A 57,255-nucleotide genomic window follows, 5' to 3' on the forward strand; every position below is an offset into this window, starting at 1 on the left:
CCGGGCCCACGCCCATCATGGGGACCTCGACGGTGGACCCCTCCAGGCACGCCCCCGCGGGCGTGGCCGGGGCCGTGGGCGGGTTCATGCTCGCCGCCGCCCTGGTGTGCGCGGTGGTCGCCCTGGTCCTGGGGCCCGCCTGGCTCCTGGCGACGGCGGCCCTGGCCGTCGGGGGGATCACCGCCACACGCCTGGCCGCTGACTGGCTGGGGGTGTACTGACTCACGCGGTTCGTTGTGAGAGTCACGTCACCTCTGGCGGTCAGCGGGCCTGTCCCTGCCTTCGGGGACGATAGAATCATGCTGCGTCGTGGCCTGTCCCACGCCACGTCCCTGGTCCTAGATCCCATATCCACCTGGAGGAACCAATGCGTCTCGGACGTACCGCCGCCATCCTGAGCGTTGGCGCGGCCCTGGCCGCCACCAGCGGCCCGCTAGCCTCCCCGGCCCTCGCCTACGACAACAGCACGGACGGGTTCACCGTCCACATCGGCAGCCAGGCGCTTGACCCCGCAAGCACCTCCGTGGTCCTCAACGGCTCCGGCTGCTCCAACGAGTTCTCCAAGACGACGGACCCGGACAAGCAGGAGTACGCCCCGCAGGTCCGCGTCTCCCTGCTCCACAACGGTCAGAGCGGCCTCCAGGACGTCTCCGCGTCCACGCGCCCTGACCCGGACGGCAACTGGTCCACGGAGCTCAATATCGCCGAGATGGTGACGGCCCACGGCGGCGACGTGAACGAGGACGGCTGGACCCTGTCCGTGGGCTGCTACGGCTACAACGACGCCACCCGGGCCGTGAGCGTGCCCATCTACTTCGACAACACCCACGTCACTGGTACCTACACCATTGAGGGGGCCTCCGTGGGCGCCCAGTCCTTTAACGTCGGGGGCAACGGCTTCACCCCTGGTGAGACCGTGTCCGTCAGCCTGGTGGACACCACTGACGAGTCCGTCACCTACCAGGTCGGCACCCTCACCGTGGACGCTGAGGGCAAGGTCCTCGGCTCCCTGGCCGCACCGGGAGGCGTCCCGGACGGCCGTTACAAGCTGGTGCTGACGGGGAGCCGCTACGGCGAGTCCGCCGCGAGCCTGACCCTCATTAAGGTCTCTGGCGGCCTGTTCAGCTTCGCCAACGGCGCCAGCGACGGCAATATGGCCGCGAGCAAGGACGACGACCCCGGAGTGCCCTCCGCCCAGCCCGCCAGCGGGACCAAGAAGCCCGGCGGCAGCGACCTGGCCAGGACCGGTGTCGACGCCACCCTGGCCCTGGGCGCCGCGGTCCTCGTCGGCGTGGGGGCAGTGACCGTCGCACGTCGGCGTCGGGCCTGACCCCTGGCTGCCCTCTCACCTGACTCCTCCGCCGGGGCCAGGACCTGTCCGCAGGCCCCGGCCCCGGCGGAGGGGCGTCCCCGGTCCGGCGGCGCCGCGGGCCCGACGCGCCGTCCACGGCTCCTCTCACGATGCGGCCTGCACCTGCGGGGCGGCCTGCGACGCTGGCGCCCGTCCCTGCGCTCGTGGCGGGGGCTCACCTCCCTCGTGGCGGTGGTCCTGGTCGTCCTCCTGGTGGCGCTGGGGGCGGATCTGGCTGTCCTGGCCTACCGGCCCGACTACGTGGATCTGGCCCTCCCCGCCGCTACCGGCTCAGGCGGGCCCCCGGAGACCTGGCTCCTCGTGGGCACCGACTCCCGCCAGGACCTGCCCGACGGCCCCGCACGCTACGGCACCTCCGAGGACGTGAGCGGCCAGAGGGCCGACGTCGTCCTGCTGCTCCAGCCCGGCAGCCAGGGGACCCGGATCCTGGGCCTGCCCCGTGACCTCATGCTGGTCGGGGCGGACGGGACCGTGGACCGCCTGGCCGCCAGCTACCTTCGCGGGCCCCAGGCCACCGTGGACCTGCTGTGCACCGGCCTGGGGGTCAGGGCCACCCACCTGGTGGTGGTGGACATGGCCCAGTTCGCGCGCCTCGTGGACGCCCTGGGAGGGGTGGACGTGGAGGTGGCCGAGCCGGTGCGTGACGCCCGCGCCGGGCTGGACCTGCCCGGCGGCACCCAGCACCTGAGCGGCGTGGACGCGCTGGCCCTGGTGCGCTCACGCCACCCGGAGGTGCTCCGGGACGGGGTGTGGACCGCCCTGCCCGCCCCGGAGGGGGCCCGACGTCGCAGCGAGTTCAGCGCGTCGGTCATGCGCTCCCTCCTGGCGGCCCTGGCCCGGCAGGTGCGCGACCCGCTGCGTGCCCACGCCCTGGCCCACGACATCGCCGGGGACCTCACCCTGGACACAGGCACCAGTGTGTGGGACCTGGTCTCCCTGGCCCGCTCGACCGCCACGGCCGGGCGCGAGGGGGCCCTGAGCAGCGTCACCGTGCCCGCACCGGACCTGGAGGGCACCTTCGTCGCCCCGCCGACCCCTCAGACCTTTGAGGCCCTGGCCGCCTACGGATACACCCGGGGCACCTGCACCCCGACGTCCTGAGGCGGGCCGAGGCCTGCTGGTGCAGGTCGGGGCGGCCCGGGGCGGGCTTCCTGAGCCCGGTCGGACCTGGTCGGGGACGGTTGGGCCCGGTGGTCGCCTGGACGGGCGGCGCCCCCGCGGAGCAGGTAGGCTGAATCGCGCAGACACCTACCTTCCCCCGAGGAGAGCCGATGGGACGCATTGTCGTCGAGGTCATGCCCAAACCCGAGATCCTGGACCCTCAGGGCAAGGCCGTCGTGGGCAGCCTGCCCCGCCTCGGGTTCGACCAGTTCACCGCCGTACGCCAGGGCCGCCGCTTTGAGCTGAGCGTGGACGGCCCGGTCACCCCGGCGCACCTGGAGGCCGCCCGCCAGGCCGCCGACAAGCTCCTGTCCAACCCGATCATTGAGGACGTCGTCTCCGTGCACGCCGAGGAGGCCTGAGCCATGAGCACCCCAGCGCCGACCGGCGCCCGCATTGGCGTGGTCACCTTCCCCGGCACCCTGGACGACGTCGACGCCCTGCGCGCGGTGCGCCTGGCCGGGGCCGAGCCGGTGACCCTGTGGCACAAGGACGCTGACCTCCACGGCGTGGACGCCGTCGTCGTCCCCGGGGGCTTCTCCTACGGCGACTACCTGCGCTGCGGGGCGATCGCCCGCTTCGCCCCCGTCATGGACGAGGTGGTGGCCGCCGCCAGGGCGGGTATGCCGGTGCTGGGCATCTGCAACGGCTTCCAGGTCCTCACCGAGGCCCACCTGCTGCCCGGGGCCCTCATCCGCAACGACCACCAGCGCTTTGTCTGTACCGAGCAGCGTCTGCGCGTGGAGTCCGTCACCACCGCCTGGACGGGGTCCTTTGACCAGGGTGAGGAGGTCGTCGTGCCCATGAAGAACGGCGAGGGGAACTTCATCGCCTCACCGGCCGAGCTCGACCGCCTCGAGGGCGAGGGCCTGGTGGTCTTCCGCTACCTGGGCTCCAACCCCAACGGCTCCGCCCGTGACATCGCCGGTGTGCGCAACCGGCGCGGCAACGTGGTGGGCCTCATGCCCCATCCCGAGCACGCTGTCGAGCCCGGGTTCGGCCCGGACAGCCCGGCGGGCATGCGCCGGGGCGTGGACGGCCTGCGCCTCTTCCAGTCCGTGATCAGCTGCCTCGTGGGCGCCTGACGCCCCACGTACCGGTGGGGGGCCAGGCCCGTGCCGGGCCCGCCGTACGCCGTGCCCGGCTCGCACCGTGCCCGGCCCTGGTGGGGGCCTGGCGGGGGCCAGGGGGCGGCCCTGCTGCCCTGCCTGCTCCTAGAACGGCAGGGGGCCGATGACGAGGTGCCAGTCCACCACCGCCACGGTGACGAGCAGGACGCAGGTCACCGTCCCCAGGGCGAAGGCGACCAGGTAGGAGAAGGTGAGGATCCCCTCCGACTGGGCGGCGGCGTTGCCCTTTATGAGCGGGACCAGGCCACCCGGACCCGTGAGGCAGGACACCCAGAAGGTGACCGACGGCGAGGGGAGCCGGTAGCGCGGGTCCTGGTCAGTGCCGGGGGATCCTTGCCGGAGGGGACCTCCGCCCAGGGTCCTCCAGACCGCGAGCGTGTCAGCCGTGGCGTGATAGGTCCTTGGTACCACCACCAGGCACCTGCCGGTGCGCGGGTCGCGCGGCCCGCCCGGCACCCCCCACAGCCCGCACAAGGCAGCGAGCATGAGGAAGACCGACAGGACGTGGGTGAGCCAGGTCCACTGGTTGTTGAACACGGACCCGTGTGCCAGCCAGTCACCCCACAGGACCTGGGCGGTGAGCAGCACGACGGCGACTGACAGCAGGGTCCGGATCCTGCGGATCCGGGCCCGGGACGGGTCCGCCTCGGGCAGGTCCCGGAACGCCCGGTGCAGGTCCAGGAGGGGCACCACCGCCAGGACGCCGAGGACGACCAGGATTGTGACGGAGGCTGGCAGGAGGGGGACGGGCCTGGCTGTCCCCAGAGGCGGGCCGAGGACGGTGCTCCACGTCATGCCGGTGGTCAGGGTGAGGATGGCGTCAGGGGACAGGCGGCCGTAGCGGGAGTAGTCCTCCCAGAGGGTGAGCGGACAGGCCAGGACCGTCCTGATGACGAGAAGACCGAGGGCCGTGGCCCCCGCCCGCAGGACCAGGATGTGGCGGGCAGGCGCGGGCGCGGTCCTCGTGGCCGGCAGCGCGACGAGGACCAGCAGGGCGTGGAGCACCAGGACCGCCTGGTGGCAGAGGGCGGTCAGGCCCAGACTGAGTACGTAGTACGGGGGGAGGAGGACGGTGAGCTCGTAGTAGAGGAAGAGGCATGTTGTCACGGCGTCGTACGTCCCCAGGATGCCGACGGCCAGGGCCAGTCACGGTGCCCGGCCCTGTCGTGCCTGGTAGAGCGAGACGGCGAGCGTCACCGCGGAGTACAGGGGCATGAGCCTGAGGTGCAACGAGTACTCGGTGAAGGCCGATGCGAGGACCAGCCACGTGCAGGTGGTCGCCAGGCAGGCGAGCACGAGGACCCTGGTGGCGGCCAGGGGGCGGAGTCGTCCTGGTACGGTAACCGGGTTCATGGGGCTAGGCCGCCTGGGGCCTGCCCACCGGCCGGCCCGCGGGCCCCTCAGGCGATGTCGATGGCCTGGGCCAGGACGTCAATGAGCTGGAGCATGTGGCGGTCAGGCAGGAAGGAGCGGCGCACCGACTCGTGGGCCGCCTGCCCCATCTCGCCAGCCCGCTCCGGGAACAGCAGGAGGCTGGAGACCGCGGACGCCCAGGCGGCGCCGTCGCCGGGATCCACGAGGCACCCGGTGAGGCCGTCCTCCACCTGGTCCCTGATACCGCCCACGGCCGAGGCCACCACGGGCGCCTTCTTCCACATGGCCTCGGCCACCGTCAGGCCGAAGGCCTCCACCAGGGAGCGCTGGGTGACCACCGTGCTCACCCGCTGGAGGGCGTTGACCGTCACGGCGTTGACCTCCCGGTCCCGCGCGGGGATGGCCGCCACGTGGACGCGACGGGCCGCCGAGCGGGGCAGGAGATCCACCGCCTCCAGCACCTCCTCCAGGACCCGCTGCGCCTGCGCCTCCCGGTCCGGGTCGGGCTGCGGGCCCACCAGGAGCAGGTGGGTGTCCTCGGGCAGGTCGGCCAGGTGGGCGGCGAAGACCTCCACGAGCTCCTCCATGCCCTTGAGCGGGTCCCAGCGGGAGACCTGAGTGACCACGCGCGAGCCCAGCGGGACCGGCAGGTTGACGCCGGTGACCTGACCGGCGGCGTCGGCGGTGGCCCGGATGGCGTCCGGACGGCCGTCCTCGCGCACGAAGGGCACCGCCTCGAAGGGCGGCTCACCGGCGAACACCCCCGAGAGGCGGGCCACCGACCAGGCCTCGTCCAGGCCCAGGACCTGGTTCTTGGGGCTGTCGGGGTTGATCGACGGCGGGATGACGGCGCAGCGCTCGACCTCGGTGAAGGGCGGGCGGTACTCCTCGCAGGAGACGACCGTGAGGTCGGTGTCCTCCAGGTAGCGGTCCAGGAAGGCCCAGGCGTGCTGGCCGGCCTCGCCGGCGTCCTGCGTGCCCAGGTGGCAGCGCCACACGACGGTGGCGCCGGCCGCCTTGAAGAACCGCGCCAGGCCCGCTGTGGGCGGGTCGTGGAGGATGACGACGTCGCCGTCGCGCACCCCCTCGACGTTCTCGGCGTTGGAGCTCAGGACGTGCTCGTAGATGTCGCGCTGCTTCTCCCCCAGCCGGCCGCCGTCGCCGCGGTCGCCGTGGATGCCGGCGTGGAGCCGGGCCGAGATGGTGAGGAACTCGGCGGGGGCGTCCAGGATGAGCCAGCGGGCGTCAATGCCCTGCTCAATGGCGTATCCCACAATGGGGGCGACGATCTCCGCCGGGCCGCTGCCCGCGGAGGCGTTGGGGGTGACGGTCCACACGGTACGGCCGTCAAGGAGGCCGTGGGCGGCCTCGACCCCGTCACGCAGGCGGCGGGTGGCGACCTCGTCCAGGTGCGAGGCGAGGTCGGCCAGGTGCAGGGGGGCGACGTCAATGGTTCTCATAGTCCAAATCCTGCCTCTTTTTCTTGTGATGCGCAGCACTGCGGGGGTCGTGTCTCGTTTTGTGCCAGGATAGCGGGTGCCGGGGGCTGCCAGAATGGTGCCCTGAACCGTGCGTCCGTCCCTATCTCCCCCAGGAGGAACCGTGGGCCAGAACCCCTACGCTCCCCAGCCCTACGACCCCTCGGGCGCCTCGCCCTACGCGCCCTCCGCACCGCAGGCGGGCGCCCCCTACGCGCCCTCGGCGCAGGATCCCTACGCGGGCCAGGCCTACGCGGGCCAGGCCTATGCCGGTCAGGCATACGCCGCCCAGCCCTACGCGGGCCAGGCCGTCATGTACGCCGACCCCCAGTACGCCGTGCCCAAGTCCAAGGCGGCCGCGGCCGTCCTGGCCTTCTTCCTGGGCTGGGCCGGGGCCCACAACTTCTACCAGAGGCAGACCGGCCGGGCGATCGGCCACCTCGTCATGGCGGTGCTGGCCATTGCCCTGTTCGTGACCGCCCTTGTCATGGTGGCGAATGACCCCTACATCCCGAATGGGAGTGACAAGGAGTTTACCGTCGGGCTCCTGACGCTCGGCTCCCTGTTTGTCTTGGGGGTCAACGCCCTGTGGGCTTTTATCGAGTTCATTATTGTCCTGGTGTCCGACGACGGCAGGCTCACCTGAACCCGCCCTGACCGGGCGCGTCCCCGTGCCGACGGCCGGGTCCTAAAGGCGCCGTCCTCCGGGGCGCCGGGCCTGCGCCGCCGCCCTTGCACCAACCGTCTTTCACCGTCCACGACCCTGAGGAGAGGCTATGAGCCAGGATCCCTTCTACCAGCCCAACTATCCCGCCCAGCCGGGCTACGCGCCCCAGGGCTACGTCCCCCAGCCCGGGTACGCTCCTCAGCCCGGCTATCCCGCCCAGCCGGGCTACGCGCCCCAGGGCTACGTCCCCCAGCCCGGGTACGCGCAGCCCTACCTGTACCCGCAGAACCCGAACGCCAGGGCCAAGTCGACCGCGGCCCTCCTGGCCTTCTTCCTGGGCTGGTTCGGGGCCCACAACTTCTACCGGAAGCAGACCGCCCAGGCGATCGGGCACATTGTCCTCTTCGCCATCGGGCTCATCCTCCTTATTATCAGCATTGCCACCTACGAGCCCTCGTACGTCGTCAGCCCCTACTCGTACCCGTACTCGTACTCGTATGTTGAGGACAGCATCACGACGACCGTCCCCTTCATCATCGCCTGGATCGTCTACTCGGTCAACGGCCTCTGGACCTTTGTCGAGTTCATTATGATCCTCGCCTCCAAGGACGGCAGCCTCGTCTGAGAGGGCGCCCGGGGCCGTGCGTCTCGCGCCGCGGGTGCGCCCTGCGCCACGCCGTCGGCCCTGACCTGGTGCTGCCGGGGCCGACGGTATCCTCAGGGCCTGGCTCTACCCTCCACGTTCAGGAGCACCTATGGCGCCCACCACCCAGACCACTGCCGTCGTCCCCCCGGACACCGTCCAGGACGCCGCGGCCACCCCCGAGCGGGAGATGCCGTGGAAGGACCTGGGGCTCAAGCAGCAGGAGTACGAGGACATCAGGAGGCTCCTGGGGCGTCGTCCCACGGCCGCCGAGCTGGCCATGTACTCGGTCATGTGGTCTGAGCACTGCTCCTACAAGTCCTCCAAGATCCACCTGCGCCAGTTCGCGGACAAGACCACCCCCCAGATGCGCGCCCACCTGCTGGTGGGCATGGGGCAGAACGCCGGGGTGGTCGACATTGGCGACGGCTGGGCGGTGACCTACAAGGTCGAGTCCCACAACCACCCCAGCTACGTGGAGCCCTACCAGGGGGCCGCCACCGGCGTGGGCGGGATCGTGCGCGACATTATCTCCATGGGCGCCCGGCCCGTGGCCGTCATGGACCAGCTGCGCTTCGGCGCCCCCGACCACCCCGACACCGCCCGCGTGGTCCACGGCGTGGTGGCCGGGGTGGGCGGCTACGGCAACTGCCTGGGCCTGCCCAATATCGGCGGTGAGACCGAGTTCGACCCCTCCTACCAGGGCAACCCGCTGGTCAACGCCCTGTGCGTGGGCGTGCTGCGCCACGAGGACATCCACCTGGCCAACGCCAGCGGGGCGGGCAACAAGGTGGTGCTCTTCGGGGCGCGCACCGGCGGGGACGGCATCGGCGGGGCCTCCGTCCTGGCCTCGGAGTCCTTCGAGGACGGCGTGCCCGCCAAGCGGCCATCCGTCCAGGTGGGCGACCCCTTTATGGAGAAGGTCCTCATTGAGTGCTGCCTGGAGCTCTTCGCCGCCGGGCTCGTCCTGGGCATCCAGGACCTGGGGGCCGCCGGCATCTCCTGCGCCACGTCCGAGCTGGCCTCCAACGGCGACGGCGGCATGCACGTGGACCTGGAGAAGGTCCTCCTGCGCGACCCCAGCCTGAGTGCCGGGGAGATCCTCATGAGCGAGTCCCAGGAGCGCATGATGGCCGTCGTCGCCCCCGAGAGGCTGGGGGAGTTCATGGCGGTGATCGACAAGTGGGACGTCGAGGCGAGCGTCATCGGGGAGGTCAACGCCTCAGGGCGGCTGACCATCGACCACTTCGGGGAGCGGATCGTGGACGTGGACCCGCGCACCGTGGCCCACGAGGGGCCCACCTACGAGCGCCCTTACGCCCGCCCCTCCTGGCAGGACGCCCTCAACGCCGACACCACCGACCGCCTGGAGCGTCCCGCCACCGCCGCGGCGCTCGGTGAGCAGGTGCGCGCCGTGGTCACCAGCCCCAACCAGGCCTCCACCACCTGGGTCACCAGCCAGTACGACCGGTTCGTGCGGGGCAACACCGCCCTGTCCCAGCCCGATGACGCCGGCGTGGTCCGCGTGGACGAGGCCACCTGCCGCGGGGTGGCCATCTCCACCGACGCCAACGGGCGCTTCACCAAGCTCGACCCCGCCGCCGGGGCGGCCCAGGCCCTGGCCGAGTCCTACCGCAACGTGTGCACCGTGGGCGCCCGCCCCCTGGCGGTCTCCGACTGCCTCAACTTCGGCTCCCCGGAGGACCCCGACGCCATGTGGCAGCTGGTGGAGGCCGTCACCGGCCTGGCCGACGCCTGCCGGGCCATGGGCGTGCCCGTCACCGGCGGCAACGTCTCCCTGTACAACTCCCACGGGGTGGTCAAGGGCCTGCCCGACTCCTCCATCAACCCCACCCCGGTGGTGTGCGTCCTGGGGGTCATGGACGACGTGCGCCGCGCCAACCCCTCGGGCTGGCGCCAGGAGGGCCTGGCCGTCGTGGCGCTGGGGACCACGCGCGCGGAGCTGGACGGCTCGGCCTGGGCCCGCGTGGTCCACGACCACCTCGGCGGCCTGCCCCCGCAGGTGGACCTGGATGCCGAGGCGGCCCTGGGGCGGGTGCTCACGGCCCTGTCCGGGGCCAGCGCCCCGGACGGCTCCCCGCTCCTGCGCGCCGCCCACGACTGCTCCGACGGCGGGCTCATCCAGACCCTCGTGGACGCCTGCCTGCGCTTCGGGGTGGGGGCCAGCGTGGACCTCACCGGCGTGGAGTCCGAGGAGGTGGACGACTTCACCGCCCTGTTCTCCGAGTCCGGGGCGCGGGCGGTCGTGGCCGTCCCCGAGGCCCTGCTGCCCGCCGTCCAGGCGGCCGCCGACGCCGAGGACGTGGCCTGGGCCCGCCTGGGCACCACCGGGGGGGACCTGCTCGTGGTCACCGGCACCGACCTGCTGGCCGACGGAGGGGCCGGGCGCCCGCTGGTACTGGACCTGGCCGAGCTGCGCGAGAGCGTGGAGGCCACCCTGCCCGCGCTGTTCGGGTGAGCGGTGCCGGGGGCGGCCAGGGCGGGCCCGATGCCGTCGCGCCTGCTGGGCCCGACGCCGGGGCCAGCCAGCGTAATGGCGCCGGGCCCAGCCGGGAGAGCCGCGCCCCTGCGCGGCCGCGCGAGACCCTGGAGGCGTTCTTCGAGGCCGAGAACGGCAGGGACTGGGAGGTCTACGCGGGCTTCCTCCACCCGGACGTGGAGTGGACGGTCGGCGGGCGCACGATCACCGGGCGCGAGGACTACGTGCGCGCCATGAGAGCGGCCTACGCCGGGTCCGACGTGCGCTTCCGCGTGCACCAGTCCATTGAGTCCGCGGACGGCCGGGTGGTCGCCACCCTGCTCGTCGACTCCGAGGGGCGCCGCTCCCTGGACGTCTTCGAGCTCTCCGGGGGAGTGGTCGTGCGCGAGTGGGAGTTCCTGCTCGGAGCCGGGCCGGACTGGGACGGCGAGGCCGTTCCGGCGGCGTGAGGCGCGGCGCCTAAGGCGCGACCCGGTGAGCGCGGACGTATCGGGCCGCCACGCCGAGGACCCAGCTCGGTTGCCGTCACGGGCGCGACCGCGCGCACGGCAGATGGCCCGGCCTCAGCTCTGCCGTATCAGTCCCCGTCACGGGCGCGACCGCGCGGGCGCGTCGAGCCGCTCACGCAGGAGGCGGCGGGCGGCCTCCAGGTGCTCGATCCGCTCCTCGACGGCGGCGAGCTGGGCGGCCAGGGCGGCCCTGGTGGCCGGGCAGGCGGCGGCCTCGTCGCTGCCCAGGCAGCCGACCAGCGGCAGCACCTGCTCACAGCTCAGCCCCACCGCGATGAGGGCGTGCACGCGGCGGGCCCGCCCCACGTCGGCCGGGTCGTAGTCGCGGTAGCCGTTGCCCAGCCGTGCCGCCGGCAGCAGGCCGACGTCGCTGTAGTGGCGGACCTGGCGCGCCGTCAGGCTGGCGTGGGCCGCGAAGTCCCCGATCCTCATGCGCCCTCCCTCGTCACCTTGTCCTCTCGTCCCCTTGTCCCCGCCGCGGCTTGTCGCCGCGGTCTTGACCTTGACACTAGTGTCAGAGTTTAACGTCCTTCCGCACGGGCCGCCCGATCCGTGCGGAAAGGCTCCCATGAGACGTGTTCCCGCACTGTCCTTCGCCGTAATGCTCCTGGTGGGGACGGACACCTTCCTGGTCGCCCCGCTGCTGCCCGCCCTGTCCGCGCGCTTCGCCGTCCCGCCCGCGCGCGCCGGCTGGATGGTCTCGGCCTACGCGGTCGGCTACTGCCTGACGGCCCTGGTGGCCGGGCCGGTGTCGGACCGGCTCGACCGCCGCCGCGTCCTGGTGGCCGGGATGGCGGCGTTCTCGGTGTCCACCGCCGCGACCGGGCTGGCCTGGTCCTTCACCTCCATGCTGGGGCTGCGCCTGGCGGCCAGCGTCGCCGCCGCGGTCGCCTCCCCGCAGATCTGGGCCACGATCGCCCAGGTCATGCCCAGGGAGCGGGTCGTCCCGGCCATGGCGACGGCGACGGCGGGCCTGACCATCGCCCAGCTCCTGGGCGTACCGGCCGGGAGCCTGCTGGCGGTGCGCTCGACCTCCGACCCGTTCGTCGTCGTCGGGGCCGGCGGCGCCCTGGTCACCGCGGCGCTGTGGCGGTGGTTCCCGGCTGTGCCCCCGCACGGCGGCACGGTGCGCGTAGGGCTCCTAGCCCAGTACGCGGCCCTGGCCCGCACGCCGCGCGCCCTGGGGCGCTTCGGGGCCTACCTCGTGTTCCAGGTGGGCAACTTCGCCGTCCTGTCCTTTGCCGCCACCTGGTTCGCCCGCGACTTCCACCTGGACCAGGCCGGTATCGCCAGGGCCATGATCGTGCTCGGGGCCGGCAACACCGTCGGCGCCCTGATCGGGCCGCGGGTCGTGCGGCGAGCGGGCCAGGGGCGCGCCCTGCTGGGCGGCTCGGTCTGCTACCTCCTCATCTACGCGGTGGTCGCGGCCAGCCCGACCCGCTGGGTGGGCGTCGCCCTGCTCGCCGGGGCCTTCACCGTGGGCGGCGTGCTCTTCCCCGTCATGATGAACCTGCTCCAGGCCCTGACCACCTCGGCGCGTGGGACGGTCTCGGCGCTGGCCAGCGTGCTCATGTACGCTGGCTCGACCCTCGCGGGCATTGTCGGCGGCCCGCTGCTGGCGGCTCTGCCCTCCTTCTGGGGGGTGAGCCTGCTGGCGCTGGCGACCACCAGCGGCGCGCTCGGGCTGTGGGCGACCTCGGGCTGCCTGCGGGCCGAGCCGGGTGCGGGCGGGAGAGGCTGAGCTGCCTTGAGGCGGTGAGACGGTCTTGGCAAGGGTGAGGCCGAGCCGGGCGCGGGCGGGGGTACCGAGCCCCCGCGTCGTGGTCAGAGCCCCAGGACCAGCCACAGCCCGTCATCGACCTGTACCAGGAGGTGGGCGGGCAGGGTGCCAATGGGGTCGACCAGCCTGGAACGGTCCACGACGAGCGTCTGCGACACGTTCACGACGCAGTCCTTCGGCACACCTCCTTCTCCCCGCTCGAGTTCGATATTGCCCGGTGCTGCGGCCAGGCGCATGTTGCTGGTGATCGCAGACACAATAACCGTGGAAATGTGTGACTGGTTAAAGCGGTCGGAGGAGATAATGAGGGCTGGACGTAGGTATTCGGGTTCTGAGCCCACCGGCTCGCTGAAGTCGGCCCACCAGATCTCGCCCCGGGCTACCACTCCCACGCTCCTGCCTGGATGAGCGCGCGCCCGGTCGAGGGCGGTGTCTCGGCGCCCATCTCGTCTGCCAGGTCATTGAGCGCCGCGGTCACCGGGTCGTCACCCTGACGGGCAATGAGCTCACGGACCGCTTGAGCGTAGAGCTGCGACCTGCTCCACCCCAGGCGGCGTGCGAGCTGTTCAGCCTTGTGGAAAAGCGGGTCGGGAACGGAGATCGCGGTCTTCACGCTGGGAGTATAACCGGTATTACCGTTTCTAGGGCGGGTTGTGCCAAGCTGCTGGCGGCCCTGCCCTCCTTGTCGGTGGTGAGCCTGCCTCCTGGTCCAGCCCCCGCGACCGGCTGGCGTCCTGCCTTCCTTGTCGGTGGTGAGCCTGCTGGGTGGCCCCGGCCCGACGTCGCGCCCCTCCTCTCGGGTGAACGCGCTGTCCCGCGGGTGAACGCGCTTAAAGCTATATGAGCGCCACCCTAAGTGGCGTTCATATAACCGAAAGCGCGTTCACCTACTGAAGAGAGCGTTCACCTACTGAGTAAGGCGTTCACCTACGGATGGAGGAGTCGTGGTACTGGCGAGCCCAGGTCAGGCGGAAGGAGGTGTCCAGGGATGCCTGCGGGTCGAGCCGGGCGCCGGCGGGAGAGGCTGAGCCGTCTTGAGACGGTGAGACGGTCTTGGCAGGGGTGAAGCTGAGCCGGGCCGACGCCGCCGGGCAGTCCACATCCTGTCCACCCTGGGCCAAGCCGGGTACGGGCGCGGGCGCCGGTCACGCCGCCCCAGGTGGAGGCGCAGCGGACGGCCGAGCCGGGTGCGGGCGGGGGCGCCCACTGAGGGACTCACTTCGTGCAATGAGGGCGCGGCCGAGCCGGGCGCCCCTTGCACCGCTGGGAAGCAATTAGTGCCTCGCGGGCCGAGCCGGGTAGCAAGGGGTCGCATTGGCGGGGTCCCGGGTCCGCGACCGTGTGCGAGCCGGGTGCCCGACAGCAGGGTGCCGCCCGTGGCGGCCTGGGCGGGGTGGCGGAGGGGGCAGCTCCGCCACGTAGGAGATGGTGCCGCCCGTGGCGTCCCGGGCGAGGTCAACTGCGTCCCAGAGCCGTGGTGAGCCGACGGGGTGAGGGGCCAGTGCGTCTTGTCCCGTACTGGCGGTATTCGCATGCTCGGCCGCGTGGAGAAGCTGGTCGATGCTCCGCGTGTGGTCGAGCTGTATTGACGCTATGGTGTCGCGCGCCTGGAGGTCTAATGCGCACGCTGAGGCCGGGGTGCGCTCTTAGCTGGGTGGTCGAGGATCTTGCCGACTGTCTGGGGGAGGTCTTCCACAGGCCAGTTGACCTGGTCTTGCGACACTCGCGAGAACGGTACTTATTCGTCGTGAGAACGGTACTTGTTTCTCGCGAGAACGGGCGTCTGTGGCTAGCTCCCGCAGGAGGGACGCGATCACGTACGGTGTGAACGGAACGCGATCTAGTTGTGGGGACCGGGGCGTCTCCTGGTTGCGCTGGTGTGGGTGGGGGTCGCGTGCTACTATTTTGTTCGTGGGGGCAGGGGCGGCACAGAGTGGTATAGGAGGTCGCCTTTGAGTCATATGCTGAGGGGTCTCTCCTGCTGTCTAATCTGCCCCGTATAAGTGGGTCCACGATGAGGGTTTGTTCTGGTCCTGTGCTGAGGATCCTAATGACGTGGTCCGTCTCTGTCTTGTGTCCTGTTCGGGAGGGAGTGGGGCTCCGTCCCCTGGCGGTCGGGTACGGGAAGGTGCGTGTCCTGTGCGGGATGGGTGGAGGTCTGCGGCGCGGTGCTCGCGCTCGACGACGGGGGTCTGCGCCGGGAGGATCTGGCGAGGGAAGGGGGTGCACGTGCGGGTGCTCGCGGGGTCGAGACCAGCCGGGCTTGTGGTATTGGTCACCACCGATGTGGTGCGGGACACCCCGCCCGACTGCCACTTTTCCGCATGGTCTCGTCCAAAGCCGGCGCCGGATCCGCTCCCGGGGCCGTCGGTGGCGAGTGGCGTCATACCAACGAAAGGTGGTAGAAATGGACCCGTTCCGGCCACCTCCGGAAGGGCCTCCACAGGCCGGTGGCGATCCAGCCCCTGGAAACGTTGCAACCACGCGCCTCCCAGGGGCAGGGGTCAGGGAGCACCCCGCACCGCTAGGTGCATTAAGACTTGGCTACTCTTTCTTCTCATCCTCCTCTGCCATGAGTCAGGGAGCACCCCGCACCGCTATGGCGTGAGTGGAGTGCGATTGGTTTGCGGGGGCGGGGGTCCCTGGTTGCTCGTGGCGTGGACTCGGATGGTTCTATGCACTCCTCTGGGTGGTCTGCCGCTTGTCTGCTGGCCCGGTTTCGTGCGCGTGTCGCAATCTGAGGATCAGAGCCGGCCCCACCTCGCCCAGCACTTTGTACACCCAATGTCCACGCAGGTCAGGGGCCTGGACCCTGACGCGGCCGAGGGTGGCCCTCGTTCTGATCCTCAGATTGCGACAGAACCGTCCGCCCGCCACCGCCGGGGCCGTGCATAACCCCCTGTCCTCACCCCAAGGCAGGTCCCGGACCAGGTGGCGAGGCAGCGCGGGGCGCAGAAGTCGTGGTGGTGGCCTTGCGCAGATCCCGGACCGGGCACAGGGACGTACGTACCGCAGCTGGCCTGCTCGAGGTGACCTCGCGCAGGTCCCGGACCGGGCGACAACGCGGCTCGCACCCGCCCCAGGGAGCATTCGGTCGCGCTAGTACGGGCCTGGGAGTATGGGCCCGGGCCAAGTGGCCCGAGGCTGGTAGGCCCGGGCCAGCTGCGCCCCTGTTCGCGCTATAAGCACCCGACCGGAACCTCGTAGAACACGTACGGGGACCGGGTCCAGCACCGGAGAGCCTCCTTCCGGCCCTGGACCGAGATCCGTAGGCCAGCTGGCGCCCCGGCAGAGTGCACCGACGTTGGGCGCCATCGGGTGCAGGCGCCTACGATGCGGCCATGCCCCCATCCTTCCCGCACCCCCCACGCCGACCCGTCCGCCCCATGACAGGCCGGGACAGGCGCCCGACCCAGGCGCGCACCGACCACACCCCGGAGCCGACCACCTCAGAGATGACCGCCCCGGAGCCGACCACCCCGGGCGACGACCGGCCGGCAGGGCAGACGGGCCGTCGCCCCTGGTCCTGGCCCCGGGCGCTCCTCGTCCTTACGGTGCTCCTGGCTGTCGTCGCGCTCGTCGGCCTCAGCGTGCACGCCTGGGGCGGAGACGACGGGGACACCCAGGCCACCGTCCCCGCCGACCCCGGCACCACGGCACAGGCCCAGGCGGACGCGGTCGGCACCCCGGCTCCCGCCACGGCCGACGTCGCGCCCTCCTCCGCACCCGACCCCGGGCCCACGCCGAGCCCCGGCCCCCGGACCGACGACAAGGGATTCGCCCACAGTGACGTCGTCGGGGACGGGACCTGGGCCCTCACCGACCCGGTACCCCCCTCCCAGCCGGGGGCCGCCACGGTCTACCGCTACGTGCTGCGGGTCGAGGGCGGCACCGGGGTGGACGGCGCGGCGGCGGCCGCCACCATCCAGGGCGTCCTCAACGACGACCGCGGCTGGCGCACTGTGGAGGGGGTCTCCTTCGAGCAGGTCAGTGACCCCGACGCGGCGGACTTCACCCTGTCCATCGCCTCCCCGCCGATGGTGGACACCTTGTGCGCTCCCCTGCAGACGATCAGCATGTGGAACTGCCGCAACGGCGACAACGTGGTCCTCAACTCCGACCGCTGGAGCTACGGGTCCCCCACCTTCCCGGACGTGGACTCCTACCGTATCTACGTCATTAACCACGAGGTCGGTCACTTCCTGGGCCACGAGCACGAGTTCTGTGCCGGGCCCGGCCTGAAGTCGCCCACCATGGCCCAGCAGAGCCGCACCCGTGAGGGAGGCTGCACGGCCAACGGCTGGCCCACCCAGGACAATCAGGCCTCCTGAGCGCGCCCTGGGGCGGCCGAGGCCCTCCTGGGGGTGGGGGTGCGGCACGCCCCCGGCGGCGATTCCGGCGTGCCCGCGCGAGGCCCTCCTGGGGGTGCGGCACGGACCGCCCACCCGGCACCGGCACCGGCACCGGCACCGGCACCGGAGGATGCCCTCCCGGGGTGAGGCTGTGGCCCGCCTGCCGCCCGGGAGACCGGACCGGCTGCTCCTGGCCGCCGCTGCGCCACGTAGACTGCCCGCCCTGCCTAGGCGGACCTGTGCTCCTTGCGCGGGGCGGTGGCTCGGGAGGAACCCGGGTACCCCAGGGGCCAGGCTGGCTCCCGGCCAGGGCGCGCCTCCCGGCCGGGGTGTGTCCTCGGGCGTGCCTCCGGGGTGGTGCGCTCCCAGGGCGTGCTTCTGGGGCACCGGTCCGGGAGGAACCCGGGTACCCCAGGGGCCAGGCTGGCTCCCGGCCAGGGCGCGCCTCCCGGCCGGGGCGAAGGCTCCCGGACTACGCCTTGCTGGCGCCTCGACCTTCGCGACGTGCTTTGGGGCGGTTGTCCCGGGCCCCGCCGACGGAGTCCTGGTCGGGCGGTGCGTCGCCCGGGGCTCACGGCCCCGTGGCCGAGGCTGTGAATATGCTTAGAGCGTGGGGCCGCATCCCGCGGACCGGCTCCGGGTGCGGCTCCCTCGTGGGGTAGCGCCGTCGGGGAGCCCCTGCCCTTATATTCCCATCGCTTCTTAAGAAGGTTGATCGTGCCTCCCACCCCTGAATCCCCCCTGCCCACCGCCCCGGCCCCCCTGTCACAACGGCTCCTCGCCTGGGGGGTGCACGCCTTCACCATGTCCGGGCTGGCCTTCGCGACCCTGGCGCTGCTGGCCATGAACCACGACCAGATCGCCTGGATGTGGCTGTGGCTCGCCTTCGCCCTGGTCGTCGACGGCGTTGACGGGACCCTCGCCCGCCGCGTGCGGGTCAAGGAGGTCGTCCCCTGGTTCGACGGCAGTGTGCTGGACATCATTATCGACTACCTCACCTGGACCTTTATCCCGGCGCTGTTTATGTACCTCAAGCTGCCCATGGGGCCCAGGCCGGTGGCTGGCACCCTCCTTATCGTGATCCTGGTCTCCTCAATGTTCTGCTACGCCAACGAGGGGGAGAAGTCCGGCGACAACTACTTCGTGGGCTTCCCCGCGGCCTGGAACATTGTCGCCGTCATGATGTGGGTGCTGGGGAGCCCCGGCTGGCTCAACGTGGCCGGGACGGTGGTCCTGGTGGTCCTCACCCTCATCCCGACCTACTACGTCCACCCCGCCCGCGTGAGGCGCTTCCGGGCGCTCAACCTCCTCGCGGTGCTCGGGTGGATGGTCGGGACCGCCTGGCTGGTCGCCGTCCACCCGCAGCGGCCGGCGGTGGCGTTGGCGTTGTCCGTGGGGGGCGGGCTGTGGCTCCTGATCGTCGGCGTGCTGCGCTCGGTCCGGGGGCGGCAGGACGAGGACTAGCCTGACCGTCCGGCCTCTCCTGGTAGGGGCAGGGTGGGGGCTGGTAGGGGCCGCTGCCCGCCCTTCCGTGAGAACGGTACTTATTGCTCGCGAGAACGGTACTTGTTCGTCGTGAGAACGGGCGGTGCTCGCTGTCGGGCCCGTGTCCGTGGGCGATGCGTCCTGGTTGTGCTTTCCTGGGCGGCTGGGTTGGGGGTCCTCGACCTGGTGTCTGGCGTGTCTCGTCGTGGACGTTGTGGGTGGTTGGGTTGAGGGGGGTCTTCGGCCGGGGTGTGGGTTGGCGCGTCTGCGTCGCCTTCCTGGAGGTCCTCGTGACCTGTGCTGACGTGCTGCTGGCCCCTGGGGGACGCCGCCGCCTGGCCGCCTGCGTCGTCGACGGTGGCTGGCCGCTATGGTGGGTCCCACGCCTCAGGCCGCCCCCGCCGGGATGGTGGGTCGGGTTGCTGCCGGACCGGCCTGCCCGTGACCGACCGTTCTAGCCGCCCTCCCCACGGTCCCGACCGTACTGCGGGCGTTGGCACCGGATAACTGGGCTCGCGCGCCCTCAGGTGAACGCGCTCTGGGTCGGGTGGACGTGCTCTTGGTCGGGTGGACGCCGTTCTAACTAGTGTTTACCAGGACGGAAGCGCGTTTGTTCCCGTGATATGGCGTCTACCTGCCCCAGAGCGCGTTCACCTCAACCCAGTCCGACGCGCGGGCAGACCCCCCGGGGTGCCCTGGGGCCGTGTGGGGACAGACCCGTACTTGGACCCTGGCGGTGACATACACCCCTTGGACGCCCTGGAGCTGCCTGCCAGAACGTCCTCGGCGCGCCCCAGGGGTCTGTTGGCGAGGTCACGCCTTGGAGCCGCCCGCCAGAGCCTCCAGGTCAGCCCGACGCGCGGGCGCACCGGCAGAGCAGGCGGGGCCCGGCGTCTCCCGGGACGAGCTGCCGCGAGCGCCTGGCCGGGGGTGGTGGCGGCCCGGGCCCCGGCGCCTCCCGGGACGAGCCCGCCCCCATCGGCACCGCGCGGACAGCACGCCCAAGGACGAGCACACCAAGAAGACCACCCGGCACCCGGCGCACCCACCCCGACCCGCACCCACCAACCAGCCCAGACAGGACCACTGCAAGCACCCCCCGTTCTCACGAGCAATAAGTACCGTTCTCACGACAAACAAGTACCGTTCTCGCGACGAATAAGTACCGTTCTCGCGAACAGAGAGGGGCGGGTGTCGGTGGGTGGCCCGCCGCGCGGCTAGGTGAGTGCGTTCTCGGGCCTGTGGGCGCCGCCCGGGGCGGGGTTGAGGTCGGTGAGCGGGGCGGGGTTGAGGTCGGTGAGCGGGGCGGGGTTGAGGTCGGTGAGCGGGGCCCGGACCGGCAGGGTCACCCGGCTTGCGCCCGCCCGCTCCGCCCCTTCCAGGCCCTGGACAATGAGGTGGTCACGCCACCACCGCGCCCCCTCCAGGGCGATCGTGCCCAGGACCATGGCCACGATGGTCACGATCACGCCCGTCGGGTAGTCGCGGCCCGTGGACCAGAAGTACACATAAGGAATGACAAAGGTCACTATCGTGACCGCTAGCCCCAGGAGCCGGTGACGGATCCGGCGCCCGGCCACCATCTCCACAATGCCCCAGGTGTAGGGCACGGCGGTGAGGACGTCGAGCAGCCACAGCACCCACACCCGCCCCTGGAAGCCGGGGACGAAGGCCACCGGCAGGGCCCGCAGGGAGGAGTACACGAACACCACCAGGTAGGCTAGCGCCACCGGGTTGCGCACCAGGCGCAGCGCCTGCGGTCGCTGGACCACCCCCACGCCCACGCGCTCCAGCGCCCGGACCGCACGGGCCGGGCAGCGCAGGGTGTCCAGGCCCACCAGCACCGTGCGCAGGTAGCGGTGCGACTCGACCCCTCCGTCGGCCAGCGCCAGGAGCAGCGCCAGGGGGCTTAAGGCGATGACCACTGTTCCGTCGGGCGCGGGGGCGGCCGCGGCGGGCACGTCACCGAGCTCGACGCCGACGCCGTCGGGCTCGGGCAGCGACACCAGGTGGACCAGCCCCTCCCCGAGCGTGCGCTCAATCAGGGGCACCGCCTCGGCCGGCACCTCGCACAGCCATAGTCGCACCCCCTGCTCCAGGGCGTGCCCGAGCGCCTGGCCCAGCCTCCACCCGGCGCCGTCGGGCAGACGCAGCTGGGAGGCCGTCGTCGCGGCCAGGTCGGCCAGTGCGGGTAGTTCGAGCACCTTGCGCGCCCCCAGGTCCCCGCAGCGGGCCACGCCCGCGAGGGTACGGAGCTGGGAGGCGTCGATACGGTGACGGCGGGTGAGCGGTCGGTCCAGGACAGAGCGTGCGGTCAGGGTGCGCGCCAGGGCGGCGTGGAGAGAGGAAGGCACACCGGCAGGGTGCCAGATCGCGGCGCTCCAGGTGGCCAGTTGGCGGTGCGTCCCGGGTGTGATGGTGGTCGACACGCGCCAGGACGTCCGGCAGGCCGCCCTGCGGGCCAACCCAGCCGGTTGCGTAGCCGTGGCAGGGCGATGTGCGTCCGTTCGCCGCCCTGCGGGCCAATCCCCAGGCAATGTGGTGGTCGACGTACGCCAGGACGTCCGGCAGGCCGGCCTCGCGTACGCGGTGCGAGACGGTGGTGGTCGACGCGCGCCAGGACGTCCGGCCCTGGCCCAGGAGCCGGGGACGGTCCTAACCTGGCAGGGCACGCGGGACCGCCACGACGGCGTCGTACCCGCGCGACGGCGTCGTGCCCGCCGCACGCACAGCCTTAAGGAGCCTGACCACCATGACCGCCACCGCTGACGAGTCCGTCTTCGCCGCCGAGAACGTCTTCGGCAAGGGCGAGCCCAACACCGCCTACGCCCGGTACTTCACCGGGAACAGCTTCCTGAGGAACCTGGTGACCGATCCCGAGTGCGCCGTCAGTGTGCACAACGTCACCTTTGAGCCGGGCTGCCGCAACAACTGGCACATCCACCACGCCACTAGCGGCGGCGGCCAGGTGCTCATCTGCACGGCCGGCTCCGGCTGGTACCAGGAGGAGGGCAAGGACGCCGTCTCGCTGGTACCCGGCGACGTCGTGTTCACCCGCGCCGGCGTCAAGCACTGGCACGGCGCTAAGGCCGACTCCTGGTTCGCCCACATCGCGCTCGCGGTCCCGGGGGAGAACACCTCCAACGAGTGGCTCGAGCCGGTCGACGACGCCGACTACGCGGCCCTGTGAGCGGGGGCCGGTCACCCTCGGACGGGCCGTTAGTGATCTGGACGTACGCGGCCCTGTGAGCCGCGGGCTGGCGCAGCAGGGTGCCCGGCCCGCAGAGTGCCCGGCCCCGTCAGCCAGGAGGTCGCCCCGCCGTGGCCGTCCTTGACCGGGGCGGGGGGGGGCGTGAGGTGGCCGGTGCCCACTACGGGGCGCGAGGGACGACGGCACCCTCGGTGGTCTTGCGGTGATCTTGGCACGGACGGCTGGCCCCCACGCCACGGGGTGTGATTGGGCGTCCACCGTCTGAGGGGCCTGAGGGCCCGCCTGGCCCCACGCCACAGGGCGCAGTGCCGGGGCCTGCTGGCCAAGGCGCTGGCCGTCCCGCTACTGGCGGGCATCCCGCTACCGGCGGGGACGGGGCGCCCCGCTCGGCGGCCATCCCACTACCGCCAGCCGCCCCGCTACCGGCGGGGGCCAGCCGCCCCGATACCGCCGACCGTCCCGCTACCGGTGGGCCAGGACCTCGCCGTGGACCACCACGAACCAGCCGTCGTCCGCCTCGGCCCACTGCTGCCAGGCGCACGCCATCTCCTCCAGCTCATCGGGGTCGGTCAGCCCCAGCTCGACCGCCCGCGGGCCGAAGGAGGAGCGGCAGCGCTCCGCCCAGGTCCCGCCCCACCAGGCCCGCAGCTCAGGCGTCGCGTAGCACCAGGTCGACGCCGAGGCCCGCACCTGGCTGAACCCCGCGGCGCGGGACCAGGACAGCAGGCGGCTGCCGGCGTCGGGCTCCCCGCCGTTGGCCCGCGCCGTAGCCATGTAGACCTGGCGCCAGCGCTCCAGGGCGGGCGGCTGCGGGTACCAGGCCTTGGCCGAGTACACCGAGTCGCGCACCGCCACCACCCCGCCCGCCCGCACCACCCGGCGCATCTCCCTCAGGGCGGCCACGGGGTCGGCCACGTGCTGGAGCAGCTGGTGGGCGTGGACGACGTCGAAGGAGGCGTCCGCCAGGGGCAGGTCGTGCACGTCACCGCCGACCAGCTCCACGCGGTCCGCCAGGCCCCGCGCCGCAAGGGTGGCCCGCGCCGCGTGAAGCGCCGCCGGCGCGCCGTCGAGCGCGACGACACGCCCGGGCGCGACCGCCTCGGCCAGGTCCGCGGTAACGGTCGCGGGCCCGCAGCCGACGTCGAGCAGACTCATCCCGGGGCGCAGGTGGGGCAGGAGGTAGGCGGCGGAGTCGGCCGCGGTGCGGTGGGAGTGGCTGGCCAGGACGGCGGGGGAGTGACCGTGGGTGTAGCGGTGGGTGGCGGTCATGGCAGGGAGTATAGGAGCGGGCCGGTCCCCGGTATCCCGGCGCCCGTAAGGCTGCTGGGGTCGGTGGGCTCGGTCCCCGGTATCCCGGCGCCTGGACGTCGCGGGGCCCGCTAGGGTGCCGGGGCCGTCGGCCCCATACGCTGCGGGACCAGTGGGCGGGATATTTCGTCTCAGTAAACGGCTGGGTGGGATGCTCGGGTCAGGCGCGGGAGACCGCCTGCCCGACGACGTGCTCCTGCGCGGACCGTTCCGGTACACGAAGGAGCCCCCATGCAGGACGTTGTTGAGAAGGTCTACGAGCAGGTCGTCGCGCGCAACCGTGGCGAGGCCGAGTTCCACCAGGCGGTGCGCGAGGTGCTGGAGTCCCTCGACCCGGTGATCGCCAAGCACCCCCACTACGCTGACGACGCGCTCCTGGAGCGCATTGTCGAGCCCGAGCGCCAGGTCATCTTCCGCGTGCCGTGGGTCGACGACGCCGGGGCCGTCCACGTCAACCGCGGCTTCCGCGTCGAGTTCAACTCGGCCCTGGGCCCCTACAAGGGCGGCCTGCGCTTCCACCCGAGCGTCAACGTCGGCATTATCAAGTTCCTCGGCTTTGAGCAGGTCTTCAAGAACGCGCTGACCGCCCAGGGCATCGGCGGCGGCAAGGGCGGCTCCGACTTCGACCCCCACGGCCGCTCCGACGCCGAGGTCATGCGCTTCTGTCAGTCCTTTATGACCGAGCTCTCCCGCCACATCGGCCCGTCCACGGACGTGCCCGCCGGTGACATCGGCGTGGGCGGCCGCGAGATCGGCTACCTGTTCGGCCAGTACAAGCGCCTGCGCAACGCCTACGACGCCGGGGTCCTCACCGGCAAGGGCCTGGCCTGGGGCGGATCCCTGGTGCGTACCGAGGCCACCGGCTACGGCACGGTCCTGTTCGCCCAGTCCATGCTGGCCACCAGGGGCCAGACCCTGGAGGGCAAGACCGTCGCGGTCTCCGGTGCCGGGAACGTGGCCATCTACGCGATCGAGAAGGCCCAGAAGCTGGGTGCCAAGCCCATCACCTTCTCCGACTCCTCCGGCTACGTCGTCGACGAGGCCGGGGTGGACCTGGAGCTGCTCAAGCAGGTCAAGGAGGTCGAGCGTGGCCGCGTCAAGGACTACGTCGAGCGCCGTCCCGGCGCCCGCCTGGTGACCCAGGGCCGGGTGTGGGACGTGCCCGTGGACGTCGCCCTGCCCTGCGCCACCCAGAACGAGCTCGACGGCGCCAACGCCGCCACCCTGCTGAAGAACGGCTGCACCGTGGTCTCCGAGGGCGCCAACATGCCCTCCACCCCCGAGGCCGTCGAGGCCTTCCAGTCCGCCGGGATCCTCTACGCCCCCGGCAAGGCCTCCAACGCCGGCGGCGTGGCCACCTCCGCCCTGGAGATGGAGCAGAACGCCGGGCGCACCCGCTGGGACTTCGCCACCGCCGAGGCCAAGCTCGACGCCATTATGACCGACATCCACGACTCCTGCGTGGCCGCGGCCGAGGAGTACGGCCGTCCCGGCGACTACGTGCTGGGTGCCAACGCCGCCGGCTTCACCCGGGTCGCCGACGTCATGATCGCCCACGGCATCGTCTGACGTCCTGCCGCTGGCGTCCTGCCGTTGAGGTCTGCCGCCTCGCCCGCCCCGGCAGCCCGCCCCGCGAGAACGGTACTTGTTTGCCGTGAGAACGGGCCCTGTGCCTGACCCGTGACCGGCTGAGGCGGTCCTGCTGCGGCCTGGGCCCGGACGGCGTCTCCGTTCTCGCTGGTCGCCTCGACCTGACCGGGCGGCTCTCCGTAACCCTGCGGAGGGTCGCCCGGTCTTCGTGCGTCCAGGCAGCGTCGCGTCCGTGCCCACGGTGATGGCTGTGCACCGCGCGGACCGTACGGCGGCGGGACGCTCGCGCCCGTGCCCACGGTGGGCTGGCCTGCGGCCGGTCCGCACGTACCCCGGAAGCGGACCGACGTCGTCAAGGTACCCAAGACCGTGAGGGGCTGGTTCGCGCGTCCAGGTGGCGGCCCGGCCAGGTCAGCTCACAGGACGGCCACCTGGCAGGCCGGTCCGCGTGTCCAGGTGGAGGCCCCGGCTGGGGAGGGTGCTCCCGGGGCTGCGAGGGCGCGGTGGCGGCTGGCTACCTCGTCCGTTCTCACGAGCAACAAGTACCGTTCTCGCGAGCAATAAGTACCGTTCTCACGGATCTGGGGGTGCTGCGAGGGCTCTGGCCACGCCGTCGGCGTAAGAGGTGAACAATCGCCGCGCTACCACTATGATAGTGGTGCAAATCACCTGCCGAGAGGCCGGAATGTCCGAAATCGTGTGGCCACATGTCCGATCGGGCGCTATAGTCCTCTTATCGGCGTCCGATCGGGCGATGATCCAAGGGAGGAGGAGTCGTGGGGCAGATGAGCGCTGAGGCGCGGCAGGAGTCCATCGTCGACGAGGTCCTCGTCAACGGCCGCGTCAGCGTCACCGCGCTCGCCGAGCGCCACAGCGTCACCGTCGAGACCATCCGCCGGGACCTGACCGCCCTGGACAGGCGCGGCGCCCTGCGCAAGGTCCACGGCGGGGCGGTGGCCACCTCCGCCGTCGCCGCCCCCGAGACCGCCGTCATTGAACGTGAGCAGTCTCACGCTCAGGCCAAGCGGGCCATGGCCCGGGTCGCCGTGGGCGCCCTGGACCTGGGGGCGGGCGACCGCCTCATCCTGGACGCGGGCACCTCCGTGGCCGCACTCGTCCCCCTCCTGCCGCCCGGGACGCCCCTGACCATTATCACCTCCTCGGTCCTGACCGCCTCGGCACTGGCCCCGCAGGAGCACCTCAGCGTGCGGATCCTGGGCGGTCAGGTCCGCGGCCTCACCCAGGCCGCCGTCGGCCCCGAGGCCCTGGCCACCCTGGCCACCCTGCGCGTGGACACCGCCGTCATCGGGGCCAACGGGCTCAGCGCCCGTCACGGCCTGTCCACCCCCGACCCGGAGGAGGCCGCCACCAAGCGGGCCATGGTCGCGGCCGCCGACAGGGTCGTGGTCCTGCTCGACTCCTCCAAAGTCGGCCAGGAGCACCTGGTCTCCTTCGCCCCCCTGGACGCCATCGACGTCCTGGTCACCGACCGCCCCCTACCCACCAGCCTCCACACCGCCATCACCACTACCGGAGCAGAGGTCCTCACCACATGATCACCACACTCACGCCCAACCCCTCGCTCGACCGCACCGTCACCCTGCCCGGCCCGCTGCTGCGCGGCGCCGTCAACCGCCTGGCCTCCGTCACCGTGGAGCCCGGCGGCAAGGGGGTCAACGTCGCCCGCGTGCTGGCCGCCTCCGGACAGCCCGTCACCACCGTCCTGCCCGCCGCCACGCACGACCCGCTCCTGGCCGCCATCGCCGCCCTGGGCCTGCCCGGCCTGACCGCCCTGCCCGTGCCCGTGGCCGGGGCTGCCCGCGTCAACACCGCCGTCACCGAGCCCGACGGCACCACCACCAAGCTCAACGAGCCCGGCGCGGGCCTGAGCGCGGAGGAGGTCGACGCCGTCGAGCACGCCCTGCTGGAGGCCCTCGCCTCCGCCCCGCCCACCGCCACGGACGAGCACCACTGGGCGGTCCTGTCCGGCTCCCTGCCGCCCGGCGCCCCGGTGGACTGGTACGTGCGCCTGGTGGGGCTCCTGCGCCCCCTGGGGGTGCGCATTGCCGTGGACACCTCCGACGCCCCCCTGGCCGCCCTGGCCGCCGCCCTGCCCGGCTCCGCCCCGGACCTGATCAAGCCCAACGGCGAGGAGCTCGCCCAGCTGGCCGGGGTGGGCGCCACCGACCTGGAGGAGGGGGCCATGGCCGGGGACCTGGAGCCCGTGGCCGCCGCCGCCCGCGTCCTGGTGGACCTGGGGATCGGCGCCGTCATGGCCACCCTGGGCGCGGCGGGAGCCGTGCTCGTCACCCCCGACGGCGCCTGGCACGCCACCGCCCCGCGGGTGCCGGTGGTCTCCACGGTCGGCGCCGGGGACTCCTCCGTGGCCGGCTACGTCCTGGCCGACGTGCGCGGCGGGGACGAGTCCCGGCGCCTGTCCACCGCCATGGCCTACGGCTCGGCCGCCGCCAGCCTGCCCGGCACCACCCTGCCCACGCCCGCCGACCTGCCCTCGCTGGCCTCCGTCGTCACCGCGCTGTGAGCGCCCGCCGCGCCCGGCTCCGGGCCGCGGCCGTCCCGGCGGCTGCGCCCCCGCGTCGCCAGCACCACTGAGCCGCCGCTCATTATCGATCGTCAGCACTCATTACCACCCCACCCCGAGCGCCTCGTCGCCCGACCCACAAGGAAAGAACAATGTCACCAGCACCGCAGCAGGTACCACTGATTGTGCCTGAGCTCGTCGCCCTCGACGCCTCACCCGGGAAGGAGAAGAAGGACGTCATCGAGTTCCTGGCCTCCGTCGTGGCCGGCGCCGGCCGCGCCAGCTCGCCCGACGGCCTGGCCACCGACGCCCTGGCCCGTGAGGCCACCGCGCCCACCGGCATCCCCGGGGGCATCGCCATCCCGCACTGCCGCAGCCCCCACGTGCTCGCCCCCTCCCTGGGCTTCGCCCGCCTGGCTGAGCCCGTGAGCTTCGGCGCCGCCGACGACCGGGACGCCGACCTCATCTTCATGATCGCCGCTCCCGCCGGGGCCGACGACTTCCACCTCCAGCTGCTGGCCAAGCTCGCCCGCGGCCTCATGCGCACCGACTTCACCGACGCCCTGCGCGCCGCCCCCACCGCCCAGGACGTCGTCCGCCTGGTCACCCAGCAGGTCCAGCCCGAGCTGCTGGAGGACGCCCCCGCCGACGCGGCCCCCGCCTCCACGGCGGCGCCCACCTCGCACGCGGCCCCCGCGGGCAGCAAGGGGACCGTCATCGTGGGCGTCTCCTCCTGCCCCACCGGCATCGCCCACACCTTCATGGCCGCCGAGGCCCTGGAGCAGGCCGGCAAGGAGCGTGGCGTCGAGGTCCACATCGAGGGCCAGGGCTCGGGCAAGATCGACTGGCTCGACCCCGCCCTCATTGAGAAGGCCGACGCCGTCATCTTCGCCCACGCCCTGCCCGTCAAGGGCCGTGAGCGCTTCGCCGGTAAGCCGGTGATCGACGTCGGGGTCAAGGCCGCCGTCAACGACGCGGGCAAGCTCGTGGACCAGGCCCTGGCCGCCATGAAGGACCCCGACGCCGCCCGGGTCCCCGCAGGCGGCGAGGGTGGCGAGGCCGCCGCCGAGGAGGAGGACGAGCACTGGGCGCGGCGCCTCCAGGGCGCCGTCATGACCGGCGTGTCCTACATGATCCCCTTCGTGGCCGCCGGTGGTCTGCTCATTGCCCTGGGCTTCCTGCTCGGCGGCTACGACATCGCCCTGACCCCTGAGGGGAAGACGCAGTCGGTGGCCCAGACGGTGTTCAAGGAGTACACCCTGTGGAACCCGCCCGGCGAGGTGGAGGGGGCTGCGCACTCCAGCGGTCTCCTGCTCTACGTGGGCTCGATCTTCCTGCTGCTGGGGCAGGCCGCCATGGGCTTCCTGGTCCCGGCGCTGGCCGGCTACATCGCCTTCGGCCTGGCCGGGCGCCCCGGCATCGCCCCCGGCTTCGCCATGGGCACAGTGGCCCTGGCCGTGAACTCGGGCTTTATCGGCGGCCTGATCGGCGGTATCCTCGCTGGCTACTTCGCGGCCTGGCTGGCCGGGCTCAATGTGCCCAAGTGGCTGCGCGGGCTCATGCCCGTGGTCATTATCCCGCTGGGCACCACCCTGGTGGTCGGCTCGGTCATGTACATGTTCCTGGGCAAGCCCCTGGCGGCTCTCATGACCAGTCTGCAGAACGGCCTGACCTCCATGTCCAGTGGCGGCTCGGCCATGATCCTGGGCGTTATCCTGGGTCTTATGATGTGCTTTGACATGGGTGGTCCGGTCAATAAGGCCGCCTACCTCTTCGCCACCGCGGGGTTGAACCCGGACTCCCCTCCCACGATGGAGATCATGGCCGCCGTTATGGCCGCCGGTATGGTGCCCCCGCTGGCGATCTCCGTGGCGACCTTCCTGCGTCCGCGCCTGTTCACCAAGGCCGAGGTCGAGAACGGGCGCAGCGCCTGGCTGCTGGGGCTGTCCTTCATTACCGAGGGCGTCATCCCCTTCGCCGCGGCCGACCCGCTGCGCATTATCCCGGCCACCATGGCCGGCGGGGCCGTCACCGGCGCCCTGTCTATGGCCATGCACGTGGGGTCGCGCGCACCTCACGGCGGGGTGTTCGTGTTCTTCGCCATTGAGAACTTCCTCGGCTTCGTCCTGGCGATCCTGGCCGGGATGGTGGTGTCCGCCGCCCTGGTGGTGGTCCTGAAGTCCGCCAAGAAGAAGAGCCCGGCCCCTGCGGCCGCGTAGGGTCGCTGACCCCGGTGGCCCCCGCCTCCGTGGCGGGGGCCCGGCCCCTGCGGCTGCGTAGGGTCGGCTCCTCGCCGGGGGCCTGGTCGCCCGGGGCGGCGGGCTGGCTCCCGCGGCCGTGTGAGGGTCACCGTGCTAGCAGGTTGGGAAGCTCGCGTTGGGACCTGGCCCCGTGGCTGCGTGAGGGTCGGTAGCCGCCGCCCTGGGGACTACTGGGGTGGCGGCCTGGCTCCCGCGAGTGCGTGAAGGTCGCCCCCGAGCAGTCTGTAACGCCAGAGTTCTCGGGGCTGGCTCCCGCGAGTGCGTGAGGGTCGCCGCAATGACGTGGTCCGCCGGGGTGTCTCCGGCACTGGCCCCCGCGGCCGCGTGAGGGCCACCGTGCTGACTAGTTCGGGCCGTCCTCGACCCCTGGCCCCGCGGCCGCGTGAGAAGTCCCTGGACGGTGCGCACCGCGCGCGATCCCGCCGCCCCGGTCCCCGTGTGTCCACGTGAGGGTCGAGCTGTGTTTCGGGGTGCGCAAGGACCAGCCCGGCCCGGTCCCCGTGTCCACGTGAGGGTCGAGTCCGCGGTCACCGACTATGAGCTCGTCGGTGCCCGCCCCATGGCCGCTTCCGGTCGGGCTTTCCCCACCCGGCCCGACCGGGGCTGCAATACCGCCCGGTGACCGTCAGGTACGGTCACCGGGCGGCGTCGTGCCTGAGTAGTTGCGGGGGTCGTGTGCTGCTGCCCGACTGGGCCCAGGTGCCTCGACCCCAGCCCCCTGCGGGGATCCTCCGCTGGTGCGCCGGACCATTCGGTAGCCTTCACCGGCCCCCTGCGGGCATCGCAGGGTCCGGCGCGCCGGACCATCGGTAGTCCCTCACCCAGTCCCTTGCGGGGTTCTCGTCACCCAGGCCCTAAGAGCTGATAGCTGCTCGTCCCCAGTCCCCTGCGGGAGTCCTCGGTAGTTGTGGCGTCCGCACCGTCGCAGCCTGTGCCCGGATCCTTAAGTCTCAGGCTGCGCTACACGTAAGTCTTAGGCTGCGCCAAACAGCCGCCCGATGCTGCCGGGAGCGTGCGGCCTGGGCCAAGGTGTCCAGGGGCCGGTCGGCTCGGTGCTGCCAAGGCGTGAGGCGGCGCTGCCGCCCCTCACCAGAGGCCGCACGGCCGCCCGGTGTTGCTGGGAGCGTGAGACCCCTCCGGTACCAGCCGCTCGTGAGGCCGGGGTGCCCGACCAGGAGCGCCAGGCCGCCACCAGCCGCTCCCGGCGGGGTCTTACGGGTGCGACGTCGATGGACGCCATGGTCGGGGACAAGCCGCTCCTGGCGAGGTCTTGCGGGGCCTGTCGTGGGCAAGGCTAGCCTGGGGCCATGGCAGCACGACGACGAGTCAGCCCTCAGGACGGGGCCCGCGCGGCTCGGCAGTGGGCAGCGGCCCAGAAGGGCCAGTCCCTGCCCCGGCAGGTCACGGCCACGGCCGTGCGTTTTACCCTGGAGGAGCTGGCCGCCTGCGCGCCCGGGCGGAGCGTGGAGGTCCGCGTGCCACCTTTTGGCGCTGTCCAGGCCGTGGCTGGGACGGTGCACCGCCGAGGGACCCCGCCCAGCGTCGTCGAGACCGACGCCGCCACCTGGCTCGCCCTGGCCACAGGACGCCTGGGCTGGCAGGAGGCGATGGCGTCAGGCGCCCTGGCCGCCTCCGGCGAGCGCTGCGACCTCAGCCCCTACCTGCCGCTCCTGCGTGCCTGAGGGCCGCGGGCTCGTAGACCACACGCACCACGGACCGCTGCCGCCGCTCCTGCGTGCCTGAGGGTGGGCCGGTCCCGCCGGGCCACCAGGGCCACAGCCCGCACCGCCTCCTGTGTGCCTGAGGGCCGAAGGTCACCGTGGCCACTGGGCGAGGCATGGACGAGGGCCTCTCCTGCATGCCGAAGGGTGGGCCTGCGTGGCTTCCAGGAGCAGGGGTGAGGGAGCGCTGCTGCTATGTGCCTGAGGGGTGGGTATTGACGGGGGTAACCGGAGACGAGCGGGTCCCATCAGGTCGAGAAGCTTGCTGGCGGCGAGGGCGGCGGGCCAACCGGAGACGAGCGGGTCCCATGGGCTGAATGTGCTCTTAGGCGGGTGAACGCTCTCTCAGTAGGTTGGGCGTCCTTCTGGGCAGGTGAACGCCATCTTGGGGGGATAGGCGCGCTCGCGGGTTAGTGAACGCCACATTAGGCGGCGTTCATCCGCGTAAAAGCGCGTTCACCTGCTTAGAAGCGCGCCTATCTACCTAAGAGCGCGTTCACCGGCCTGAGAGCGCGTTCAGGTGGGTGGGGTACCTGGGCGTGGAGTCAGCTGTGCGGGCGGGGCGGGCCCGGACCTGGGCGCGGTTGAACCCGTCGTAGGCGTGTCCGACCCTCTCGGGTAAGTCTTGGGGGCGGGCGCAGGGTCAGTGTGAGCCCTCCGTCTGGGAGCGGCACAGGACCAGCGTGGGCCCGCCGTCTAGGGGCGGGTGATGGGCGCAGGATCAGCGCATCCAGGCCCGGGGCGTGAGCTCGAACGCCGTCCCGGGTGGCAGGCACTGGAGCAGACGGGTCGTGAGCGCCGCGTCGTCGCCGCGCAGGTCGTTCCAGCCCACACGTACCAGCCTCCAGCCTGTTCCGGCCAGGTGCTCCTGACGGAGCTTCTCCTGGTACAGGGTGCCCGGATCCGTGTACTTTACGGCGCCGTCGAACTCTACCCCCAGGCAGAGCGCGGGCCAGGCGAGGTCCGGGAAGTACCACTTTCCCCGGACCTGGACCGGGTGCTGGGCCACCGGCTCGGGGCGCCCGCCCGTAGCAGGGCCAGCCGCAGCACGCTCTCACCGGGCGACTCCGCCCAGGGGCTGAGGAAGGGGAGCAGGCGGCGTGCACGCAACCGGCGCCGTCGGCAGGACGCCTGCTCTATGCGTGTGGACACCTCCCGGAGCAGGTCGCGCACCCGCTGTCGCTCCGGGCCCGGGTGGAAGCGGTCAGGGCGAGCGGCGATGCGCAGCAGGGAGTCGGCAATGACGAGGGCGTCAGGGCAGGGGAGGTCCAGGAGGCAGTCCGCCATTGTGCGTGGGAGCGTCGTGACCGGCAGGCCGTAGACGTGGGTGACGTCGGAGTCCGGGACCGCCAGGGCGTGCCGCCGGTGCCGCACCTCACGGCCCCTCAGGAGGGAGGAGCCCTGAGGCGTGCCCGGGGTCTGCCCCTGAGGGCGCTCCCGAGTCAGGGGGCCGCCGTAGACCATGCTTGGCAGTCGGGCAGAGGTCCGGGCGGAGGAGGTGGGGCGAGTGGTGTGGACGTCAGGCTCCTGGCGGTAGAGGCAGGCGCCGTGCAGGAGGGCGGCGGACTCGTGGGAGAAGCACACCGGTGTGCGGGCGGCGCGACTGACTGCCAGGAGGCGTGCCAGGCTGACCTCCCGCTGCTGCGCCCAGGCGGGAGGGGGAACGGTGGCAAGAAGGTACTGGCCCCGCGCGAGACGGACAGCATGTGCTGGTAGCGCGTCTGGAAGGTCGGTGCTAGAGACGACCGTTGGTATCGTTAAAGGTTGTCGTAGGTCCATGTCTTATGATGACCAACATATGCTCATATTGTCAAGCGATGGCTACGTGACTGTAGAGAGCTCTACGCTGGTTGGGCATCGGTGTGCCGGACGGCGGTGGGTCGCCTGCCGGGTGGACGTGTTCTTGGAGGAGTGAACGCGCTTTCAGGTGGGTGAACGCCGCCTGAAGTAGCGTTCACCCACCCGAAAGCGCGCCCATCCGCTTGAAAGCGCGTCCACCTGCCCGAGAGCACGTTCACTTTGGGTGGGGGTGTGGCAGCTGGGGGAGCGGGAGAGTGATTGGGCGGCCCGGCAGCCATCCCGCAGGTGTGCAAGACTGGGCAGGTGCGAGAAGGCGATACCCTCACCACCCTCGGCGCGCGCGACCCCCTGGGGCCGGTGGCGCCGTCGGACCCCGCCAACGTCCTGGAGGACGTCTCGGACCCCGCCAGAGCCTCCGGTCCCACCAGGGCCCCGGACCTCACCAACCGTGTGGTGCGGCCTCCGGACTGCACGAGCTCCGGTCCCACCAGGGCCCCGGACCCCGCCGACGTCCTGCACGACCCCGAGCCCCGCGAGGAGTGCGGCGTGTTCGGCGTGTGGGCCCCGGGTGAGGAGGTCAGCCGCCTGACCTACTTCGGCCTGTACGCCCTCCAGCACCGCGGGCAGGAGTCCGCCGGGATCGCCACCACGGACGGGGCCAGCATCCGGGTCTACAAGGACCTGGGCCTGGTCTCCCAGGTGTTCGACGACAACACCCTGACCGGCCTGACCGGCCACCAGGCGGTAGGCCACGTGCGCTACGCCACTACCGGCGCCACCACCTGGGAGAACGCCCAGCCCATGCTCGGGCCTGTCTCCTCCTCCACCCTGGCCCTGACCCACAACGGCAACCTCACCAACACCCGCGAGCTCATGGAGGCGGTCTTCCGCACCTCCGGGGAGGACCTCACCGGTGAGCTCGGCCGCGGCTCCTCCACCGACACCGCCGTCCTGGCCTCCCTCATGAGCCTGGTGGCCGAGCGCGGGGAGGTGGACGGCTGGGACACCGCCGCCGACGTCGCCGAGGCCGGCATGGAACCGCCCGAGGACGTCGCCCGGGCGCAGGCCCCGCTGAGCGTGGAGCAGGCCGCCCGTCGCGTCCTGCCCATGCTGCGGGGCGCCTACAGCCTGGTCTTCATGGACGAGCGCACCCTCTACGCCGCCCGCGACCCCCACGGGGTGCGCCCCCTGGTCCTGGGGCGCCTCGAGCGCGGCTGGGTGGTGGCCTCCGAGACCGCCGCCCTGGACATTGTGGGCGCCGCCTTCGTGCGTGAGGTCGAGCCCGGGGAGTTCCTCCGCATTGACGCCGACGGCGTGCGCTCCTGCCGGTTCGCCGTGGCCAAGCGGGCCGGCTGCGTGTTCGAGTACGTCTACCTGGCCCGCCCCGACACCCGTATCGCCGGGCGGAGCATTATCGCCGCCCGCAACGCCATGGGCGCCGCCCTGGCCCGGGAGTACCCGGTAGCGGCCGACCTGGTCATCGCCACACCCGAGTCCGGCACCCCCGCCGCCATCGGCTACGCCCAGGCCTCCGGCATCCCCTACGCCCAGGGGCTGGTCAAGAACGCCTACGTGGGCCGGACCTTCATCCAGCCCACCCAGACCCTGCGCCAGCTCGGCATCCGCCTCAAGCTCAACCCGGTGCGCGAGGTCATTGAGGGCCAGCGCCTGGTGGTGGTGGACGACTCCATTGTGCGCGGCAACACCCAGCGGGCCCTGGTGCGCATGCTGCGCGAGGCCGGGGCCGCCGAGATCCACGTCCGCATCTCCTCCCCGCCGGTGACCTGGCCCTGCTTCTACGGCATCGACTTCGCCACCCGCGCCGAGCTCATTGCCACCTCCATGAGCGTGGAGGAGGTCTGCCGGTCCATCGGCGCCGACTCCCTGGGCTACCTCTCCGTGGAGGGCATGGTCCGGGCCACCGGGCAGGCGGCCTCCGAGCTGTGCATGGCCTGCTTCACCGGCTCCTACCCCACGACCGTCCCCACCGGCGGCCCCCCGGTCAGCTCCCTGCCCGTCTCCCACGTCCCCAGCGCGTACCGCCGTCGTCCTGACGGCACCCCCGGCAGGGGCGGCACCAGCCGGGAGGTGAGCCGCCCCGACCTGGCCGCCGGCAGCCCCACGACCATCCCTCCGACCTCCTAAGGAGCCCCCATGAGCCAGACCTCCTCCGAGACGCCCGACCGTCCTGGCCAGGGCATCACCTACGCCTCCGCCGGGGTGGACACCGCCGCCGGGGACCGCGCCGTCGAGCTCATGAGGGCGAGCGTGGCCGCCACCATGACCCCGGCCGTCGTCGGGGGAGTGGGCGGGTTCGCCGGCATGGTGGACGTCAGCGCCCTGCGCGACTACCGCCGTCCCCTGCTGGCCACCTCCACCGACGGCGTGGGCACCAAGGTCGCCATCGCCCAGGCCCTGGGCGTCCACCACACCATCGGGGCGGACCTGGTGGGCATGGTGGTGGACGACATCGTGGTGGTCGGGGCCCGCCCCCTGCTCATGACCGACTACATCGCCTGCGGCCACGTGGTCCCCGAGCGGGTCGCCGACATCGTCCGCGGCGTGGCCACCGCCTGCGCCGCCGTGGGCACCCCCCTGCTGGGTGGGGAGACCGCCGAGCACCCCGGGCTCATGAGCCCTGAGGAGTACGACGTCGCCGGCGCCGCCACCGGCGTGGTGGAGGCCGACCGCGTGCTCGGCGCCGAGCGTGTGCGCCCCGGTGACGTCCTGGTGGCCATGGCCTCCTCCGGCCTGCACTCCAACGGCTACTCCCTGGTGCGGCGCGTCATCGAGCACGCCGGCTGGCAGCTGGGGCGGGTGGTCCCCGAGCTCGGACGCACCCTGGGCGAGGAGCTGCTGGAGCCCACCCGCCTGTACACCACCGCCTGCCTGGGCATGATCCAGGCCCTGTACGACCCCGGTGCCGAGCCGGGGCTCGGCGAGGGGGTGCGGGCCCTGAGCCACGTCACCGGCGGGGGCCTGGCCGCCAACCTCGCCCGGGTCCTGCCTGCCGGGACGGTAGCCGACGTGGACCGGGGGTCCTGGACGGTACCACCGGTCTTCGACGTGGTCCGGGCTGCGGGCTCGGTGCCGTGGGACGACCTGGAGGGGACCCTCAACCTGGGGGTCGGCATGGTCGCCGTCGTCGCGCCCGAGGCGGTCGATGACGCCCTGGCCGCCTCGCGGGCCGCCGGGATCCCCGCCTGGACCCTGGGGGCCGTCCACGCCGGGACGGACTACGTACCCCGGGGCCGGGTGGTGTCGGGCACCAAGGGGGTGGACGGCGGGGCCGTGGACGTCCACGGCGCCTACCGCACCACCTGAGGGCTCTTTCGGGGACGGGGCCCGCCCCCGGGCTCCGTCCCGGCCCCGAGACGCGGGTCTAGAGGGCTCTCCGAGGCAGGGGCCCGCCCGGGCAGGGTCCTGGGACGCCTCCTCGGGACGGGGCCTCGGGTACACGGGAGCCGGGGACGCCTCCAGGGCGACGGCGCACCCCGCCATGCCATGGTGGGCCCTGGTGCCCTGGGGGCAGCCCGGGGGCCGGCACATGGTGCCAGGCCCCTACCCGGGCTTAACCCGGCGCAGGCGCGCGGTACCCCACGGCCCTCGTCGTGCGAGACGGCCTAGGAGAGGGTGCTAGCGTTTGCCCTGGTCGCCCCAGTCATCGTCGTCGACGTTATACTTGGAGGCCAGCTCCTCGTAGTCGACCTCGTCAGTGTCCGGACCGGAGGACGCGGACGAGGTCGAGAGCTCGCGCTCCAGCGCCGCGTAGTCAGTCTGGGGACTGAAGTACTTGAGCTTGCGGGCGACCTTGGTCGCCTTGGCCTTCTGACGGCCGCGCCCCATAGGCTCGACCCCCTCCAACGTATCTCTTGGCGCACACGTGGGCGCGCTCTCACTGGGCAAATGTGTCGTGGGGCTACCGTACATCGTTGGCCCCGGAATGCACCATTCAATGGGCCCCGGCGTGGACGTGTCGCGCGGCACGCACGGGCCCCGACGGCGAGACCGCCCTGCCCGACGACCCGTGGGCCGCCGGGCCCGGTGGCCGCCACCGGACGAAGGTCCTAGCGGCGCAGGGCCTTGACCAGGGCGACGGTGCTCAGGATCGCCAGGCCCGCGGCCAGGCCGGTCAGGAGCGACAGGGAGGCCGGGTCGCCGTCGCGCGCGTCGTCGACCAGGCGGGTGGCCCTGGCCTTGAGACGCTGCGGGCTCAGGGCCTCGGTGACGCGGGTGCGGATCCGGGTGACCCGGCTGCTGACGGCCTCGCTGGCCATGGCCTTGACATGGGCGGGGGCGATGAACTCGCCCAGGGCCTGGGCGTCGGCCACCAGGGCGGCCCGGCGCCTGGCCAGGTCGGCCTCGACGTCCTGGGGGCCCGAGGGCGGTCCGGCTGGGGTGGTGCTCATGAGTCGCTCTCCTTGTCCCTGGTCAGGCCCGTGGTCACGGCCGTCCTGACGGCCTGGAGGTCGTCGCGCAGCTGGGCCGGCGTGTCCTTGAGGCCGTCGGCCTGGGCCTTGGCCTGCTGCAGGCGCTTGAGACCGGTGACGGCCAGGGGGATGGCGACCAGGAGCAGGACCAGTACCACAATGAGGGAGGCGGCCCACGCGGGCAGCACCAGGCTCAGGGCCTGGGCGGCCGCGGTCAGCAGGAAGCCCAGGGCGAACAGGAACAGGATCCCGGCGACGCTCAGGAGGGTGGCACCGAGCCCGCCCACCTTGGCCAGGCGCTGGAGCCTGGCCTTGGCCAGGGAGATCTCACCGCGGAGGATCCCCATCATGTTGTCTGACATCCGGGCGAGGAGCTCGCCGAGCCCGGGCTGGGGCGCAGTGTCCTGTGGCGGGTGCGGGGGTGCGGGGGACTGCTGACTCATCTGCGAACCTTTGACGTGACGGTGGTCGGCCGCGGGGCGGCCGGGCGCGTGATGGGCACAAGGTTCTCACGAACAGGTCCCTACGTGCAGCCCCGTCCCCGGCCGGGCCGGGCGGAGACCGGGACACGCCGGGGGCGGGCCGGGGGCGGGCCGGGCGCCTACCCCTGGTTCCAGGCCCGCCACAGGGAGGCGTACTCCCCGCCCGCCGCCACGAGCTCGTCGTGGGTGCCCAGCTCCACGATCCGCCCGTCCATGACCACGGCCACACGGTCGGCGTCGGCGGCGGTGTAGAGGCGGTGCGCCACCTCCACCACCGTGCGCCCGGCCAGGGTCGTGGACAGGGTCCGCTCCAGGACGCGGGCGGCCCGGGGATCCAGCAGGCTGGTCGCCTCGTCCAGGACCAGGGTGTGGGGGTCCAGGAGGACCAGGCGGGCCAGGGCGAGCTCCTGGGCCTGGGCGGGGGAGAGCGCGAGGTGCCCTGAGCCCACGAGGGTGTCCACGCCCTCGGGCAGGGCCCGCACCCAGTCCATGGCACCAATGGCCTCCAGGGCGCCGGTGACCGTGGCCGCGTCGGCCTGGGGGCGGGCCAGGCGCACGTTGTCCGCCACGGAGCCGGAGAACACGTGGTGCTCCTGGGTGATGAGGGCCACGTTGCGTCGCAGCTCGGCCTCGGACAGGTCGGTCAGGCTCACCCCGCCCACGCTCACGGTCCCGGACGTCGGCGGGTTGATGCCGGCGAGCATGCGTCCCAGGGTGGACTTCCCGCTCCCGGAGGGGCCGACGACGGCGAGCCGCTCCCCGGGCACGAGGTCCAGGCTCACGTCGTGGAGGACCTCGTGGCCCTCCCGGTAGGAGAAGCACACGCCCTCCAGGCGCACCTGCGTGCCCTGGGGCACCTGACCGGTGGGGACCCGGTCCGGTGCCACCTCCTCCACCCCCAGGATGCGTGACAGGGAGGCCTGGGCCACCTGGACCAGGTCGATCCAGAACATGAGCTGGCCGATCGGCTTGCGCAGCTCCATGGCGTAGAGGGCCACCGTGGTGATGGCGCCCAGGCCCACCACGCCCCGGGAGGCCAGGAAGGCGCCCCACAGGAGGATGACCACCACCGGGGCGCGCCACGCCACGTCCAGGACCAGGTACAGCCGACGACGCAGCCAGACCCCCAGGTGCTCCAGGGACCACGCCTCGGCCACGGCCCTCTGCACGGCCTCCTGACGGCGCTGGCCCAGGGCCAGGGCGTCCACCGTCTGGGCGTGCTCGACGGTCTCGGTCACCGTGCCGTTGATACGGGCCGTCGCGGCGGAGCCCGCCCGGTAGGTGGGGATGGCCACGGGCAGGTACCAGCGCATCATCCCCCACACCGGTGGCGCCACCACGAGCAGCCCCAGGGCCAGGAGGGGGCTGGAGACGGTGGCCGCCACGATGGTGAGCACGATGGTGACCACGCAGACCAGGATCTGCGGCACGCCGGTGCGCACCAGGAACTCGATACGGGAGATGTCCGTGGTGGTGCGACCCACCAGGTCCCCGGTGCCCGCGGACTCCACGGCGCTCAGGGGCAGGTGGACCACCCGGTTCATCATGCGCTCGCGCAGGTCGGCGAACACCGACTCGCCCAGGACGCGCGCCCGCATCTGGGCGTAGCGGTTGACGACCGCGCCCGCCACCGTGACCACCACAATGGCCCCCACCACCCGGTCCACGTAGCCGGTGGTGGCGGTCCCGCCCGAGACGCGGGTGACGAGCCGCCCCAGGAGCTGGGGGGCCACCAGGGTGGACAGGACCGCGACGACCTGCAGGGTGAGGACCCCCACGAGGCGCCACCGGTAGGAGAGCATGATGCCCAGGGTCTTGCGCAGGGCCACCGGGCCGGGGGCGACGGGCAGCATTAGGCCTCCACCTCCCTGCCGGGGGCCTGCTCGGGCTGGCCGGCGCCCTCCCCGGGCTGGCCGGGGGCCTGCTTGAGAGCCGCACCAGGTGGTGGGGTGCCGGGCCGGGTGGTGGTCGGTGGGGTGCCGGGCCGGGCGCTGCCCACGTCGCCGGGCTCGGTGCCCCCGGCGTCCCTGGGGTCCCCGGGCGGTGGCCCCCCGGGGTGGGGGTCGCCGGCCTCCTGGCCGGTGGCCCGGGCGACGACGGCGCGGTAGGCCAGGGCGTCCGGGTCGCCGCGTCGGGCCTGGGCCAGCAGGTCCCGGTGGGTCCCCGTGGTCCTCACGGTGCCGTCCTCCCTCAGGAGAGCGACGGCGTCGCAGGCCTCCAGCACCAGGGGGGACTCGGTGACGACCACCGTGGTGCGTCCGCAGCGGGCCCGGCGGAGGCGTCGGGCGACCCGGGACTCCGTGTGGGAGTCCAGGGCGCTGGTGGGCTCCACCAGGACGAGGGTGGGGGCCTCGGTCAGGAGGGCCCGCGCCAGGGCCACGCGCTGGCGCTGGCCCCCCGAGAGCGACCGGCCCTTCTCCGTGATCATGCCCGCCAGGCCCGCCTCCAGGGAGGACAGGACGTCCCCGGCGTCGGCCACCTCCAGGGCGGCCAGGAGGCGCTCGTCGCCCTCGGCGTGGGCGGGGGCCTGGTGGACCTGCTGGTCCGCGGCCGCCACCCCGACGCGGGAGGCCTCGGCGCGGACGAGGTCCAGGAGGCTTGAGGGTCGGGCCCCCAGGGGGCGGCGGGCGTCGAGGGCCTCGCGCAGGGTCCCGGTGAAGAGCTCGGCGGTGGCCCCGGACACCACCACGGAGGCCCGCACCTGCGCCAGGGGCATGTCGGTCAGGGGCCGCCCGGCCAGCGTGACCCGGCCCTGGCCGTCGTCGAAGCGGCCCAGGCGGGTGGCCAGGGCGGCGGAGGCGTCCGGGTCCGCGCACACCACGGCGGTCATGGCCCCGGGGGCCAGGACCAGTCCCGAGGTCTCGTCCACGATCGTCCCGGTGAGAGGGTCGGCGCAGGTCGCGTCGAGGTCCTCACGCTCGGCCGCGCTGCCCGCGGCCGGGGCCACCGCCAGGACCCGGGCGAGCTTGCGCAGCCCCACGCGGGCGCGGGCCAGCTCCTGGACCGTCTCGGAGAACACCCACAGGGGCCAGGACAGGTAGGCGGTGTAGCCGTAGAAGGTGACCAGCCCGCCCGCGCTCAGGTGACCCGCCAGGGCCTGGCGCGCGGAGGCCCAGATGACCACCGCCACGAAGAGGCCCGGCAGGAGCACCTGGAGGCTCATGAGCACGGACTGGACCCCGGCCACCTCGACGCCCCGGCGGCGCAGCTCCTGGGAGGCGTCCCGGTAGCGGCGGGCGAAGACCTCCTCGCCGCCGATCCCCCGCAGGATGCGCAGGCCCGCGACGGCGTCGGTGGTGATGGTGGTGAGGGCGGACTGGGCCTCGCGCTGGACGTTCTGGCGCCTCTGGAGGGGGCTGACCAGGCGGGTGGTGATCCAGGCGGTCAGGGGCATGCCCACCAGGACGACGAGCCCCAGGGTCACCGAGGTACGCAGCATGAGGACCGCCACCACCAGGAAGGAGAGGGCCGCCCCGATCAGCTGGGGGAGGCGTTCGTAGAACACGCCGATGGACTCGGCGTCGGCGGCCACGACGGCGGCGACCTCCCCGGTGGAGACCTGGCGGGGCAGGGCGGCGCCCACGTGGGCGGCATGGCGCTCCACGAGGCGCTGGACGTCGAAGGCCGTCCGCATCCACACGTGGGCGGCCAGGTACATGGCCATGGTGTCGGCGACGGCGTAGAGGCAGAACAGCCCCAGGAGGGTGAGGCTGAGCAGCCACACGCGCCGGCTCAGCCCGTCACCGACCCCGGAGTCCAGGGCCAGGCCCAGGAAGGTGGGGACGGTGGCCTGGATGACGGCGGCGACGGTGGCGGCCAGGGTGGCGGCCAGGAGGATGCCGGTGCTGCGGCGGGCCAGCCAGGCCAGGAGGTGGCGGGTGGCGCGGGTGGCGGCGTCGGGCCCCGCGGGGTCGGCCGGGGGCTCGGGCAGGGGTGCGTCGGCCTGGGGCAGGTAGCGCGGCGAGGTCTGCGGGACGCGGAGGCGCTCGTAACGCCTGGAGGGCGTCAGGCGCGGCGCCCTGGGCGGGGTCGGGCGTGGTGGCGGGGTGGTACAAGACGGCGTCATCGTGGTCGGCAGGCTACTCCGGGGCACGTCCCTGCGTCGCCCCGGCCCGCCCTGTCCCGCCCGGCCAGCGGCCTTGGGCCCGGTAACGGCCCCGGCCCTCCCCGGGCCCGGTCGCAGCGGTCCCGTCCCGCCCGAGGCGGGCCGTGAGCGGTGTCACGTGAGATCGATTTGCGCTTCCCGATTCCGGACCCTTAGTGTTCTACCCGTTCGAGGCGCGGCAACGCCAAGGGCTTCTGGCCCCCATCGTCTAGCGGCCCAGGACCCCGCCCTTTCACGGCGGTAGCACGGGTTCGAATCCCGTTGGGGGTACCATCCGTGCCAGTGGAGCACAGTTTCATATCAATGGCCTCGTGGCGCAGTTGGTTAGCGCGCCGCCCTGTCACGGCGGAGGTCGCGGGTTCAAGTCCCGTCGAGGTCGCGGATTGGTCGGCCCGGTCAGCAGTGATCGGGCCGGTCTCGTCCCACGGCTCTGTAGCTCAGTTGGTAGAGCGTTCGACTGAAAATCGAAAGGTCACCGGATCGACGCCGGTCGGAGCCACCAGGCCCCTGGAACCCACAAGGATCCAGGGGCCTTGCACTGCGTGGCGCGTGCGCCGGGGCGCGGTGGGGTGTGCGCCGGGGCACGCACCGGCCCGGTGTGTCCTAGACCCGGGCGAGGCCTGCGCCAAGGGCAGGCCCCCGGCCCCTAGGGTGAGCCCATGGTCGCCAGCCTGCTGTCCGCCGTCCCACCCTCCTGGTCCGTTCCTCTTCTCCTGACCGCCACCCCCACACCCGGATCGGGCACGGACGGATCCAGTCCCGTGCCCGCGCCGACCCCCACACCCACCAGCAACGCGGTCAAGACGGTCGCGGAGGTGGCCGAGGTGACGGTGGACGCCCTCACCCTGGCCTGGCACCTGCTGGTAGGGGCGCTCATCGGCCTGGTCGTCGGGATCCTGGTGCTCATTGTCGCCCGCAGGATGGGACGGCGTCAGCCTATGTGGCTGAGCTTCTCCCACCACTGCCACCTGCCCCTGTACGCCACCGGCGCCACCAGCGGCGCCTACATCGCCGCCCAGGTCTGGATCGCCGGCCTGGAGGCCGAGGTGGCCACCCCCAAGTGGGCCTCCATGGTCACCCACTCCCTCCTGCTGGCCGTCGTGGCCTCCTTCGCCTGGCTGGGCACCGGGATCGTGCGGGTGGTGGAGGACACCACCGTCAGCCACGCCCGTGAGAACAGCGACCAGGGCCGGGCCCGGCGCGTGACCACCCAGGCGCAGATCCTGCGGCGCGTGGCCGAGGTCATTATCGTCATCTGCGGGATCGTCGGCGCCATCATGACCTTCCCGGCCGCCCGCGTGGCCATGGGAAGCCTCCTGGCCTCCGCCGGACTCATCTCCGTCATCGCCGGACTGGCGGCCCAGTCCATGCTCGGCAACGTCTTCGCCGGCATCCAGCTGGCCATGACCGACGCCATCCGCGTGGACGACATCGTCGTGGTGGAGGGGGAGAACGGCAATATCGAGGAGATCACCCTGACCTACGTGGTGGTCCACATCTGGGACGACCGCCGGCTCATCCTGCCCTCCAAGTACTTCACCGAGCACCCCTTCGCCAACTGGTCGCGCCGCGGCAACCAGGTCACCGGGTCGCTGACCATGTCCCTGGACTGGAGGGTGCCGGTCTCCGCGCTGCGCTCTCAGCTCCACCAGGTCCTGGCGGCGACCCCGGGCTGGGACGGGCGGGAGGCCAGCCTCGACGTCATTGACACCTCCACCCAGTACGTCACCGTGCGCGTAGCCGTCTCCGGCCCCAACCCGGGTGCGGTGGCGAGCCTGAAGAACCACGTCCGCGAGGAGCTGGTGGCCTGGCTCCAGACCGAGGCCGCCTACGCCCTGCCCCGCACCCGCGTGGAGGTGGACACCGTGCAGGTCTCCGCCGACCCCACCCCCGAGAAGGTCGCCCGACTGGCCGAGGAGCTCGCCCACCTGTCCTCCCCGGGCGGCGGCGGCCCGGTCCCGCAGATCCTCCCCGAACCGGAGGACGCGGCGGCCCCCGCCAGCGAGGATCCCATTGAGGCCGCCCGGGTGCGCGCCTCCTCCTGGCGCGCCTCCCTGGCGCGCAAGCAGCGTCGTGACGCCAAGCGCCGCCGCAGCGCCTTCCAGCGCCTCATCCGCCCGGGGGCGGAGGAGGACGGCCCGGACGACGTCCTCCAGGAGACCGAGGTCATGAGCGGGGCGGAGAGCAAGGCGCTCCTGGAACAGGCCAGGACCCGGGAGATGCCCGCCGTCACCACCTCCCCGACCGACGCCGTCGCGCACGGCACGGCACGTCCCGCCTCCCCGGGGGACAGCGCCTCCCCGGCCGACACCGGGACCAGCCCGCACGACGCGCAGCCGACCACCGGCCAGGACGCCGACCAGCAGGGTGCCAGGCCGCAGGAGGCCCAGGACGCCACCAGCCCGCAGGCTGCTGCCAGCCGGGGGGAGGACGACACCATTATCACCACCCCCGTCCCCGCCGCCCCCAGCGCCGCCACCCCGCCAGCCGCGGCCCACCCCGGCGGCACGACGCAGCCGCGCAGGGGTGCCGAGGAGCCCCGCCGCACCTCCATCCTGCCCAGGGGGGACGGGCGCCCGGCCCGGAGGTGGGGAGCAGGCCGGGACCCCGAGTCCTGAGCCTGTGGCTGTCGACTCGCGCGCGGCAGGCCCGTCACGCCACTATGGGACCGTGACAGACAACCAGTCCGCCCTGGACCCAGCCGCGATCGCCCGTACCGACGCCCAGTGGAGGCGCCTGCTGAGCCCCCTGGAGTACCACGTGCTCCGTGAGGCCGGTACCGAGCGGCCCTTCACCGGGGACCTCCTGGACGAGCACCGCGAGGGCGTCTACCGCTGCCGCGGCTGCGGCGCCGAGCTCTTCCGCTCCACCACCAAGTTCGACTCCCACTGCGGCTGGCCCTCCTTCTACGACCCGGCCGCCTCCAGCGCCGTCACCCTGACCCGGGACACCTCCCACGGCATGGTACGCACCGAGGTGCGCTGTGCTGCCTGCGGCAGCCACCTGGGCCATGTGTTCGACGACGCCCCCCACACCCCCACCGGCCAGCGCTACTGCATGAACTCCGTGAGCCTGACCTTCCAGGAGGCAGGGGCCCGGCCCGACGACGCCCCGCGCCGTTCCCCCGGCCCCCGGCCCGCCAGCCCGCCCGCCGCCCAGGATGTGGGCCAGGCCTGAGGGACGACGTGCTGCGCCTGCTGACCCTCAACCTCCAGCACGCCCAGCTCGGTGCGCTCGCCCCGGCCCCCGCAGGCCCGGGTGCCGACCCCCGGGACCCCCGGGCGGCCCGCGAGGTCCTGGTCGCCCTGGCCGGGCAGCTGGCCGCCCTGGGGCCTGACGTCATCGCCCTCCAGGAGGTGGACCTGGGGCAGGCCCGCTCGGGTCGCCTCAACCAGGTCGCCGAGCTCGCCTCGGCCCTGGGGTGGCCCCACCACCGCCTCGCCGCCACCTACGCCGGCGGCGTCACCGGGCTGCGCCGTCGCCCCCGGCGCTCCGGCCTTACGAGACGCGGTGACGACGTCCTGGGCCCGGCGCTCGCGGCCGCCGGACGCCCCCTGGCCGGTTTCGGCAACGCCCTGATCAGCCGTTACCCCGTGGCCGCCTGGCACGTGCGCAGGCTCGGACGGGGACCCGCCCTGCTCACGCGCCGCGGTGGGGCGGCGGGCCGGGGCCGGCTCCGTGCGGCCCTGGACCCGCGTTCCTACCGCCTGGAGACATCGACCGCCCGGGTCCTGCTCGCCGCGCAGGTGAGCCTGCCGACGGGGGTCCTGCCCGGGGCCGGTGGTCTCGCCGTCGGCAGCACCCACCTGGCCACCCGCCCGGACGTGGCCGCCGCCCAGCTCGCCGGCGCCTGGGCCGCGCTGACCCGCCTGCCGGGTCCCCACGCCCTGGCGGGGGACCTCAACCTGCGTCCTGAGGAGGTCCGCTCCCTGGGCGTGGGCCGCCTCCTGGGGGAGGGCCCCACCTACCCTGCTGACGGCCCCCGCTACCGTATCGACCAGGTCCTCACCGACCCCTGGCCGCTGGACGCCCACGGCCGGCCCCTGGCGCCGGGGCCCCGGGACGCGGGTGGTGCGGGCTGGTCGGGCGTGGGTGGTGTGGTGCCGGGTGCCGCGGGCTGGTCGGACGTGGGCGGTGCGGTGCCGGGTGCCGCGGGTGCGGTGCCAGGCGTGGATGGTGCGCCCGCTGGCGCCCCGTCCCCCGGGGTGCACCTGGTCGCCCGGGACTGGGGGAGTACGACCCTCCTGGTCTCCGACCACGCCGCCACCTGGGTGGACCTGGAGACGGTGGGGGCCTGAGCCGTGGGGAGGCCGGGCCGTGGGTGAGGTCCTGGGCGGGCTGGGCGTCTTCGGCGTGGTCATTGCCGTGGGCTGGGTGCTGGGACGCACGGGCGCCGTGCCCGTCGGCTCGGACCGCGTCCTGACCCGGATCGCCTTCTGGGCCGCTACCCCCGCCCTCCTGGCCACCACCCTAGGACGCGCCGACCTGGGCGCGGTGGCCTCGGGGCGGACGGCCGCGGTCGTCTGCACCGAGCTGGTGGCCGTGGCCGGGGCCGCCCTCCTCCAGCGGCTGGTCCTGCGGCGTCCGGCCGCCGACGCGGTCATTGGGGCCCTGGCCTGCTCCTACGTCAACGCCGCGAACCTCGGCATCCCCGTGGCCCTCCTGGTCCTGGGCGACACCACGCCCGTGGCCGCCGTCCTGCTCCTCCAGCTCCTGGTGATCACGCCGGTGTCCTTCGCCCTCCTGGACTGGGTCACCGCCAGCCCCGGCCAGGGCGGGACGACGGCGCCGGGCGTGGTACCGGGCGCGCCGGGATCCGGGCAGGACGAGGCGAGTGGTGGACGCCGTGCGCCGGGTGCGGCGCCGGGTGCGGTGGGGTCCGGGGGAGCCCTGGGCGGCACGCAGCCGGGTGAAAGACGGTCCTCACGCCCGGGCGCGTGGTCCTCACGCCGGGCCCGCCTGACGGCTCCGGCGCGCAACCCGCTCCTGGTCGGGGTCCTGTCCGGGGTACTGGTCAATGTCGCGGGCGTGGACCTGGAGCACCTGGGGGGAGGGCACGTCCAGGCGGTCCTCGACCTCCTGGGCCGTACGGCCGTGCCCCTCATGATGCTGGCGCTAGGTCTGTCCCTGGCCGACTCCCGGGCCTCGCGCCGCGGCGGGGTGGTGGTGCCCCCGGCCCCTCCCGGCCCAGCCCGGGAGCCCGGGCCCGACGCCGCCGGGCTCCCCGGGGCAGCACCGGCACCTGCGCCAGCCCCTCCGGCCCCGGGGCAGGCGGGCGACGGGGGTGGAGCGGCGTACTCAGGCAGGCGCGGCAGGCACGGGACGTCGTCGGGGGAGCTGGAGGGGCGCCGGACAGGGCCCGGCAGGCCGGACGGGTACGGGCGGCCGGTGCGCGACCCCGAGGAGCTGGCCCTGTGGTGCGCCGTGGGCTGGAAGCTTCTCGTCTGCCCGCTTCTAGCGGTGCTGGTCGGCAGCCTCCTGGGGCTGCGTGGGGCGGAGCTGCTGGTTCCTGTGACGACCGCGAGCCTGCCTACCGCCCAGAACGTCTTTATGTACGCCTCCCGCTACGAGCGCGGCGTGTCCCTGGCGCGCGATGCCGTCCTGCTGACTACTGCCGGGTTCGTCCCCGTGGTGCTCCTGGCGACGGCGCTCCTGCGGTGAGACGGCCGGGGCGCGGGGCCCGCCGAGGACGTGTCGCCAGCTGCCCCGGGGACTGCGTGTTCTGGCAGGTGAGGGCCTCGCGCCCATGATCGGCCGCCTATCCCGACGGCTTGCCACCCCCCGAGGACGGCCGAGGGCCCCGCGCCCGGGATCATCCGCACCCTAATGCGGGGGCCAGCACCCGCTACGTCTCGGGGGCTCCTCGCGCCCGTGATCGCCCGCCCCCTCGGTCCGCGCCTCGGCACGGGGTCTTACCTGCGAGGACGCAGGCTCTTGGGACCTATAGGGAAAGCCTCTTGACCTTGTGTCCCAGGACGACGGAATCAATTTTTTCCGTCCCTGGACGCCCTCCCCGGGAAGGCGGCGGCCGTGAGGGCGCGACACGTTATAAAAACGTGACTACAGGAGGCTCCTGCGACGCCGGAAGACCCCAAAAAAGACTTGCGCAGGACGGCTGGGGGGGGGGATCGTTCAGCGCATCCCTCCCCGGCGGCTCACAGTGACAAGGAGTATGTCATGGCCCAGCCCACCCAGCCCGACTCGTCTCAGCAGCCACAGGTCGTCTACGTCCAGGCGCCTCCTGAGAAGAAGCCCTTCTGGAAGAAGAAATGGTTCATTGTCCTCGCTGTGATCATCGTCCTGGTCATCGCCGTCCAGGCCACGGGCGACGGCTCCAAGAAGTCTGATCCCGCCGCCGACGCCGGTACGTCGGCCGGTGCGGGGTCCGCTGCGGACGGCGACTCCAAGAAGCCCGAGTCCGGCAGCAAGGGCGGCTCAGGCGACCCTCAGTCCACGACCACCTACAACGGGATCAAGAAGGGCGACGTGGCGGTGAACGCGGGCGAGTCCATCACCGCCAAGGGCGTGACCATTACGTCCACCCCGCTGGAGGCCGGTGACTCGACCTTTAAGCAGACTGCCTGCACCACCGTCACCATTCAGAACTCCTCCGGCAAGGAGATCGACTTCAACCTCCTTGAGCTCAGCATGCTGCTCCCCTCCGGGACTATTGACAACAGCTCGTTGTTTGGCAGCGACAACATGCTGTCGGCTGGCAAGCTCATTGACGGCGGTAGTACGACCGGTGACGTCTGCTTTGAAGCCGACATCGCCGCTGGCGGGCAGTTCGTGGTCATCTACGAGCCCCTGAGCTTCTTCTCCCAGCATCGTGAGGCCTGGGTCAACAACTTCTGACCAAGAAGCTAGAGGGCCTACACCCTTCCGCGGGGCCTCCCGGCCTGCGCGGGCGCGTATAACGACGATCATGTAGGCAGAAGCTATTGCCCACCTGGTCCTCGTGGTGTGTGCCCGGGCGGGTCGGGAGGCCCCTGCGTGGTCGTGAGTGCGGTCTCCCGACGGCCTGCCTGCTGGGCGTGACATCTGGCACCACTGGTGGTACCCCGGTGCGGTGCGGGGGACAATAGGGTACCGATGACATCTCAGACTTTTGCCGACCTGGGCGTGGACGCCGACCTCAGCGCCTCCCTGGCGGCCCGCGGCTTCACCGCTCCCTTCCCTATCCAGACCGCCACCCTGCCCGACACCCTCGCCGGGCGCGACGTCCTGGGGCGCGGACGTACCGGCAGCGGTAAGACCCTGGCCTTCGCCCTGCCCCTGGTCCAGCGCCTGGCGCAGCAAGACAAAGCCCGCCCCGGTCACCCCATTGGCCTGGTCCTGGCCCCCACCCGTGAGCTCGCCCTCCAGATCGCCGAGGTCATTGAGCCCCTGGCCCGCGTGGTGGATATGGGAGTCACCACCGTCTTCGGGGGCGTGAGCCAGAAGCCCCAGGAGAGGGCCCTGGCCAAGGGGGTCGACGTCGTCGTGGCCTGTCCCGGCAGGCTCCTGGACCTCATGGGCCAGGGGCTGGTCCACCTTGACGAGGTGGAGACCACCGTCATTGACGAGGCCGACCTCATGGCGGACCTCGGCTTCCTGCCCAGCGTGCGCCGTATCCTGCGTGCCACCCCGGCCGGCGGCCAGCGTCTCCTGTTCTCGGCCACCCTGGACAACGGGGTGGACACCCTGGTCAAGGAGTTCCTCCACGACCCGCTCCACCACGCCGTCGACCCGGCCTCCAGCCCGGTGGCGGCCATGGAGCACCGCGTGTGGCAGGTGGCGGACAAGGCCGCCAAGGACGCCCTGGTGCACCGCCTGGCCTCCGGGACCGGTCAGCGCATCCTGTTCACCCGCACCAAGCACCTGGCGCGCCGCCTGGCCCGCAAGCTCGTCCAGACGGGCGTGCCCGCCGTCGAGCTCCAGGGCAATATGAGCCAGAACGCGCGTGAGCGGGCTATGCGGGCCTTCTCCAGCGGGGACGTCCACGTCATGGTGGCCACCGACATCGCCGCGCGCGGCATTGACGTCAGCGGCGTCGAGCTCGTGGTCCACGTGGACCCGCCCGCCGAGCACAAGGCCTACCTGCACCGCTCCGGGCGCACCGCCCGCGCCGGGGCGGAGGGGACCGTGGTCACCCTGGTCCTGCCCGAGCAGAGGCACGACGTCCAGGTCCTGCTCAACAGGGCCCGCATCCGCGCCGAGATCGAGCGCGTCCGCCCCGAGGACGAGACCGTGTCCCGGCTCGTGGGGCAGGTCGCCCCGACACTGGCCGTCGCCGACATGCCCCAGGGCGTGGCCGTCAAGGGCCCCGGCGGTGGTACGCGCGCGGGCAAGGGGGCGCACGCCCCATCCGGTCGGGGCCCGCGTGCTGCGGGCCGGGGCGCCCACCACGCGGGCCCGGGGCACGGCCAGCGCCCGGCCGGCGGCGCTCCCCGCTCCCAGGACGGTCCTCAGGCAGCCGGGCCCGCCAAGGGCCGGACCCATCCCGGGGGACGGTCCGGCTCCGGGACGGGAGCCTCACGCGCGGGCGGTCGTGCCGGTGGGGGGCGTACCTCCTGGCACGGGCGGGCAGGGGCCAACCAGGCTGGTGCCAGCCGGGGTGAGGCCGGTCGCCGGGGTGGGGCCAGGCAGGGCGGTGCGCGCCCCCAGTACCACAGCCGGCGCGGCGGACGCTGAGCCGCCCGCCCCGCGCTGACCCGCCGCCTGGACGGCCTGCTCGTCGGCAGGGGTGACGCCCGCCCTGCGCGCTGAGCCGCCCGCCCCCGCCAGCCGCGTGCGGGCCGTCAGGCCCGGCGGGTCAGGGCCCGCAGGGTGATAGCGAGTCCGACCGTCGTCCACACCAGCAGGACCACCAGGTCACGTGCAGAGGCCACGTAGGCCTGTGAGGCCAGGCCGGAGCGCAGCAGGTCGGCAGCAGGGCGCACCGGCAGCCAGTCGTGCACCGTCTGGAACCAGCCCGGTAGCTGGGAGACGGGGAAGGTGACGGGGGAGAAGAGCATGACGAAGAAGACCAGGATCTGCGTGAGCAGCTGCGCCAGCGTGGGGGCCAGGCTCACCGCGATCGCGTAGCCCACCGACGTCGCCATGAGGGCGACCAGGAACGAGGTGGATACGAGCAGCGGCCAGTTGACGTCCAGCGTCAGGTCAAAGCGCAGCCGGGCCACCACCACGGCCACCGCCACCCCGGGCAGCGCCACCGCCAGCCACATGGTCAGGTCGGCGGCCAGCAGGATCCCCCGGTGGACGGGCAGGGAGCGCAGGTAGGTGAAGGTGCCGTTGGCCCGCGCCATGCTCACGGCCTGGGGCACAATGACCAGCCCCACCGTCATGAGCAGTACCGTGGGGGCGCCGGTGGACAGGAACAGGGCGGTCCCGCTGGTGTCGGCGTCGATATTGGGGATGAGCATGCCGAAGCCGATGACGACCCCCGCGGCCAGGAGGGCCTGGACGACGACGACCAGGGGCAGCATGGGGCCCAGCGACCCCAGGTTCCAGCGCAGGATCATGGTGTAGCAGGTCCAGGTGCTAACACGGAGAGGATGGAGGGTGCTGCTGGGTACTGCGACGGGTTGTGCGGACATGAAGATTCTCCTTTTGATTGTGGTGGTATGTATGGAGGTAGCGGTCGGCCGTGGCCGACGCCAGCGCCCTTAAGCGGCCCTGCGCCCCGGTCCTGCCGCCTCGTCGTCCTCGGCACCGTCCTCGGAGGTCAGGGCCAGGTAGGCGTCCTCCAGGGTGGCGGGGCTGATCGCGTAGGTCTCAATGACCCCCTCCTCGCGCAGGGCCGTGGCCCAGGTGACGCAGGCCGCGGCGGCGTCGGGGACGATAGTCAGCAGGATCCGCCGTCCGGCACGCACCGTACGCAGGGGCGTCGTGGGGACGGGGGGCGTGGCGGGGGCCGCAGCCGTCTCGCCGAGGCTGGTCGGGTCGGCCGAGCCGGGGGCCAGGTGGAGCTCCAGGCGCAGGCCGGTGGCCTCCCCGCGCAGACGTGCCGGTGAGCCGCTGGCCACCACCCGACCGTGGTCGAGGATGACCAGCTCGTCGATAATGGACTCGGCCTCGACGACATTGTGGGTGACCAGCAGCACGCCCGCCCCGGCGTCGGCCCGACGGCGTACCGCGTCCCACAGCAGGCGACGGCGGGCGGCATCGACGTCGTTGGTGGGCTCGTCCAGGACCAGCAGGGGCGTGGGGGCGACGGCGGCCATGGCGAAGCCGACCAGGCGCCGGATCCCGCCGGACAGCCCCCCGCCCTCGGGCAGCGCCCGGCGGGTGAGCCAGGGGGTGTAGCCGAGCTCCTCGGCCACCGTCAGGGACGCGGCACGGGCCTGCGCCGGGCTCAGGCCTCGCAGACGCGCGGTGATCTCGACGGCGTTCCTGGGGGTGAGGCCGTCGATGGGGGTCTGGGTCTGCGGCTGGATGGCCACGGCCCGGCGGGCGGCGGCGGGGTCGGCCACGGCGTCGACGCCACCCACGTGGATGGACCCGGCGTGGGGGCGCAGCAGGCCCACGACCTGGGAGACGAGCGTGGTCTTGCCCGCGCCGTTGTGACCCAGCAGGCCCAGGACGGTGCCTGGCTCAATGGTCAGGGTGATGTCGTTGTTGGCCACGACGTCGCCGAAACGGCGCGTCAGGCCGGTGATGCTCAGGGCGGGTGAGGACACGGGGCCACCTTTCAGATACTCTCGGTATGTGGATACCGAGAGTATCTGAATCTGGGAGGGGGCGCAACCGGTGGACCTGCCCCTACGATCAAGAGGTGACCGACCTTCCCGATCCGATCAGCAGGCGCGACCGGCAGAGGCAGACCCGCGAGGCCATCGTCTTCGCCGCACGCGCGGCCTTCGCCGAGGACGGCTACCACGGGGCCCGGCTCGACCAGATCGCCCGGGCCGCAGGCTTCTCCAAGGGAGCCGTGTACTCCAACTTCGCAGGCAAGGCCGAGCTGTTCCTGGCGGTCCTGGACAAGAACATCGAGGACTCCATGACCCGTGGCTGGAACGCCTACGACCAGGCCCCGGTGGACATCTCCGGCAATGACGAGATCGCCGCGGCCATTAAGGGCTTCGCCCTGGCCACCCTGGAGTTCATTGCGGTGGCCGCCCGCGACGAGCACCTCAGCGAGCAGGTCGCGCAGCGGCTCGACCGGGTGGTCGGCGTCTACTCCGCCGTCGTGGAGTCCTCGCGCCGCGCCTCGGCCGACCAGGCGGCAGACGCCTCGGACGCCGGGACCGGGGAGGCTGAGGCCACGGAGGCGAGGACTGGGGAGGCCGGGCCCGGGGCCGGTGGGGCCAGGCCCGGGAAGGCTAGGCCCGGGGAGGCCGGGCCCGGGGCCGGTAGGGCCAGACCCGAGGCCAGCAGTGCCAGCGGTGCCGGGCCCGGGGAGGCCGGGCCTGGGCCCGGGGAGGCCAGGCCCGGGGAGGCCGGTGCCAGGACCAGGGACTCGGCAGAGGGCGTGGGAAGCGGGAAGACGGAGGACCCCCTCACCAGCGAGCAGCTCGGGGCGCTCCTGGCCGCCCTGGACCAGGGGGCAGCCGTCCTGTCCCTGGCCGGCAGCACCGCCCTCGACCAGTCCCTCCTGCAGGCGGGGATACTCAGGCTGCTGGAGCCGGGGCGGGCGGCGGGGGCGGAACCCGCCTCCGACGGGGAGGGGGAGACGGCCCTCCACCACCGGGTCATCCGCGAGCGCGTCGCCCAGGCGCTCGCGGTCCGGGCGGCCGGGGAGGAGGAGCGCGGCGGACGGCCCTGAGGCCTGCGCGGCTGCTGGGTCGGGGCACCGGGCCCGACGGCGACCCGTGCGCCCCAGGCGTCCTGAGCGTGAGTTAGCTTTGGGGCTGGGTGTGAGACCGCACCTGGTGCGCCTCAGGCGCCCTGAGTGAGTCGGCAGCCCCGAACGGCCTCTGGGCTGCGTACGGCACCACTGAGGCTCTCCGGGTACGCACATAATGCTTGAGCTCTAAAGAGTCTTTTTAGTACATGTTTAGACTCTTCCGAGTGGGCGCACGTGGTGCGGTACGCTCGCTGCGAGGAGGACCGCCCGTGAGTGACCCGTACTTCCCCTTCCGTCCCGACCTGTGGTGGCCTGACCTGTTCGAGCCGCTGAGCCCGGCCGAGCGCGAGGAGCTCATTGAGGGCCTGGCCGTCAACTGGCACGAGGGTTGGGTGCCCAACCGCGCCGACGTCGAGGACTACCTGGCCCTCACGGCCGGCACCACCACCCTGGACGAGCTCGTCCAACGCTACCGCGACCAGGCCACCGCCCGACGTGCGGCCGACCGCGCCTCGGCGCCTGCCGCTCGTGGCTGAGCAGTCCGGCTGGCGTGAGTACTTCTACCCCGAGACGCTCGAGCACGCCGACGGCGTCGTCCAGGGGACGCTGCGCAACCTACTGGGTGAGCGCGACGACGAGCGCCTGGCCGCTGCCGAGTACCCCCTGGCCTGCTACCGCGCCCACCAGCTGCGCCTCGACCCCGCCCTGGTCACGCCCCCACCCGACCAGCGGCGCCCGGGCCCCCCGGGGCACCCCGCCAGCTGCCGGGTCACCCGGCCCCGGTGCACGTCGCACCGGCCGAGGCCCGACCCTGTAGGACGGGTGCTCCTGTCCTGGTCATCGAGTCCTGGGTGCGTGCCATGCACGCCCAGGGCCTGTCCGAGCGCGCCATCACCGAGCACGCCCGTCCCCGCCGGAGGCCGGTATAAGACCGGCCCCCACGACGTGGCATACTCAGGGGGCCTTCTCCGGCACCTCCTCCCGGAACACCCAGTGTCCTTGCCGGGGAGGCCTAGGAGCCAGGGAGGAGGTGGGGGCCGTGTCCAAGTCGCGAGGCAGGAGCCGCAGGGGCAAGGGAACGGCCCGGAAGGTGAGCGAGATCCTGAACAGTATCGCTCGCCTGGTCCGGGCCGTCAGTGTCCTTGTGGATGCCCTCGGCAGGTGGCTCAGCTGAAACCGCCCGCCAGGGGACCCATCCGGTTGCCGCCGGGTGGGTCCCCACCATTATGTCCCACCATGGTCACACGCGTCCACTACCCGGTTACCGGCGGCCACGGTCTGGGGCCTGCTACAGGGTCGGGCCCCGGCGGAGGCACTCGTCCGTGCTGACCACGTCCCGCCCAGCGCCACTACCACGTAGGCCACGGGCACCACGGCCCCGTGCGATGATGGGCAGGCCTTCCTTGAGGCGGATCACCCCCGACACCTCCCGTTTGTTCGACGGGGTGTCGATCCACCGGAAGGAGGTGAGGGGACTGTGCGCCAGCGTCCGCCGCGCCACGCGGCTCCCAGGGGCCCAGGACAGCGCAGGACCCCGACGTGGTGCGAGATCGTTAGCGCGCTCGCAGCCGTCGCCGGGGTCCTGATCCGTTTGTTCGAGATCCTCGGGGCCTGAGCCCCTCGGGACCCATCCGGTTGCCGCCGGGTGGGTCCCCACCATTATGTCCCACCCTCCCACCGGTGTCCACCACCGTCTACCGGTCCCATGGGGCGGCGCCCAGGGACTCGCGCACCGCCCTGCGCTCCAGGGCCTCGAAGACCGCCTCGGCCCGGGCCTCCTCGGCCAGGGCTACCCGCGCCCCGGCCAGGCGGGCGGCGTCCACCACACCCAGCCCCCCGGGGCACGACCCCAGCAGCCCGACCAGGCCCGCCACGTCCTCCACCGCGCCCCATGCCTCGGCCCGCTCCACCGGTGGCACCACCACCGGCGGGCCCGACAGGACCCCCCACAGGACCCGGGACAGGACCGCGGCCCGTCCCGCACGCTCCCGGTCCTGCCCGTCCCACCCCGTGACCAGGACGGTGGCGATCAGCCCCCGCACCCACGGGCACGCCCCCGCCGTCACCAGGTCCTCATCCTCGACACCCATACCAGCCTCCTCGGAAACTCCCCGGGCCCGCCCCCACGGGCGGACACCACCATCCTCACCCACCCCGCCCCCGGGCCACCACTCCCTGTGGACAAGCCAGGCCCACGGGACCAGGCGCTCCACAGGCAGGTGGCCACCACTCGCCCCAAGACGACTCACAGGGCTACACTGCCCACCCCCACCACCCGGCGGGCGTGCGCCGCTGGCTGGGTGGGGTATGTGGCAGCGGGCCCGTCAGGTACGGGCGGCCTGGGCCCTCTCGGCGACCTCGTAGGCGATGTACCGGTGGCGGGGCAGGAGCAGGCGTGCGGGGTAGGTGCGCTCTAGGAGCTCAATGACCTGCTCGACGGAGGTGTACCCCGCGGCGTCGAACAGGCGGACGGCGTCCTCGGTGTCGCGCTGGCCGCGTCCTGAGAAGATCTTCATAGCCAGCAGGTACTCCGGTGAGGGGACCTGGACCAGGAGCGACTCGGACCTGAGGACGGTGCGTGGGGACTTGTCGGTGCCGGGCATGAACCCCTTAGCGGCGTCGTTGAGCCAGTCTCTCTGGAGCCCGTGCGCCAGGGCGATGACCTCGGCGGTCTCGCGTACGACGGAGCCGGGCCTGAAGACCGCGTCCAGGTCGCGGGTGGTGCGGGTGGTGTCGTAGGCCAGGGCCATGGCCGCCCCGCCCACGACGAACAGCTGGGCCCTCTGACCCCGGGCGGCCAGGCGGTCGGACAGCTCGGTCAGGAGGGCGCGGATGTCGTCGGTGGTCAGGTCCGGCCCGGTGCGGGTGGTCATGCTCGCCCCAGGGCCCGGTGGGTAATGAACACGCCGTGGCGGCGGAAGGCCTTAGGGCCGTGGTGCGTGGCCTCGTGGCGATCCATCTCGAGCAGGTCGGGGTACCAGGTGGTGGTACGCGCGGGGTCCCCGGCCCAGGCGGGGGCCTCCCAGCCGTCGCGCTCGGCGAGGTGCTCGGCCAGGGCCGCCAGGGCGGCGTCGACCTGCTGGGCGCCGGTGGGGGCCGGTTCCTCGGCGAAGACCCGAGCGGCCTCCTGGGCCCCGCCCCAGCGCAGGGTGGAGGCGTAGTCGTCCAGGGTCTGCAGGACGCAGAAGCGCCACAGGTCGTCCAGAGTGTCGCCACGGGCCAGTATGGCCGGGCACCAGGCCGCGTTGCTGGCGGCGGTGTGGACCACACCCCGCTTGTCCGGGACGAGCCGGGGCTCAGGGGCGGTCCTGGCCAGGGCGATGAGCTCACCGACACCGAGGAACCCTCCCCGGTCACCCTCTGCCACTCCCACGATCTCCTCCTGGTGGTTACGGTCCCGACGCTCTCCTGGTCCCCGAGGGTACCCGAGGCAGAGCACCCGTCGGGGTCTCAGGACGCCGGGGTCTCTACCTAGTCCTCGAGGGTACCCGAGGCAGGTTATTGCGGGCTTCTCGGCCTGGTCCCGAGGGTACCTGGGGTAGGGACCGCCCTCGACCAGGTCCTGGGCGCTGGCCAGGGCGTCGGTG

The 57,255-nt window shown here is 72.6% G+C and carries 49 protein-coding genes and 3 tRNA genes (1 of these 52 cut by a window edge); 31 read left to right on the plus strand and 21 right to left on the minus strand.

The genetic code is table 11. The features are described 5' to 3' along the window. From JJJ15_RS13200 to purQ, 5 genes are all read left to right on the plus strand, one after another. On the plus strand, positions 1-221 hold the 3' portion of the coding sequence (locus tag JJJ15_RS13200; protein WP_246741993.1) for a PsbA protein. Its footprint begins 601 nt before the window's first position; only the last 221 of its 822 coding nucleotides appear in the window; the start codon falls outside the window, past its left edge; it ends in the stop codon at positions 219-221. 146 nt (positions 222-367) lie between these two features. Next, positions 368-1,330: a hypothetical protein gene (locus JJJ15_RS08990; RefSeq protein ID WP_106110351.1), complete on the plus strand. Its 963-nt coding sequence runs from the start codon at positions 368-370 to the stop codon at positions 1,328-1,330. A 207-nt stretch (positions 1,331-1,537) separates the two neighbouring features. Further along, positions 1,538-2,473 (plus strand): LCP family protein, encoded by a 936-nt coding sequence (locus JJJ15_RS08995; RefSeq protein WP_246741994.1) that lies wholly within the window; start codon positions 1,538-1,540, stop codon positions 2,471-2,473. A 170-nt stretch (positions 2,474-2,643) separates the two neighbouring features. Beyond that, complete coding sequence (locus JJJ15_RS09000; protein ID WP_106110353.1) at positions 2,644-2,895, plus strand: phosphoribosylformylglycinamidine synthase subunit PurS; 252 nt, start codon at positions 2,644-2,646, stop codon at positions 2,893-2,895. 3 nt (positions 2,896-2,898) lie between these two features. Beyond that, complete coding sequence (purQ, locus tag JJJ15_RS09005; RefSeq protein WP_106110354.1) at positions 2,899-3,618, plus strand: phosphoribosylformylglycinamidine synthase subunit PurQ; 720 nt, start codon at positions 2,899-2,901, stop codon at positions 3,616-3,618. A 129-nt stretch (positions 3,619-3,747) separates the two neighbouring features. On the opposite strand, the gene JJJ15_RS09010 is transcribed toward purQ, so the two are convergent. Genes JJJ15_RS09010 through JJJ15_RS09020 form a run of 3 tightly spaced genes read right to left on the minus strand, consistent with a single transcriptional unit; the run spans position 3,748 to position 6,497 of the window. Continuing rightward, a complete protein-coding gene (locus tag JJJ15_RS09010; protein ID WP_106110355.1) occupies positions 3,748-4,770 on the minus strand; it encodes a hypothetical protein in 1,023 nt (340 codons plus the stop codon). A gap of 39 nt (positions 4,771-4,809) precedes the next feature. Next, a complete protein-coding gene (locus JJJ15_RS09015; protein WP_129591605.1) occupies positions 4,810-5,016 on the minus strand; it encodes a hypothetical protein in 207 nt (68 codons plus the stop codon). A 47-nt stretch (positions 5,017-5,063) separates the two neighbouring features. Next, on the minus strand, positions 5,064-6,497 hold the full coding sequence (locus JJJ15_RS09020; RefSeq protein ID WP_106110356.1) for a glycosyltransferase: 1,434 nt from the start codon (positions 6,495-6,497) through the stop codon (positions 5,064-5,066). 142 nt (positions 6,498-6,639) lie between these two features. Here JJJ15_RS09020 and JJJ15_RS09025 point away from each other — a divergent pair, with 142 nt between their 5' ends. The 4 genes from JJJ15_RS09025 (at position 6,640) to JJJ15_RS09040 (ending at position 10,774) form a co-directional block, all read left to right on the plus strand. Then, entirely contained in the window at positions 6,640-7,161 is a 522-nt protein-coding gene (locus tag JJJ15_RS09025) for an NINE protein (protein WP_106110357.1), read from the plus strand. A gap of 130 nt (positions 7,162-7,291) precedes the next feature. Further along, positions 7,292-7,807: a TM2 domain-containing protein gene (locus tag JJJ15_RS09030; protein WP_200510516.1), complete on the plus strand. Its 516-nt coding sequence runs from the start codon at positions 7,292-7,294 to the stop codon at positions 7,805-7,807. Between the two features lie 130 nt (positions 7,808-7,937). Next, complete coding sequence (purL, locus tag JJJ15_RS09035) at positions 7,938-10,304, plus strand: phosphoribosylformylglycinamidine synthase subunit PurL (protein ID WP_200510517.1); 2,367 nt, start codon at positions 7,938-7,940, stop codon at positions 10,302-10,304. Next, positions 10,301-10,774 carry a nuclear transport factor 2 family protein gene (locus JJJ15_RS09040; protein ID WP_246741995.1) on the plus strand — a complete coding sequence of 158 codons (474 nt, stop codon included), beginning with the start codon at positions 10,301-10,303 and terminating at the stop codon, positions 10,772-10,774. The genes purL and JJJ15_RS09040 overlap by 4 nt, the downstream gene beginning before the upstream one ends. Positions 10,775-10,912: 138 nt before the next feature. On the opposite strand, the gene JJJ15_RS09045 is transcribed toward JJJ15_RS09040, so the two are convergent. Beyond that, complete coding sequence (locus JJJ15_RS09045) at positions 10,913-11,266, minus strand: MerR family transcriptional regulator (RefSeq protein ID WP_200510518.1); 354 nt, start codon at positions 11,264-11,266, stop codon at positions 10,913-10,915. A gap of 136 nt (positions 11,267-11,402) precedes the next feature. Here JJJ15_RS09045 and JJJ15_RS09050 point away from each other — a divergent pair, with 136 nt between their 5' ends. Next, on the plus strand, positions 11,403-12,575 hold the full coding sequence (locus JJJ15_RS09050; protein ID WP_200510519.1) for an MFS transporter: 1,173 nt from the start codon (positions 11,403-11,405) through the stop codon (positions 12,573-12,575). 83 nt (positions 12,576-12,658) lie between these two features. Here JJJ15_RS09050 and JJJ15_RS09055 read toward each other — a convergent pair whose 3' ends face one another. The 3 genes from JJJ15_RS09055 to JJJ15_RS09065 all read right to left on the minus strand — a co-directional run bounded on the left by JJJ15_RS09055 (position 12,659) and on the right by JJJ15_RS09065 (position 13,714). Beyond that, a complete protein-coding gene (locus tag JJJ15_RS09055) occupies positions 12,659-13,006 on the minus strand; it encodes a type II toxin-antitoxin system PemK/MazF family toxin (protein WP_348641471.1) in 348 nt (115 codons plus the stop codon). Next, positions 12,994-13,227 (minus strand): ribbon-helix-helix domain-containing protein, encoded by a 234-nt coding sequence (locus JJJ15_RS09060; RefSeq protein ID WP_200510520.1) that lies wholly within the window; start codon positions 13,225-13,227, stop codon positions 12,994-12,996. Before JJJ15_RS09060 ends, JJJ15_RS09055 begins: the two co-directional genes overlap by 13 nt. Before the next feature lie 310 nt (positions 13,228-13,537). Next, on the minus strand, positions 13,538-13,714 hold the full coding sequence (locus JJJ15_RS09065) for a hypothetical protein (protein ID WP_200510521.1): 177 nt from the start codon (positions 13,712-13,714) through the stop codon (positions 13,538-13,540). A gap of 2,241 nt (positions 13,715-15,955) precedes the next feature. Between JJJ15_RS09065 and JJJ15_RS09070 the strand changes: the two genes are divergently transcribed. Both JJJ15_RS09070 and JJJ15_RS09075 read left to right on the plus strand, forming a co-directional pair. Continuing rightward, positions 15,956-16,945, plus strand: coding sequence for a DUF3152 domain-containing protein (locus JJJ15_RS09070; RefSeq protein WP_200510522.1), 990 nt, complete (start codon positions 15,956-15,958; stop codon positions 16,943-16,945). A gap of 738 nt (positions 16,946-17,683) precedes the next feature. Next, complete coding sequence (locus JJJ15_RS09075; protein WP_246741996.1) at positions 17,684-18,430, plus strand: CDP-alcohol phosphatidyltransferase family protein; 747 nt, start codon at positions 17,684-17,686, stop codon at positions 18,428-18,430. Between the two features lie 1,238 nt (positions 18,431-19,668). Here the strand turns inward: JJJ15_RS09075 and JJJ15_RS09080 are convergent. Further along, positions 19,669-20,805: a hypothetical protein gene (locus tag JJJ15_RS09080; RefSeq protein WP_246741997.1), complete on the minus strand. Its 1,137-nt coding sequence runs from the start codon at positions 20,803-20,805 to the stop codon at positions 19,669-19,671. Between the two features lie 398 nt (positions 20,806-21,203). Between JJJ15_RS09080 and JJJ15_RS09085 the strand changes: the two genes are divergently transcribed. Then, entirely contained in the window at positions 21,204-21,641 is a 438-nt protein-coding gene (locus JJJ15_RS09085) for a cupin domain-containing protein (protein WP_200510523.1), read from the plus strand. A gap of 483 nt (positions 21,642-22,124) precedes the next feature. Here JJJ15_RS09085 and JJJ15_RS09090 read toward each other — a convergent pair whose 3' ends face one another. Then, the gene (locus JJJ15_RS09090; RefSeq protein ID WP_200510524.1) at positions 22,125-22,931 is read right to left on the minus strand and encodes a class I SAM-dependent methyltransferase; all 807 of its coding nucleotides are present in this window, start codon (positions 22,929-22,931) and stop codon (positions 22,125-22,127) included. Between the two features lie 270 nt (positions 22,932-23,201). On the opposite strand from JJJ15_RS09090, the gene gdhA reads away from it, so the two are divergent. From gdhA to JJJ15_RS09115, 5 genes are all read left to right on the plus strand, one after another. After that, a complete protein-coding gene (gene gdhA / locus JJJ15_RS09095; RefSeq protein WP_200510525.1) occupies positions 23,202-24,539 on the plus strand; it encodes an NADP-specific glutamate dehydrogenase in 1,338 nt (445 codons plus the stop codon). 806 nt (positions 24,540-25,345) lie between these two features. Next, positions 25,346-26,116 (plus strand): DeoR/GlpR family DNA-binding transcription regulator, encoded by a 771-nt coding sequence (locus tag JJJ15_RS09100; protein ID WP_200510526.1) that lies wholly within the window; start codon positions 25,346-25,348, stop codon positions 26,114-26,116. After that, positions 26,113-27,102, plus strand: coding sequence for a 1-phosphofructokinase family hexose kinase (locus tag JJJ15_RS09105; RefSeq protein ID WP_106110369.1), 990 nt, complete (start codon positions 26,113-26,115; stop codon positions 27,100-27,102). The genes JJJ15_RS09100 and JJJ15_RS09105 overlap by 4 nt, the downstream gene beginning before the upstream one ends. Positions 27,103-27,254: 152 nt before the next feature. Beyond that, complete coding sequence (locus tag JJJ15_RS09110; RefSeq protein ID WP_200510527.1) at positions 27,255-29,321, plus strand: fructose-specific PTS transporter subunit EIIC; 2,067 nt, start codon at positions 27,255-27,257, stop codon at positions 29,319-29,321. Between the two features lie 1,349 nt (positions 29,322-30,670). Next, a complete protein-coding gene (locus JJJ15_RS09115) occupies positions 30,671-31,045 on the plus strand; it encodes a sterol carrier family protein (protein ID WP_200510528.1) in 375 nt (124 codons plus the stop codon). Positions 31,046-31,805: 760 nt separating this feature from the next. Here JJJ15_RS09115 and JJJ15_RS09120 read toward each other — a convergent pair. Then, positions 31,806-32,093 (minus strand): hypothetical protein, encoded by a 288-nt coding sequence (locus tag JJJ15_RS09120; protein ID WP_200510529.1) that lies wholly within the window; start codon positions 32,091-32,093, stop codon positions 31,806-31,808. 1,304 nt (positions 32,094-33,397) lie between these two features. Here JJJ15_RS09120 and purF point away from each other — a divergent pair. Both purF and purM read left to right on the plus strand, forming a co-directional pair. Then, entirely contained in the window at positions 33,398-35,029 is a 1,632-nt protein-coding gene (gene purF, locus JJJ15_RS09125) for an amidophosphoribosyltransferase (protein ID WP_246742269.1), read from the plus strand. A 9-nt stretch (positions 35,030-35,038) separates the two neighbouring features. Further along, positions 35,039-36,208, plus strand: a complete 1,170-nt coding sequence (gene purM / locus JJJ15_RS09130) for a phosphoribosylformylglycinamidine cyclo-ligase (protein WP_200510530.1) — start codon at positions 35,039-35,041, stop codon at positions 36,206-36,208. A gap of 312 nt (positions 36,209-36,520) precedes the next feature. Here the strand turns inward: purM and JJJ15_RS09135 are convergent, their stop codons facing one another. From JJJ15_RS09135 to JJJ15_RS09155, 5 genes are all read right to left on the minus strand, one after another. Then, positions 36,521-36,730, minus strand: coding sequence for a DUF3073 domain-containing protein (locus JJJ15_RS09135; RefSeq protein ID WP_106110374.1), 210 nt, complete (start codon positions 36,728-36,730; stop codon positions 36,521-36,523). A gap of 221 nt (positions 36,731-36,951) precedes the next feature. Continuing rightward, positions 36,952-37,293 carry a hypothetical protein gene (locus JJJ15_RS09140; RefSeq protein WP_200510531.1) on the minus strand — a complete coding sequence of 114 codons (342 nt, stop codon included), beginning with the start codon at positions 37,291-37,293 and terminating at the stop codon, positions 36,952-36,954. Continuing rightward, positions 37,290-37,757, minus strand: coding sequence for a phage holin family protein (locus JJJ15_RS09145; protein WP_200510532.1), 468 nt, complete (start codon positions 37,755-37,757; stop codon positions 37,290-37,292). The genes JJJ15_RS09140 and JJJ15_RS09145 overlap by 4 nt, the downstream gene beginning before the upstream one ends. Before the next feature lie 158 nt (positions 37,758-37,915). Then, positions 37,916-39,649, minus strand: coding sequence for an ABC transporter ATP-binding protein (locus JJJ15_RS09150; RefSeq protein WP_200510533.1), 1,734 nt, complete (start codon positions 39,647-39,649; stop codon positions 37,916-37,918). Further along, entirely contained in the window at positions 39,649-41,862 is a 2,214-nt protein-coding gene (locus JJJ15_RS09155) for an ABC transporter ATP-binding protein (RefSeq protein ID WP_246741998.1), read from the minus strand. Before JJJ15_RS09155 ends, JJJ15_RS09150 begins: the two co-directional genes overlap by 1 nt. A 236-nt stretch (positions 41,863-42,098) precedes the next feature. Here JJJ15_RS09155 and JJJ15_RS09160 point away from each other — a divergent pair. From JJJ15_RS09160 to JJJ15_RS09200, 9 genes are all read left to right on the plus strand, one after another. Then, positions 42,099-42,174 (plus strand) — tRNA-Glu (locus JJJ15_RS09160). Between the two features lie 32 nt (positions 42,175-42,206). Then, positions 42,207-42,280 (plus strand) — tRNA-Asp (locus tag JJJ15_RS09165). A gap of 47 nt (positions 42,281-42,327) precedes the next feature. Then, positions 42,328-42,403 (plus strand) — tRNA-Phe (locus JJJ15_RS09170). Between the two features lie 157 nt (positions 42,404-42,560). Then, positions 42,561-44,519, plus strand: coding sequence for a mechanosensitive ion channel domain-containing protein (locus JJJ15_RS09175; protein WP_246741999.1), 1,959 nt, complete (start codon positions 42,561-42,563; stop codon positions 44,517-44,519). A 52-nt stretch (positions 44,520-44,571) separates the two neighbouring features. Next, the gene (gene msrB / locus JJJ15_RS09180) at positions 44,572-45,078 is read left to right on the plus strand and encodes a peptide-methionine (R)-S-oxide reductase MsrB (protein WP_246742000.1); all 507 of its coding nucleotides are present in this window, start codon (positions 44,572-44,574) and stop codon (positions 45,076-45,078) included. Between the two features lie 8 nt (positions 45,079-45,086). Further along, complete coding sequence (locus tag JJJ15_RS09185) at positions 45,087-46,199, plus strand: endonuclease/exonuclease/phosphatase family protein (protein ID WP_200510535.1); 1,113 nt, start codon at positions 45,087-45,089, stop codon at positions 46,197-46,199. 19 nt (positions 46,200-46,218) lie between these two features. Continuing rightward, positions 46,219-47,562, plus strand: coding sequence for an AEC family transporter (locus tag JJJ15_RS13205; RefSeq protein WP_246742001.1), 1,344 nt, complete (start codon positions 46,219-46,221; stop codon positions 47,560-47,562). A gap of 516 nt (positions 47,563-48,078) precedes the next feature. Continuing rightward, positions 48,079-48,756: a hypothetical protein gene (locus JJJ15_RS09195; protein ID WP_200510536.1), complete on the plus strand. Its 678-nt coding sequence runs from the start codon at positions 48,079-48,081 to the stop codon at positions 48,754-48,756. Positions 48,757-48,993: 237 nt separating this feature from the next. Continuing rightward, the gene (locus JJJ15_RS09200) at positions 48,994-50,574 is read left to right on the plus strand and encodes a DEAD/DEAH box helicase (protein WP_200510537.1); all 1,581 of its coding nucleotides are present in this window, start codon (positions 48,994-48,996) and stop codon (positions 50,572-50,574) included. 107 nt (positions 50,575-50,681) lie between these two features. On the opposite strand, the gene JJJ15_RS09205 is transcribed toward JJJ15_RS09200, so the two are convergent. Together JJJ15_RS09205 and JJJ15_RS09210 are read right to left on the minus strand one after the other, a co-directional pair. Continuing rightward, a complete protein-coding gene (locus tag JJJ15_RS09205) occupies positions 50,682-51,479 on the minus strand; it encodes an ABC transporter permease (protein ID WP_200510538.1) in 798 nt (265 codons plus the stop codon). Positions 51,480-51,548: 69 nt separating this feature from the next. Continuing rightward, positions 51,549-52,562 (minus strand): ABC transporter ATP-binding protein, encoded by a 1,014-nt coding sequence (locus JJJ15_RS09210; RefSeq protein ID WP_200510539.1) that lies wholly within the window; start codon positions 52,560-52,562, stop codon positions 51,549-51,551. Positions 52,563-52,657: 95 nt separating this feature from the next. On the opposite strand from JJJ15_RS09210, the gene JJJ15_RS13520 reads away from it, so the two are divergent. Next, the gene (locus JJJ15_RS13520; protein WP_281433021.1) at positions 52,658-53,647 is read left to right on the plus strand and encodes a TetR/AcrR family transcriptional regulator; all 990 of its coding nucleotides are present in this window, start codon (positions 52,658-52,660) and stop codon (positions 53,645-53,647) included. Positions 53,648-53,937: 290 nt separating this feature from the next. Further along, positions 53,938-54,204 (plus strand): antitoxin VbhA family protein, encoded by a 267-nt coding sequence (locus JJJ15_RS09220; RefSeq protein ID WP_106110384.1) that lies wholly within the window; start codon positions 53,938-53,940, stop codon positions 54,202-54,204. 79 nt (positions 54,205-54,283) lie between these two features. On the opposite strand, the gene JJJ15_RS09225 is transcribed toward JJJ15_RS09220, so the two are convergent. From JJJ15_RS09225 to JJJ15_RS09240, 4 genes are all read right to left on the minus strand, one after another. After that, positions 54,284-54,463 (minus strand): hypothetical protein, encoded by a 180-nt coding sequence (locus JJJ15_RS09225; RefSeq protein WP_200510540.1) that lies wholly within the window; start codon positions 54,461-54,463, stop codon positions 54,284-54,286. A gap of 899 nt (positions 54,464-55,362) precedes the next feature. Continuing rightward, positions 55,363-55,758 (minus strand): hypothetical protein, encoded by a 396-nt coding sequence (locus tag JJJ15_RS09230; protein WP_200510541.1) that lies wholly within the window; start codon positions 55,756-55,758, stop codon positions 55,363-55,365. Between the two features lie 234 nt (positions 55,759-55,992). Further along, positions 55,993-56,541, minus strand: a complete 549-nt coding sequence (locus JJJ15_RS09235) for a DUF6036 family nucleotidyltransferase (RefSeq protein ID WP_200510542.1) — start codon at positions 56,539-56,541, stop codon at positions 55,993-55,995. Then, on the minus strand, positions 56,538-57,041 hold the full coding sequence (locus tag JJJ15_RS09240) for a hypothetical protein (protein ID WP_200510543.1): 504 nt from the start codon (positions 57,039-57,041) through the stop codon (positions 56,538-56,540). Before JJJ15_RS09240 ends, JJJ15_RS09235 begins: the two co-directional genes overlap by 4 nt. Positions 57,042-57,255: the final 214 nt, after the last annotated feature.

It is taken from the genome of Actinomyces sp. HMT897 (assembly GCF_016626125.1).
Lineage (GTDB): Bacteria > Actinomycetota > Actinomycetes > Actinomycetales > Actinomycetaceae > Actinomyces.

Coding starts and splice junctions, on each gene's coding strand:
- JJJ15_RS08990 (WP_106110351.1), top strand. CDS start 368: ATGCGTCTCGGACGTACCGCCGCCATCCTGAGCGTTGGCGCGGCCCTG.
- JJJ15_RS09000 (WP_106110353.1), top strand. CDS start 2,644: ATGGGACGCATTGTCGTCGAGGTCATGCCCAAACCCGAGATCCTGGAC.
- purQ (WP_106110354.1), top strand. CDS start 2,899: ATGAGCACCCCAGCGCCGACCGGCGCCCGCATTGGCGTGGTCACCTTC.
- JJJ15_RS09015 (WP_129591605.1), bottom strand. CDS start 5,016: ATGAACCCGGTTACCGTACCAGGACGACTCCGCCCCCTGGCCGCCACC.
- JJJ15_RS09020 (WP_106110356.1), bottom strand. CDS start 6,497: ATGAGAACCATTGACGTCGCCCCCCTGCACCTGGCCGACCTCGCCTCG.
- JJJ15_RS09030 (WP_200510516.1), top strand. CDS start 7,292: ATGAGCCAGGATCCCTTCTACCAGCCCAACTATCCCGCCCAGCCGGGC.
- purL (WP_200510517.1), top strand. CDS start 7,938: ATGGCGCCCACCACCCAGACCACTGCCGTCGTCCCCCCGGACACCGTC.
- JJJ15_RS09045 (WP_200510518.1), bottom strand. CDS start 11,266: ATGAGGATCGGGGACTTCGCGGCCCACGCCAGCCTGACGGCGCGCCAG.
- JJJ15_RS09050 (WP_200510519.1), top strand. CDS start 11,403: ATGAGACGTGTTCCCGCACTGTCCTTCGCCGTAATGCTCCTGGTGGGG.
- JJJ15_RS09070 (WP_200510522.1), top strand. CDS start 15,956: ATGCCCCCATCCTTCCCGCACCCCCCACGCCGACCCGTCCGCCCCATG.
- JJJ15_RS09085 (WP_200510523.1), top strand. CDS start 21,204: ATGACCGCCACCGCTGACGAGTCCGTCTTCGCCGCCGAGAACGTCTTC.
- JJJ15_RS09090 (WP_200510524.1), bottom strand. CDS start 22,931: ATGACCGCCACCCACCGCTACACCCACGGTCACTCCCCCGCCGTCCTG.
- gdhA (WP_200510525.1), top strand. CDS start 23,202: ATGCAGGACGTTGTTGAGAAGGTCTACGAGCAGGTCGTCGCGCGCAAC.
- JJJ15_RS09100 (WP_200510526.1), top strand. CDS start 25,346: ATGAGCGCTGAGGCGCGGCAGGAGTCCATCGTCGACGAGGTCCTCGTC.
- JJJ15_RS09105 (WP_106110369.1), top strand. CDS start 26,113: ATGATCACCACACTCACGCCCAACCCCTCGCTCGACCGCACCGTCACC.
- JJJ15_RS09110 (WP_200510527.1), top strand. CDS start 27,255: ATGTCACCAGCACCGCAGCAGGTACCACTGATTGTGCCTGAGCTCGTC.
- JJJ15_RS09115 (WP_200510528.1), top strand. CDS start 30,671: ATGGCAGCACGACGACGAGTCAGCCCTCAGGACGGGGCCCGCGCGGCT.
- purM (WP_200510530.1), top strand. CDS start 35,039: ATGAGCCAGACCTCCTCCGAGACGCCCGACCGTCCTGGCCAGGGCATC.
- JJJ15_RS09135 (WP_106110374.1), bottom strand. CDS start 36,730: ATGGGGCGCGGCCGTCAGAAGGCCAAGGCGACCAAGGTCGCCCGCAAG.
- JJJ15_RS09140 (WP_200510531.1), bottom strand. CDS start 37,293: ATGAGCACCACCCCAGCCGGACCGCCCTCGGGCCCCCAGGACGTCGAG.
- JJJ15_RS09145 (WP_200510532.1), bottom strand. CDS start 37,757: ATGAGTCAGCAGTCCCCCGCACCCCCGCACCCGCCACAGGACACTGCG.
- JJJ15_RS09150 (WP_200510533.1), bottom strand. CDS start 39,649: ATGCTGCCCGTCGCCCCCGGCCCGGTGGCCCTGCGCAAGACCCTGGGC.
- JJJ15_RS09155 (WP_246741998.1), bottom strand. CDS start 41,862: ATGACGCCGTCTTGTACCACCCCGCCACCACGCCCGACCCCGCCCAGG.
- JJJ15_RS09175 (WP_246741999.1), top strand. CDS start 42,561: ATGGTCGCCAGCCTGCTGTCCGCCGTCCCACCCTCCTGGTCCGTTCCT.
- JJJ15_RS09195 (WP_200510536.1), top strand. CDS start 48,079: ATGGCCCAGCCCACCCAGCCCGACTCGTCTCAGCAGCCACAGGTCGTC.
- JJJ15_RS09200 (WP_200510537.1), top strand. CDS start 48,994: ATGACATCTCAGACTTTTGCCGACCTGGGCGTGGACGCCGACCTCAGC.
- JJJ15_RS09205 (WP_200510538.1), bottom strand. CDS start 51,479: ATGTCCGCACAACCCGTCGCAGTACCCAGCAGCACCCTCCATCCTCTC.
- JJJ15_RS09230 (WP_200510541.1), bottom strand. CDS start 55,758: ATGGGTGTCGAGGATGAGGACCTGGTGACGGCGGGGGCGTGCCCGTGG.
- JJJ15_RS09235 (WP_200510542.1), bottom strand. CDS start 56,541: ATGACCACCCGCACCGGGCCGGACCTGACCACCGACGACATCCGCGCC.